The sequence below is a fragment of the Pseudomonas moorei genome (assembly GCF_008801475.1).
Lineage (GTDB): Bacteria > Pseudomonadota > Gammaproteobacteria > Pseudomonadales > Pseudomonadaceae > Aquipseudomonas > Aquipseudomonas moorei.
Genome location: NZ_VZPP01000004.1, coordinates 1 through 57080, shown reverse-complemented (window position 1 = coordinate 57080; position 57080 = coordinate 1). Strand labels below are relative to the sequence as shown.

General features: G+C 59.5%; 54 protein-coding genes (1 of these 54 running past the window's edge). 20 read left to right on the top strand and 34 right to left on the bottom strand.

The features are described 5' to 3' along the window. From F7R06_RS08010 to F7R06_RS07970, 9 genes are all read right to left on the bottom strand, one after another. Positions 1–510, bottom strand: partial view of a glycosyltransferase gene (locus F7R06_RS08010; protein ID WP_090324321.1) — the beginning only. Its footprint begins 3084 nt before the window's first position; 510 of the gene's 3594 nt are visible here — the first part of the coding sequence; its start codon is at positions 508–510; its stop codon lies off the left edge, out of view. 115 nt (positions 511–625) lie between these two features. Further along, positions 626–2197 carry a flagellar hook-associated protein 3 gene (locus F7R06_RS08005; protein WP_090324323.1) on the bottom strand — a complete coding sequence of 524 codons (1572 nt, stop codon included), beginning with the start codon at positions 2195–2197 and terminating at the stop codon, positions 626–628. Positions 2198–2210: 13 nt separating this feature from the next. Beyond that, positions 2211–4256, bottom strand: a complete 2046-nt coding sequence (gene flgK / locus F7R06_RS08000) for a flagellar hook-associated protein FlgK (RefSeq protein ID WP_090324324.1) — start codon at positions 4254–4256, stop codon at positions 2211–2213. A 10-nt stretch (positions 4257–4266) separates the two neighbouring features. Next, entirely contained in the window at positions 4267–5556 is a 1290-nt protein-coding gene (gene flgJ, locus F7R06_RS07995; protein ID WP_090324326.1) for a flagellar assembly peptidoglycan hydrolase FlgJ, read from the bottom strand. An 11-nt stretch (positions 5557–5567) separates the two neighbouring features. Continuing rightward, positions 5568–6677 (bottom strand): flagellar basal body P-ring protein FlgI, encoded by a 1110-nt coding sequence (locus F7R06_RS07990; protein WP_090324327.1) that lies wholly within the window; start codon positions 6675–6677, stop codon positions 5568–5570. 18 nt (positions 6678–6695) lie between these two features. Next, positions 6696–7391: a flagellar basal body L-ring protein FlgH gene (gene flgH, locus F7R06_RS07985; protein WP_090324329.1), complete on the bottom strand. Its 696-nt coding sequence runs from the start codon at positions 7389–7391 to the stop codon at positions 6696–6698. 52 nt (positions 7392–7443) lie between these two features. Then, positions 7444–8229, bottom strand: coding sequence for a flagellar basal-body rod protein FlgG (gene flgG, locus F7R06_RS07980; RefSeq protein ID WP_090324331.1), 786 nt, complete (start codon positions 8227–8229; stop codon positions 7444–7446). A gap of 45 nt (positions 8230–8274) precedes the next feature. Beyond that, a complete protein-coding gene (locus F7R06_RS07975) occupies positions 8275–9015 on the bottom strand; it encodes a flagellar basal body rod protein FlgF (RefSeq protein WP_090324332.1) in 741 nt (246 codons plus the stop codon). A gap of 248 nt (positions 9016–9263) precedes the next feature. After that, on the bottom strand, positions 9264–10823 hold the full coding sequence (locus tag F7R06_RS07970; protein ID WP_090324334.1) for a sigma-54-dependent transcriptional regulator: 1560 nt from the start codon (positions 10821–10823) through the stop codon (positions 9264–9266). 313 nt (positions 10824–11136) lie between these two features. Here F7R06_RS07970 and phhA point away from each other — a divergent pair, with 313 nt between their 5' ends. From phhA to F7R06_RS07945, 6 genes are all read left to right on the top strand, one after another. Continuing rightward, positions 11137–11922, top strand: coding sequence for a phenylalanine 4-monooxygenase (gene phhA, locus F7R06_RS07965; protein WP_090324335.1), 786 nt, complete (start codon positions 11137–11139; stop codon positions 11920–11922). 104 nt (positions 11923–12026) lie between these two features. Continuing rightward, the gene (locus F7R06_RS07960; protein ID WP_017337151.1) at positions 12027–12383 is read left to right on the top strand and encodes a 4a-hydroxytetrahydrobiopterin dehydratase; all 357 of its coding nucleotides are present in this window, start codon (positions 12027–12029) and stop codon (positions 12381–12383) included. Then, the gene (locus tag F7R06_RS07955; protein ID WP_090324337.1) at positions 12383–13576 is read left to right on the top strand and encodes an amino acid aminotransferase; all 1194 of its coding nucleotides are present in this window, start codon (positions 12383–12385) and stop codon (positions 13574–13576) included. The genes F7R06_RS07960 and F7R06_RS07955 overlap by 1 nt, the downstream gene beginning before the upstream one ends. A 265-nt stretch (positions 13577–13841) precedes the next feature. Next, positions 13842–13973 (top strand): hypothetical protein, encoded by a 132-nt coding sequence (locus tag F7R06_RS31230; protein ID WP_281198496.1) that lies wholly within the window; start codon positions 13842–13844, stop codon positions 13971–13973. Positions 13974–14009: 36 nt separating this feature from the next. Next, positions 14010–14246 (top strand): hypothetical protein, encoded by a 237-nt coding sequence (locus tag F7R06_RS07950; protein ID WP_090324338.1) that lies wholly within the window; start codon positions 14010–14012, stop codon positions 14244–14246. A 103-nt stretch (positions 14247–14349) separates the two neighbouring features. Next, positions 14350–15549 carry an MFS transporter gene (locus F7R06_RS07945; RefSeq protein WP_090324340.1) on the top strand — a complete coding sequence of 400 codons (1200 nt, stop codon included), beginning with the start codon at positions 14350–14352 and terminating at the stop codon, positions 15547–15549. Here the strand turns inward: F7R06_RS07945 and arfB are convergent. The 17 genes from arfB to F7R06_RS07860 all read right to left on the bottom strand — a co-directional run bounded on the left by arfB (position 15546) and on the right by F7R06_RS07860 (position 32821). After that, positions 15546–15959 (bottom strand): alternative ribosome rescue aminoacyl-tRNA hydrolase ArfB, encoded by a 414-nt coding sequence (gene arfB, locus F7R06_RS07940; RefSeq protein WP_090324341.1) that lies wholly within the window; start codon positions 15957–15959, stop codon positions 15546–15548. The two genes, F7R06_RS07945 and arfB, sit on opposite strands and share 4 nt — an antisense overlap. Positions 15960–16184: 225 nt before the next feature. Continuing rightward, positions 16185–17600 (bottom strand): amino acid permease, encoded by a 1416-nt coding sequence (locus F7R06_RS07935; protein WP_090324343.1) that lies wholly within the window; start codon positions 17598–17600, stop codon positions 16185–16187. A gap of 1154 nt (positions 17601–18754) precedes the next feature. Further along, entirely contained in the window at positions 18755–19534 is a 780-nt protein-coding gene (locus tag F7R06_RS07930) for a cephalosporin hydroxylase family protein (protein ID WP_090324345.1), read from the bottom strand. After that, positions 19521–20243 carry a WbqC family protein gene (locus F7R06_RS07925; RefSeq protein WP_090324346.1) on the bottom strand — a complete coding sequence of 241 codons (723 nt, stop codon included), beginning with the start codon at positions 20241–20243 and terminating at the stop codon, positions 19521–19523. Before F7R06_RS07925 ends, F7R06_RS07930 begins: the two co-directional genes overlap by 14 nt. Positions 20244–20250: 7 nt before the next feature. After that, positions 20251–20763, bottom strand: coding sequence for a GNAT family N-acetyltransferase (locus tag F7R06_RS07920; protein ID WP_090324349.1), 513 nt, complete (start codon positions 20761–20763; stop codon positions 20251–20253). Beyond that, the gene (locus tag F7R06_RS07915) at positions 20760–21914 is read right to left on the bottom strand and encodes a class I SAM-dependent methyltransferase (protein WP_090324350.1); all 1155 of its coding nucleotides are present in this window, start codon (positions 21912–21914) and stop codon (positions 20760–20762) included. Before F7R06_RS07915 ends, F7R06_RS07920 begins: the two co-directional genes overlap by 4 nt. Positions 21915–21917: 3 nt before the next feature. Further along, a complete protein-coding gene (locus tag F7R06_RS07910) occupies positions 21918–22760 on the bottom strand; it encodes a phytanoyl-CoA dioxygenase family protein (RefSeq protein ID WP_090324352.1) in 843 nt (280 codons plus the stop codon). Positions 22761–22807: 47 nt separating this feature from the next. Next, positions 22808–23908, bottom strand: coding sequence for a DegT/DnrJ/EryC1/StrS family aminotransferase (locus tag F7R06_RS07905; RefSeq protein ID WP_090324353.1), 1101 nt, complete (start codon positions 23906–23908; stop codon positions 22808–22810). Then, entirely contained in the window at positions 23905–25128 is a 1224-nt protein-coding gene (locus tag F7R06_RS07900; protein ID WP_090324355.1) for a class I SAM-dependent methyltransferase, read from the bottom strand. The genes F7R06_RS07905 and F7R06_RS07900 overlap by 4 nt, the downstream gene beginning before the upstream one ends. Continuing rightward, positions 25125–25676 (bottom strand): dTDP-4-dehydrorhamnose 3,5-epimerase, encoded by a 552-nt coding sequence (rfbC, locus tag F7R06_RS07895; RefSeq protein WP_090324357.1) that lies wholly within the window; start codon positions 25674–25676, stop codon positions 25125–25127. Before rfbC ends, F7R06_RS07900 begins: the two co-directional genes overlap by 4 nt. Continuing rightward, positions 25673–26752 (bottom strand): CDP-glucose 4,6-dehydratase, encoded by a 1080-nt coding sequence (gene rfbG / locus F7R06_RS07890; RefSeq protein WP_174552485.1) that lies wholly within the window; start codon positions 26750–26752, stop codon positions 25673–25675. Before rfbG ends, rfbC begins: the two co-directional genes overlap by 4 nt. Next, complete coding sequence (gene rfbF / locus F7R06_RS07885) at positions 26749–27519, bottom strand: glucose-1-phosphate cytidylyltransferase (protein ID WP_090324360.1); 771 nt, start codon at positions 27517–27519, stop codon at positions 26749–26751. The genes rfbG and rfbF overlap by 4 nt, the downstream gene beginning before the upstream one ends. Before the next feature lie 532 nt (positions 27520–28051). After that, positions 28052–29263 carry a 23S rRNA pseudouridine(2605) synthase RluB gene (rluB, locus tag F7R06_RS07880; RefSeq protein WP_090324361.1) on the bottom strand — a complete coding sequence of 404 codons (1212 nt, stop codon included), beginning with the start codon at positions 29261–29263 and terminating at the stop codon, positions 28052–28054. Between the two features lie 231 nt (positions 29264–29494). Next, positions 29495–30484, bottom strand: coding sequence for an SMC-Scp complex subunit ScpB (scpB, locus tag F7R06_RS07875; protein ID WP_090324363.1), 990 nt, complete (start codon positions 30482–30484; stop codon positions 29495–29497). An 11-nt stretch (positions 30485–30495) separates the two neighbouring features. Further along, positions 30496–31254 (bottom strand): segregation and condensation protein A, encoded by a 759-nt coding sequence (locus F7R06_RS07870; RefSeq protein WP_174552501.1) that lies wholly within the window; start codon positions 31252–31254, stop codon positions 30496–30498. Between the two features lie 60 nt (positions 31255–31314). After that, a complete protein-coding gene (locus F7R06_RS07865) occupies positions 31315–31944 on the bottom strand; it encodes an L-threonylcarbamoyladenylate synthase (RefSeq protein WP_090327507.1) in 630 nt (209 codons plus the stop codon). A gap of 13 nt (positions 31945–31957) precedes the next feature. Further along, positions 31958–32821 (bottom strand): PHP domain-containing protein, encoded by an 864-nt coding sequence (locus F7R06_RS07860; protein ID WP_090324364.1) that lies wholly within the window; start codon positions 32819–32821, stop codon positions 31958–31960. Positions 32822–32908: 87 nt separating this feature from the next. On the opposite strand from F7R06_RS07860, the gene F7R06_RS07855 reads away from it, so the two are divergent. From F7R06_RS07855 to F7R06_RS07830, 6 genes are all read left to right on the top strand, one after another. Beyond that, positions 32909–33505: a septation protein A gene (locus tag F7R06_RS07855; RefSeq protein ID WP_090324365.1), complete on the top strand. Its 597-nt coding sequence runs from the start codon at positions 32909–32911 to the stop codon at positions 33503–33505. Position 33506: 1 nt separating this feature from the next. Next, entirely contained in the window at positions 33507–33806 is a 300-nt protein-coding gene (locus tag F7R06_RS07850) for a YciI family protein (protein WP_008156126.1), read from the top strand. A 110-nt stretch (positions 33807–33916) separates the two neighbouring features. Beyond that, a complete protein-coding gene (locus F7R06_RS07845) occupies positions 33917–34330 on the top strand; it encodes an SH3 domain-containing protein (protein WP_090324367.1) in 414 nt (137 codons plus the stop codon). A 7-nt stretch (positions 34331–34337) separates the two neighbouring features. Then, positions 34338–35015, top strand: a complete 678-nt coding sequence (locus F7R06_RS07840) for a response regulator transcription factor (RefSeq protein WP_027922300.1) — start codon at positions 34338–34340, stop codon at positions 35013–35015. 202 nt (positions 35016–35217) lie between these two features. Beyond that, entirely contained in the window at positions 35218–35667 is a 450-nt protein-coding gene (locus F7R06_RS07835) for a Spy/CpxP family protein refolding chaperone (protein WP_090324368.1), read from the top strand. Between the two features lie 172 nt (positions 35668–35839). Continuing rightward, positions 35840–37183: a sensor histidine kinase gene (locus F7R06_RS07830; protein WP_090324370.1), complete on the top strand. Its 1344-nt coding sequence runs from the start codon at positions 35840–35842 to the stop codon at positions 37181–37183. 109 nt (positions 37184–37292) lie between these two features. On the opposite strand, the gene F7R06_RS07825 is transcribed toward F7R06_RS07830, so the two are convergent. Next, positions 37293–37859 (bottom strand): NAD(P)H nitroreductase, encoded by a 567-nt coding sequence (locus tag F7R06_RS07825; RefSeq protein WP_090324372.1) that lies wholly within the window; start codon positions 37857–37859, stop codon positions 37293–37295. Positions 37860–37980: 121 nt separating this feature from the next. On the opposite strand from F7R06_RS07825, the gene F7R06_RS07820 reads away from it, so the two are divergent. Further along, complete coding sequence (locus F7R06_RS07820; RefSeq protein WP_090324373.1) at positions 37981–39435, top strand: TrkH family potassium uptake protein; 1455 nt, start codon at positions 37981–37983, stop codon at positions 39433–39435. Here F7R06_RS07820 and F7R06_RS07815 read toward each other — a convergent pair. Next, positions 39392–40450: an AraC family transcriptional regulator gene (locus F7R06_RS07815; protein ID WP_090324375.1), complete on the bottom strand. Its 1059-nt coding sequence runs from the start codon at positions 40448–40450 to the stop codon at positions 39392–39394. The genes F7R06_RS07820 and F7R06_RS07815 overlap by 44 nt on opposite strands. Positions 40451–40610: 160 nt before the next feature. On the opposite strand from F7R06_RS07815, the gene F7R06_RS07810 reads away from it, so the two are divergent. Next, entirely contained in the window at positions 40611–40922 is a 312-nt protein-coding gene (locus tag F7R06_RS07810; protein ID WP_090324376.1) for an Mpo1-like protein, read from the top strand. Between the two features lie 18 nt (positions 40923–40940). Further along, positions 40941–41531, top strand: coding sequence for an HD domain-containing protein (locus tag F7R06_RS07805; protein WP_090324378.1), 591 nt, complete (start codon positions 40941–40943; stop codon positions 41529–41531). 135 nt (positions 41532–41666) lie between these two features. Here F7R06_RS07805 and F7R06_RS07800 read toward each other — a convergent pair whose 3' ends face one another. Continuing rightward, complete coding sequence (locus F7R06_RS07800; protein ID WP_090324380.1) at positions 41667–42482, bottom strand: UDP-2,3-diacylglucosamine diphosphatase; 816 nt, start codon at positions 42480–42482, stop codon at positions 41667–41669. 180 nt (positions 42483–42662) lie between these two features. On the opposite strand from F7R06_RS07800, the gene F7R06_RS07795 reads away from it, so the two are divergent. After that, on the top strand, positions 42663–43556 hold the full coding sequence (locus tag F7R06_RS07795) for a DMT family transporter (RefSeq protein ID WP_090324381.1): 894 nt from the start codon (positions 42663–42665) through the stop codon (positions 43554–43556). Here the strand turns inward: F7R06_RS07795 and F7R06_RS07790 are convergent. The 4 genes from F7R06_RS07790 to recQ all read right to left on the bottom strand — a co-directional run bounded on the left by F7R06_RS07790 (position 43550) and on the right by recQ (position 47997). After that, positions 43550–43837: an Rdx family protein gene (locus F7R06_RS07790; protein WP_090324383.1), complete on the bottom strand. Its 288-nt coding sequence runs from the start codon at positions 43835–43837 to the stop codon at positions 43550–43552. The two genes, F7R06_RS07795 and F7R06_RS07790, sit on opposite strands and share 7 nt — an antisense overlap. 92 nt (positions 43838–43929) lie before the next feature. Then, complete coding sequence (locus F7R06_RS07785; protein ID WP_174552486.1) at positions 43930–45189, bottom strand: type IV pilus assembly protein FimV; 1260 nt, start codon at positions 45187–45189, stop codon at positions 43930–43932. A gap of 127 nt (positions 45190–45316) precedes the next feature. Continuing rightward, positions 45317–45751 (bottom strand): MarR family transcriptional regulator, encoded by a 435-nt coding sequence (locus F7R06_RS07780; protein WP_090324385.1) that lies wholly within the window; start codon positions 45749–45751, stop codon positions 45317–45319. 119 nt (positions 45752–45870) lie between these two features. Further along, the gene (gene recQ / locus F7R06_RS07775; RefSeq protein WP_090324386.1) at positions 45871–47997 is read right to left on the bottom strand and encodes a DNA helicase RecQ; all 2127 of its coding nucleotides are present in this window, start codon (positions 47995–47997) and stop codon (positions 45871–45873) included. Between the two features lie 389 nt (positions 47998–48386). On the opposite strand from recQ, the gene F7R06_RS07770 reads away from it, so the two are divergent. The 4 genes from F7R06_RS07770 (at position 48387) to lapD (ending at position 52169) form a co-directional block, all read left to right on the top strand. After that, positions 48387–48974 carry a UPF0149 family protein gene (locus F7R06_RS07770; RefSeq protein WP_034146211.1) on the top strand — a complete coding sequence of 196 codons (588 nt, stop codon included), beginning with the start codon at positions 48387–48389 and terminating at the stop codon, positions 48972–48974. Positions 48975–48984: 10 nt separating this feature from the next. Then, a complete protein-coding gene (locus F7R06_RS07765; protein WP_090324388.1) occupies positions 48985–49380 on the top strand; it encodes a YbaN family protein in 396 nt (131 codons plus the stop codon). Positions 49381–49498: 118 nt separating this feature from the next. Beyond that, on the top strand, positions 49499–50206 hold the full coding sequence (lapG, locus tag F7R06_RS07760) for a cysteine protease LapG (RefSeq protein WP_090324390.1): 708 nt from the start codon (positions 49499–49501) through the stop codon (positions 50204–50206). 22 nt (positions 50207–50228) lie between these two features. Continuing rightward, positions 50229–52169, top strand: coding sequence for a cyclic di-GMP receptor LapD (gene lapD, locus F7R06_RS07755; protein ID WP_090324391.1), 1941 nt, complete (start codon positions 50229–50231; stop codon positions 52167–52169). Between the two features lie 96 nt (positions 52170–52265). On the opposite strand, the gene F7R06_RS07750 is transcribed toward lapD, so the two are convergent. After that, on the bottom strand, positions 52266–57080 hold a 4815-nt coding region (locus F7R06_RS07750; protein ID WP_151149660.1), incomplete at its 5' end, for a beta strand repeat-containing protein.

Here is a 57080-nt window from a genome sequence, read left to right as displayed (position 1 = left end):
GTTGCTGAAGCCCCCGAGGATATTGACCGGGAAGTTTTCGAATATCGCCAGCAGGTCATCGCCTTTGAACACCCCGCCCACCGGAGACAGCGGGGTGTTTTCCAGGCGTGAAGGCAGCGGCATGTCGTCGGCATCCCAGAACAGTCGTTGGGCGACCACCAGATTGACGTCGGCACAATCGATAAGCACTTGGGCCTGACGCTCGATACAGGCGGAAAACAGCTGATCGTCGTCACACAGAAACTTGATGAACTCGCCTTGTGCCTGCTCCAGGCAAGCTTGCAGATTGCCGACCAACCCCAGGGTTTGTGCATTGCGCACATAACGTATGCGTGCGCCCTGCTCGATCACCGAGTTGACGATGTCTTCGATCTCATGACCGCGACTGTCATCGCAAACAATGATTTCCAGATGGCCATAGCTCTGACTCACGGCCGTGTGCAAGGCGCGACCGAAAAAGCGTGGATTGAAGGCGGGAATGACCAGGCTGACAAGGGGGAGTGAATTCACGGCGGGCTCACAGGCGGCGCGAGCCCGCCCTGAAAAGCGAGCCCTCGAATACCGCAAAAAAGACGATCAATACTGAAGGGACAAGGCAGACGGGCGCCTGAGCGCCCGACCACCATCAGATCTTGTTGAACAGACCCAGTTGAGAAATCTTGCTGAACGCCAACTGCGCAGCCTGCAACATGGTCTGTTGCAAGGTCAGGCGAGTCATGACTTCCGCCGGGTCCGAGTCACGGATCGACGACTGGCTCGTGGCGTTCGCCTGGGTCAGGCTCTCGTTGGTCGCGGACTGATTATCCAGCGACTGGCCGCGGGCACCGATCGAGGTAACGGCCGAGCCGATCTGGTTGACCGCGCTGTCGATGTTGCCGAGGCCGGATTCCATGGCGCCGAGAAAATTCTGCTTGGCCACCGGGTTGCCGTCGATCGGCGTATTCAGCGCGGTCACCATGTGGCCCAGGGTGTCGAGCACGTTCTGGGTTTGATGATCGTTGTTCTGGATCAGGAACTGGTCACCGGAGGCCGGAGCGCCGCCGCCCAAGGCAAAGGTCACGCCCGCTGCAGTGGCATTGCCACCCGAGACGGTGCCCGAGGAGACCGGCCGGCTGTCGGCGGTGATCGGTGCGGCGTACAGGTCAAAGGCCGTGGCACTGGTGAACTTGAGCACTGCACCGCCCGACGGGAAGGCGTTGGTGTAAGCCGCCTGGTTGGTCACGCTGGAACCGGTGATGACCGCGGTCGAGGTGTTTCCAGGACTGCGCGAAGCATTGAAGCTGTCAGGCGTGGCCGCCAACTGGAAGCTGTGGCCGGCGATTACCGCATCCGGGTTGGTGTCAGTGGACTTGAGGTTGATGTTCAGCTTCAGGTCAACGCCACGGAAACTCACCGTCTGGTTGGCACCGTTGGCATTGCTGATGACACCGTTCTGGCTGGCTTCGGCCGTCACGTCATTACCCAGCGCATCAGTGATCTGCAACTGGGTGCTGCTGAGAAAGTTGACGGTGTAGGGCTGGCCGCCGGCGAACTTGGCGTTGTAGGTGGAACTGGTGCCGATCGTACCGTTGGACAGCACCACCCGACCGTCATCCACCGCTGGAGCGGTCATGGTGGTCTGGGTGCGGCTGGTGTTGATGGCCTGCTGGAAAGCATCCCAACCGGTGGTGTTGGTCGCCACCGTCATGCCGTCGCCAATGCCCAGGTTGATGCTGGTCTGGTCACCGTTGTAGGTAAAGGTGCCGTCCGAGTTCTGCAAATAAGGCGCGGTGTCGGTTTTCGAACCGGAGAACAGATAGTTGCCCGCCGAGTCCTTGGAGTTCATCAGGCCCATTACTTGCTGCTGGATCTGGCCCATTTCCGACGCATAGGCCTTGCGGTCGGCGTCAGTAGCCGTGCCGTTGCTGGCAGCCAGGGCGAGCTCCTTGGCGCGTTGCAACGCGTTGCCAATGGAGGTCAGCGTGGTTTCCTGCAGGCTCAAGGCACTCTTGGTGCTGTCGATGTTAGTGCCGTACTGATTCAGCGCCGCACTCTGCTGGCCAAGGCTCAGCAAGCGCCCGGCACCGATCGGATCATCGGCGGCGGTGTTGATGCGAGTCAGGCTGCTGGCTTCATTGCTGGTCGCGATGGCCTTGCTGTAGTTGCTCTGATAGTTGGCAGCGGTGGTTTCGTAATACTGGGCGGTAGAAATGCGCATGAATTACGACTCCTTAAAGGCTGTTGATCAGCGTGCTGAAAATTTCCTGCGCAGCTTTGATGATCTGCGAAGAGGCGGTGTAGTACTGCTGGTATTTGACCAGGTTGCCGCTTTCTTCATCCAGGTTCACCCCGGACACCGAATCACGGGCACCTTTGGCGTTGGTCAGGATCGCCGCAGTGGCGTCGCCGTCAGACTTGCCCTGGGCGGCCTTGGTGCCGACGTTGGTCACCAGCTTGCCGTACGCGTCGGTCAGGCTGATGCCCTTGCTCGCCGAGCCGGTATCGACGGTCTGTTTGGTTTGCAGCCCCACCAGGGATTGCGCGTTGCGGTTATCCGAAGACGCGGCGCCGGTCAGGTTGATCGTGAAGCTTTCGCCGCTGGCCGGTGTGCCGCCGACCGTGGTCTGCACGGTGAAGGTCTTCTGCACCGCAGGAACGACACTGTTGTCCATGATCGGAGCACCCGTGCCATCGACCATCCCCACGTTCAGGTTCAGGGTGTTGCTCTGACCCGGAACAATGGTGCCGGTACTGATCGAATTGCCCTTGGCATCGACCAGGTTGTAGCTCTGGCTGCCACCGCTCGCGGCACCGAAAACCAGCTTGACCGGCGTCGAGTACTTGAGCGCGGTCTGCATTTCCGCCTGGGCCGCCGGGTTGTAGATATCGAGGGTACTGGTCAGTGCCGGCTGAGTGTAGGTACCGCTGTTATTGGCGCTGGCATTGCCGGTCAAGGGTGCAGCCGCGGCGATTTTTTTCGGGTCGGTGAGCACGGTCTGGATGCTGGCTGCCGCGCCACGGGTCGGTGTCACCTTGAACGAATCGCCGGCGCTGAGCGCGCCACCGTTGAGGTTCAGGGTGAAGCCGTCGATCACCGGAGGCGGTGTGGTCGTGGTGCTGAAGGCGCCCATGTCGGTGCCGTCCGAGCGCTTGACCGTGTAGTCGGTCGGGCTGGTGAACGTTACCTGATAGTCGCTGGTGGTCAGCTTTCCAGTGTCCTTGATGGTCACATCGAGGTTGCCGGAACCGGCGCTGTTGCCGGCCTGGGCAATGCTGCGCTGGCTGACCAGGGCGGCACTGTTGATGTTGTTGAAAATCGCCGCGCCGAAATCACCGTTCTTGTCGATGCCCTGCGCTTGCTGACTGTTCATCTGGTCAGCCACCACCAGCGCCACACGCCCCAGCTCATTGAGCGACGGGTCAAGCACGTCCTTGCGGTAGCTGAGCAGACCACCGATCGAACCGCCGCTGACCACCGAGGTGATGTCGATGGTGCTGGAGCCACGGTTCATCTGCAGCGCCATGCGCGACGGATCATCGCTGCTCGGGACGGTTTGCAGGGTGTTGGTGGTATTGCCGACGACCAATGGCTGACCGCTGCCGACATACACGTCGAAGTTGGTGCCGCGCTCGACAACCTGCGCACCGACCAGCTCGGACAGCTGACGCACGGCTTCGTTGCGCGAGTCGAGCAGGTCGTTGGGCTGGCTGCTGCCGGTGGAAAGCTCGGAGATTTTCTGGTTGAGATTGGCAATCGAAGTGGCCAGCTTGTTCACCTGGCCCGCCATGTCAGACAGGCTGCCATTGAGGTTGGTGTTCTGGTCGTTCAACTGCTTGGCAATCGAATTGAAGCGGCTGGACAGCGCCTGTGCACCGGTCAGCACCGACTGGCGGGACGTGTCGTCGGTTGGCGAAGTCGCAACACCCTGCATCGAGGTGAAGAAGTTCTGCAACACACCGGTCAAACCGGTGTTGTTGTCGGAAAGCGTGGCGTCCAGCGGTGTGACCTGAGCGCTGTAGGCCGATGCTTCGCTGTTGAGCGAAGTGGCGGTACGCAGCTGCGAATCGAGATAGGAGTTATACACCCGGCGCACATCGGCCAGCGTCGTGCCGGTACCGATGAACACATTGCCGTACTGAATAGAGCCTTTGGTGCCCTGCACAGTCTGCTGGCGCGAGTACCCGGCGGTGTCGACGTTGGAAATGTTGTTGCCCGTGGTCACCAACGCGCTCTGGCTTGCACTCAGACCCGACATCCCGATATTGAGCAAACTCATGGTTCAGACCTTATAAATTCGTTGAAACGCCCGCCGCAGCGTAGTTCTGGTAACTCGTCATCTGCCTGGCTATCTGCGAAATCTTGCTTGCGTAGTCCGGGTCGGTTGCGTAACCGGCCTTTTGCAACTCGCGTACAAACTGTTCTGGGTTATCGGCCGACTTCACGACATCTTGATAGCGATTGTTGGTTTGCAACAAAGTCACAAGATCATGGAAGCTGTCCTTGTAAGAGTCGTAGGAACGGAACTGCGCCGTTTCCTTGACCATCTCGCCATTCCTGAATTCGCTGGTGATGGCCCGCGCCGAATTACCTTTCCAGCTATCGCCCGCCTTGATGCCGAACAGGTTGTGGCTACTGCTGCCATCCTGGGCGCGCATGACCGATTTGCCCCAACCGGTTTCCAGCGCCGCCTGGGCCACCAGGTAACGCGGGTCGACACCGATGCGCGCGGCCGCTTCCTTGGCCATCGGCAGCATGGTATTGACGAACTCGTCGGCGGAGCTGAAGGCTTTTTTCGCCGGTGCGAGAGGAATCTGCGCCATTGCACGACCGTAAATCTGCAGGCCGCCGCTCGATGTCGAATCCGCTTGCGCAGCGAGCCAGTCGCCGTTGTACAACGGGCCGGAGCCGCTGCGCGTGTTCTGTGGCAACTGGATCTTGTTCTGCGCCGTGGTCGCGCTCGCCGCCGTGGTCGTTGCCGAGGGCACCAGCCCCGCCAGCAAGCGATCAGCCAGTTTCGGTGGTAATGCAAGGCGCCGCCGATTGATCATTGCCATGTCATTGAGATGGGTACCCTCGCCCGTCGGCGCGTGCACCGACCGCGAGGCCCACAATGGACGCTGGCCATTGACCCGCGAAAGTGGCCCGCCGAGTGCGACGGTACCGGCAGCCACCGGGGTCTGCACCGCAGCTTTTGCCGCTTCCTGCCTGGCGGCCGATGCGGCTGCCGCCTCACCGGGTGCCATCGGCTTGTTCTTCGACATCTGCCGCATCAGGACGTCCGCCAGACCGATACCACCGCCCTCGCGGGACATGGAAACGGCCAACTGCTGGTCGTACATTTCCTGGTATTGCTTGGCCGCCGGGGTGTTGAGCGGATTGTCCTGACCGAGCGCTTCGGTGGCCGAGCGCATGGACTTGAGCATTTCACCGAGGAACAGCGACTCGAACTCCTGCGCAACCTTGCGCATGTTGCCGTCGCTGTTCTTGTCGCCGACCTTGAGCTGGTTCAGGCGATTGAGGTCCGAATAGGAGCCTGAGTCACTGCTGCTGGCCAAACCACTCTTGCGCATATCCATGAGCGCCGTCCTCAGATCACGATCAGATCGGCTTGCAATGCGCCGGCCTGCTTGAGTGCTTCGAGGATCGCCATCAAGTCACCCGGTGCCGCGCCGACCTGGTTCACCGCCCGCACGATTTCGTCGAGGGTGGTGCCCGGGCCGAACTTGAACATCGGCTTGGCTTCCTGCTGGGCGTTGATCTTCGAGCGAGGCACGACGGCCGTCGTGCCATTGGACAGTGGCCCCGGCTGGCTGACGATCGGGTCTTCGGTGATGGTCACGGTCAGGCTGCCGTGGGTGACGGCGGCCGGGGAAACCTTGACGTTCTGACCGATCACGATGGTGCCGGTACGGGAGTTGATGATGACTTTCGCCACCGCCTGACCCGGATCGATTTCAAGGTTCTCCAGGATCGACAGGTAATCGACGCGCTGGCTGGAGTCCAGTGGCGCGCTGACGCGAATCGAACCGCCGTCGATGGCCTGAGCCACACCTGGGCCAAGCATGTCGTTGATCTTGTCGACGACGCGCTTGGCCGTGGTGAAGTCGGAACGGTTGAGGTTCAGGGTCAGGCTATTGCCCTGGTTGAATCCGCTTGGCACCGCCCGCTCTACCGAAGCACCGCCCGGGATGCGACCGGCCGACGGAACGTTGACGGTAATCTTCGAACCGTCACGCCCCTCGGCATCGAAGCCACCCACCACCAGGTTGCCCTGAGCGACGGCATAGACGTTGCCGTCGATACCCTTGAGCGGCGTCAGCAGCAAGGTACCGCCACGCAGGCTCTTGGAGTTGCCGATGGACGAAACGGTGATGTCGATCTGCTGGCCCGGCTTGGCGAACGCCGGCAGCTCAGCACTGATTGACACCGCGGCGACGTTCTTCAACTGCACGTTGCCCGAGCCCGGCGGCACCTTGATACCGAACTGCGACAGCATGTTGTTGAAGGTCTGCAGGGTGAACGGCGTCTGGGTCGTCTGGTCGCCGGTGCCATTGAGCCCGACCACCAGGCCGTAACCGATCAACTGGTTGGAACGCACGCCGGAAATACTGGCGATGTCCTTCAATCGCTCGGCTTGAGCGTTGAAGGCCGCGGACAACAAAACGGCGGCCACCATGAGGTGTTTGAAGTTCAACATGCTCAACTGGAAAGCCACCTAGAAAGGGAACAGCGGGCTGAGGAAGAAACGGTCGAACCAGCCTGGCTGACTCGCATCGGCAAACGAACCGGTGCCCGAGTAGGTGATGCGCGCATCGGCGACACGGGTCGACGAAACGGTGTTGTCGGTGGCGATGTCGTCAGCGCGCACCAGGCCCGCAATCCGCACCAGCTCGTCGCCGGTGTTGAGGGTCATCCACTTCTCGCCTCGAACGGCAATGATGCCGTTGGGCAACACGTCGGCGACGGTCACGGTGATCGAACCGGTCAGGGTGTTGCCCTGTGCCGCCTTGCTGTCACCCTTGGTCGCACGGTCGCCTTCATAGCTGGCGTTCAGACTCAGGTCGCCACTGCCGAACGGGTTGTTGGTATTGGGCGTAGAGCCGAACAGCGACGTCAGGCCGATGCCGGTCTTGCTGTTCTTGTCGATCTGCGAGTTGGCGTTCTTGCTGGCCTGGGTCTTCTCGTTCAGGGTGATGGTGATGATGTCACCGATCCGGAACGCCTTGCGGTCGCTGTACAGGTTCTGTTCGAAACCGGCCTGGTAGATCGATCCGTTGTTCGCGGCAGCCGGCAGCGGCGTACGCGGCAACACCGGGGCGTAGTAGGGATCATTGGGCTTGGGTGTCGACGGAACGCAGCCCGCGAGCACGGTAACCCCGGTCAATGCCAGAACAGAAACGAAACGATTCATGACCCTTCCTCACGGTGTTGCAGGCGGCCTCATGGCCGCCTCATAGACTTGATTACAGATTCTGCGTTACGAACGAGAGCATCTGGTCGGCGGTGGAGATCACCTTGGAGTTCATCTCGTAGGCACGCTGTGTGGTGATCATGTTGACCATCTCCTCAACGGTGCTGACGTTGGAACCTTCCAGGGTGTTCTGCAGCGTGGTACCGAAACCGTTCAGGCCCGGGGTGCCGATTTGCGGCGCGCCGGAAGCGGCGGTTTCCAGGAACAGGTTGTTACCAACGGCCTGCAGACCGGTCGGGTTGATGAAGTCGGCGGTTTGCAGGTTGCCGATCACCTGAGCGGCCGGGTTGCCTGGCACGGTGATGGATACCGTGCCATCGGTGCCGACGGTGAAGCTCTGGGCGTTGTTCGGGATGACGATGGCCGGCTCCAGGGCGAAACCGCTGGCGTTGACGATCTGGCCATTGGAGTCGAGGTGGAAGGTACCGTCACGGGTGTAGGCCGTGGTGCCGTCCGGCTGCAGGATCTGGAAGAAGCCACGACCGTCGATGGCCATGTCCAGCGGCTGCTCGGTGGTTTGCAGGCTGCCAGCGGTGAAGTTCTTCTGGGTACCGACGATACGCACACCGGTACCCAGTTGCAGGCCCGACGGCAGTTCGCTGTCCTGGGTCGACTGGGCGCCCGGCTGACGCTTGATCTGATAGAGCAGATCCTGGAATTCGGCACGGTCACGCTTGAAACCCGTGGTCGACACGTTGGCCAGGTTGTTGGAAATGGTGGTCAGGTTGGTGTCCTGGGCGGACAGACCGGTTTTGGCAACCCATAGAGCCGGAAGCATTCGATTCTCCTCGTGCGCCTGTTTTACGGCGCGACGTTCTGATAATTAGCTGATCTGCAAGACCCGAGCCATAGCCTGGTCGTCGTCTTTGGCGGTGTTCATCATCTTGATGTGCAGTTCGAATTGCTTGGACAAGGCCAGTACCGAGGTCATTTCTTCCACGGCGTTGACGTTGCTCGACTCGAGGAACCCGGACACCAGTTTGACGTTGGCATCGGCTTGCGCCGGCTGACCGTCCTTGGTGTGAATCGAACCGTCCAAGCCTTTGGTCATGTTCTTGATGTCGGGGTTGACCAGCTTGATACGGTCGACTTCGGCCATCACGCGCGGGCCTTCGCCCATTGCACGGATACTGATGGTGCCGTCTTCGCCCACTTCGACCTGCTGCTGCGGCGGCACGGCAATCGGCCCGCCATTGCCCATCACCGGCATGCCGTTGCCGGCCCGCAACACGCCCAGGGCGTCAACCACCAGGCTGCCGGTGCGCACGTAGCTTTCACCGCCATCGGGGTTCTGCACTGCCAGCCAGCCGCTGCCTTGCACGGCAACATCGAGGTCGCGACCGGTTTCCACCAGGGCGCCCGGGGAGAAGTCAGTGGCCGGGCGTTCGGACATCGCAAACGCACGCGCCGGAAAGCTGTCACCGAACACCGGCATCGAACGCGCCTGCTCCAGATCTTTCTGGAAGCCGTTGGTGGAGATGTTCGCCAGGTTGTTGGCATGGGCCTTTTGCGCCAGTGCATTCTGGCTGGCGCCGGTCATTGCCACATAAAGGTACTTGTCCACGCTCTTTCCTCTGCCTGCCGGACGTTTGCCGCCCACTGCTGTACTGCTGAGCGATAAGCAATTTGCAGACCAACTTGTTTTTGACGGCACGAGGCCCGGCAAACAAAGGACTTGAGGGATTGAGTTGGCGGAAAGGATTTGTATCAAAGACGAAAAACCGGCGGTGTTATGCCGGTGGGTGGCAATGCTTGACCTGTCGGAGCAGCACAGCATCCTGTGGCGAGGGAGCTTGCTCCCCCGCCACAGGGTCAGGCGTTGTCCTTGCCAACCTCATAATCACGCAGCTTGTTGGCAATGGTGGTGTGGGATACCCCCAATCGCTTGCCCAACTGCCGACTGCTCGGATGCTCGGCGTACAGCCGCTCCAGCACGGCCTTTTCGAAGCGCCCGACAATTTCATCCAGGCCACCATCGAGGGAAAAATCGCCAAGAGGCTGACGCACGCCGTAATCAGGCAAACGGATGTGTTCAGGCTTGACGGTACCGCCGTCGCACAGGGACACCGCCTGGAACAGCACATTTTCAAGCTGGCGAACGTTGCCCGGCCAATGGTAATGACTGAGTCGCTCCATGACCGTCGGTGCCAGTTTCGGCAGCGGGCAACCGATCTGCCGACTGGCCTGATCGAGGAAGTGCTCCACCAGCGGCGTCAAACCGTCGAGGCATTCGCGCAGCGGCGGGATGTGCAGCGACAACACGTTCAAGCGGTGATAGAGGTCCTGGCGAAATTCCCCACGGGCGCACAACTCGGACAGGTCGACCTGGGTCGCACAGATCACTCGCACATCGAGGTAGACCTCTTCATCACTGCCTACACGACGGAAGCAACCGTCCTGCAGGAAGCGCAGCAATTTCACCTGCAAGCGCGGGCTCATTTCCCCAACGCCATCGAGAAACAGCGTACCGCCCGCCGTCAGCTCCAACAGGCCGAGCTTGCCTTCGGCCCGCGCACCTTCGAAAGCACCAGGGCCGTAGCCGAACAATTCCGTCTCGGCCATGGACTCCGGCAGACCGGCGCAGTTGAGCGCCATCAATGGCGACTGACCGCGAGGACTGGCCAGATGACAGGCACGCGCCAGCAATTCCTTACCGGTGCCGGTTTCGCCCTCTATCAATAGCGGTGCGTCGAGCGGCGCCATGCGCCGTGCCTCACGCACCACCGCTGCCATGACTTTCGAGCTTTGAAAGATACTGTCGAAGCCACGCAACTCCTGTTTGCGCACGTTATAGATGCGCTCACCCACCCGGTCCGCGCGGTGCAGCGTCAAGACCGCACCGGCCATCGCTTCGCTGTCGTCATGCTCCGATTGCAGAGGCGCGATGTCAGCCAGAAACACGTCGCCCTTGACCTTGACCCGCAGCCCATTGATCCGCGATTTGTTGGCGCGTACCAGTTCCGGCAAATCGAAATCTTCGGCGTAACGCGACAGCGGTATCCCCGGCACTTCATCGACGCGCACACCCAGCAACTGTGCGGCTGCACGGTTGGCCGCGACTATGGAGCCGCCCATGTCGATCGACAGCACCGGAAATTCCAGCGCGCCGAGCAAGGCATTGAGTTCCATGTGCCGGCGCTCGCTGGGCATCAGCCCTACGCGCTTGACGCCGAAAACCCCTGCAATCGCCTCGAACTTCGGACGCAAGGCCTGGAACTGAATGTTGATCAGGTTCGGGCAATGCAGGTAGATCGCGTTGCCATGCTCGCCGCCCACTTCCCCGCGAGCGACGTTGATCCCGTACTCCACCAGTAAGTTGAGAATGTCACGCAGGATGCCAATGCGGTTCTGGCAGTGGACTTTGATACGCATATAAAAGGCCTGGAAAAACGGTGGATGAAGTCATTGCCGGCGCATCCACAGGGAAATTGCAGCGCCACGGACGGATATTTCTGCCAAGGTCAACAGATAGTCGTCAAGATTATGTGACACCCGGAGCGCTTTTCAAACCGGCAAATCTCAATAGCTGCGCGATGCCGCTCAACACGTAACGAAAACTTTACGTTTTCTGCGGATTTTTCCTACGCTCAACGCTGAACACCTGCTGCAAAGCTGCAATCCATGGGTTATTTCTAGGTCCATAGCTGGACATAACAAGAACGAATCCCCCTCGCAGGAGAGCAGCATGAAGCAGACGCAATACGTGGCTCGCGAGCCCGATGCGCAAGGTTTTATCGACTACACCGCCGAAGAACATGCGGTGTGGAACACGCTGATCACTCGCCAGTTGAAAGTGATCGAAGGGCGTGCGTGCCAGGAATACCTGGACGGTATCGAAAAACTCGGTCTGCCCCACGACCGCATTCCGCAACTGGGCGAAATCAACAAGGTCCTCGGTGAAACCACCGGTTGGCAGGTCGCCCGTGTGCCGGCGCTGATCCCGTTCCAAACCTTTTTCGAATTGCTCGCCAACAAGCAGTTTCCGGTGGCCACCTTCATTCGCACCCGCGAAGAGCTGGACTACCTGCAAGAGCCGGACATTTTCCATGAGATCTTCGGCCACTGCCCGCTGCTGACCAACCCCTGGTTCGCGGAATTTACCCACACCTACGGCAAACTTGGCCTGCAGGCTTCCAAGGAAGAACGCGTATACCTGGCGCGCCTGTACTGGATGACCATCGAGTTCGGCCTGGTGGAAACCCCGCAAGGCCGGCGCATCTACGGTGGCGGCATTCTGTCTTCGCCGAAAGAAACCGTTTACAGCCTGTCGGACGAGCCTGAGCATCAGGCCTTCGACCCGCTCGAATGCATGCGCACGCCCTATCGCATCGACATCCTGCAGCCGTTGTACTTTGTCCTGCCGAACCTCAAGCGCCTGTTCGATCTCGCCCACGAAGACATCATGGGTCTGGTCAAACAAGGCATGCAGCTGGGTCTGCACGCCCCGAAATTTCCGCCAAAAGCCGCGTGATCCGCGACTTTTACGATCAAGTGAGTCTGTCAGGAAACCACGCTTTGCTTTAGCGTGGTGACATTGACGGCCGATTTCCATTTATTCGATTTCAGGAATCCATCATGTCCACATTGAACCAAGCCCACTGCGAAGCCTGCCGCGCCGATGCACCGCAAGTCAGCGACGAAGAACTGCCGGTACTGATCAAGCAGATCCCGGACTGGAACATCGAAGTGCGCGACAGCATCATGCAGCTGGAAAAAGTCTTCCTGTTCAAAAACTTCAAGCACGCCCTGGCATTCACCAACGCCGTCGGTGAAATCTCCGAGGCTGAAGGTCATCACCCGGGCCTGCTGACCGAGTGGGGCAAAGTCACCGTGACCTGGTGGAGCCACTCGATCAAAGGCCTGCACCGTAACGACTTCATCATGGCCGCGCGCACCGACGAAGTGGCCAAGGACGCCGAGGGCCGCAAGTAATGCATTTCGACGCCATCGGCCGGGTGCCCGGCGACCCGATCCTCGGCCTGATGGAGGCCTATGCGCAGGACCCGAACCCGCGCAAATTCGACCTCGGCGTGGGTGTCTATAAAGACGCCCAGGGCCTGACGTCGATTCCCCAGGCCGTGAAACTCGCCGAGGCGCGACTGGTCGAGCGCCAAACCACCAAGACCTACATCGGTGGTCATGGCGAACCGGCCTTCGGCAGGCTCATCAGTGAGCTGGTGCTCGGCACCGACTCGAAGCTGATCAGTGAACGGCGCGCCGGCGCCACCCAGACACCGGGCGGTACCGGCGCGTTGCGCTTGAGTGCCGACTTCATCGCCCAGTGCCTGCCAGGCCGGGGCATCTGGTTGAGCAATCCGACCTGGCCAATCCACGAAACCATTTTCGCGGCGGCCAAGGTCAAGGTCAGTCATTACCCCTACGTGGGCAGCGACAACCGTCTCGACGTCGATGCCATGCTCGCCGTGCTCAATGAAGCGCCAAAGGGTGACGTGGTACTGCTGCATGCCTGCTGCCATAACCCGACCGGTTTCGATCTGACCCATGAAGATTGGCGCCGCGTGCTGGAAGTGGTGCGCCGGCGTGAATTGCTGCCGCTGATCGACTTCGCCTACCAGGGCTTCGGCGATGGCCTGGAACAGGACGCCTGGTCGACCCGGCTGTTCGCCGCCGAGTTGCCGGAAGTACTGATCACCAGCTCTTGCTCGAAGAACTTCGGCCTGTATCGCGACCGCACCGGCGCCCTGATTGTCTGCGCAAAAACCGCCGACAAACTGGTGGATATCCGCAGTCAGCTGGCCAACATCGCCCGCAACCTGTGGTCGACGCCACCGGATCACGGTGCTGCCGTGGTGGCAACCATCCTCGGCGATCCGGAGTTGAAACGCCTCTGGGCCGACGAAGTGGAAACCATGCGCTTGCGCATCGCCCAACTGCGCAGCGGCCTGGTGCAAGCCCTTGAACCCTATGGTTTGCGCGAGCGCTTTGCGCATATTGGTGTGCAGCGCGGGATGTTTTCCTACACCGGTTTGACACCGGAACAAGTGAAAAACCTGCGCGACCACCACAGCGTGTACATGGTCAGTTCAGGTCGGGCCAACGTGGCGGGGATTGATGCGACACGTCTGGATCTGCTGGCCGAGGCGATTGCTGACGTCTGCAAGTAACCCTCAAACACTGCCCCCTGTAGGCGCGAGCTTGCTCGCGATGGAGTATCAGTTGACACCTCAGTGACTGACACACCATCGCGAGCAAGCTCGCTCCTGCAAGTGGACCTGCGACAAAACAATAGACCTGTCTAGACAATCCCATCCGTCGAAACAAATGGATATAAAAGTCTGTTTGTCATTTCTCCTGCTGTATCCTGCCCAGGCTTTTTTTAAAAGCGCGGATCTACCAGATCTATCAACAGACTTAGCGAGGAGCGCGACTATGCACGAGATTCCCAATCTCCCCTTCCCAAGCCTGCACGAACCTGAGCAGACGACCACGCAACAAGCCGGTGCCCAACAGCCCCAGCCGAAAGAAGCCACTGACAGCCGCAAGGCCGACAGCGAAGACTGAAACACCCGCCGTACAGACCGTGTGGAAAGCGCTAACATGCGCTTTCCACACAGCCTGAACCCTGAGCCCCGCACCATGACCGATGATTTCACGCCTCCTTTTGATGAAGCGCTGCAGGCCAGCGTCCTGATCGGCACCGCCGAGAAAATGATCGAAATCTGGAATCGTCTCTCCCCGGAAAAACAAGCCGCGTTGCTGGCTCGATTCGGCAGCGAAGAAAATGCGTTGGCCGCCCTGGTCACTACACAACTGGTTGCACCGGCCAAGCCCTGAACGATCCCGTTCGGCAAATAGTTTTACTTTTTTCATAACCCACGACCGTCTACGCCGTTATCATAAGCAGCCTATCTATCTGCTTCCCCGTGGACCTTTACCCATGTCTGAAAACCAGCGCCCCCTGGCGGTCACGCTGCAAGTTGTCTCCATCGTCCTGTTTACTTTTATCGGCTACCTGAACATCGGCATTCCCTTGGCCGTATTGCCGGGTTACGTCCACAGCGACCTCGGCTTTGGCGCCGTGATCGCTGGATTGGTCATTAGCGTGCAATACCTCGCTACCCTGCTCAGCCGTCCGTACGCCGGGAAAATCATCGATAACAAGGGCAGCAAACTGGCGGTGATGTATGGCCTCGCCGGCTGCGGCTTGAGTGGTGTGTTCATGTTGATTTCAGCCTGGACCCAAAGCCTGCCGATGTTGAGTCTGATCAGCCTGCTGGTCGGCCGCCTGGTGCTCGGCAGCGCGGAAAGCCTGGTGGGCTCCGGTTCGATTGGCTGGGGCATCGGCCGGGTTGGCGCGGCGAACACCGCCAAAGTCATCTCCTGGAATGGCATCGCCAGTTATGGTGCACTGGCGGTCGGTGCACCGTTGGGGGTGCTACTGGTCAATCGAATGGGCTTGTGGAGCATGGGCGTGAGCATCGTGCTGCTGGCCGCGTTGGGACTGTTGCTGGCGTGGCCGAAAACCGCTGCGCCGATTGTGGTCGGTGAGCGTTTGCCGTTCATGCATGTACTCGGGCGAGTGTTGCCCCACGGCTGCGGACTGGCCTTGGGCTCCATCGGTTTTGGCACTATCGCCACGTTTATCACCCTGTATTACGCCACCCGGCATTGGGACAACGCCGTACTGTGCCTGAGCCTGTTTGGCGCCAGCTTCATCGGTGCACGGCTGTTGTTCGGCAACCTGATCAACCGTCTCGGCGGCTTTCGTGTGGCGATTGCCTGCCTGTCGGTGGAAACCCTGGGGCTGTTGCTGCTGTGGCTGGCACCTGACGCGCATTGGGCGCTCGCGGGCGCGGCGCTCAGTGGCTTTGGTTTTTCCCTGGTGTTTCCGGCGTTGGGGGTCGAAGCAGTCAACCTCGTGCCCGCCTCCAGCCGTGGCGCGGCGGTCGGGGCCTATTCACTGTTCATCGACCTGTCGCTGGGGATCACCGGGCCATTGGCCGGCGCGATTGCGGCAGGCTTCGGTTTTGCTTCGATCTTCCTGTTCGCCGCCCTCGCCGCCTTGAGCGGTTTGATGCTCAGCATCTACTTGTACCGGCAGGCGCCGAAACAGCGCGAAGCGCGAGAATCCCGCTAGAAATCGACCTTGCCGCGCCCGGCCTTGATGTTGCCGCGCTTGCTCTTGGATTCGAGCCGACGGGTCTTCGAACCGAGGGTCGGCTTGGTCGGGCGACGTTTTTTTTCGACCTTGGTGGCGCTGAGGATCAACTCGGTCAAACGCGCCAACGCATCAGCCCGGTTCTGTTCCTGGGTCCGGTATTGCTGGGCCTTGATGATCAATACGCCTTCACTGGTGATACGACTGTCGCGCAACGCCAGCAGCCGCTCCTTGTAGAACTCGGGCAAGGATGAGGCCGGAATGTCGAAGCGCAGGTGCACCGCGCTGGAGACCTTGTTCACGTTCTGCCCGCCAGCGCCCTGGGCGCGAATGGCGGTCAACTCGATCTCGGCATCTGGTATATGCACGTTGTTGGAAATCACCAGCATGGGAAAGGGGTCCGGGGTGGGGAGCATTCAGGATACCGCGAATAGTTTGGAGGAATGCGCTCCTTGTGGGAGCGTGGCTTGCCCGCGATGCAGGCGCCGTGGTTTATCAGACATACCGCGTTATCGTCCATCGCGGGCAAGCCACACTTCCACAGGGTTTTGTATGGACCCCCATAAACAACAAACCCGGCACATGGCCGGGCTTGTTGTTTCTATGCTCTACGCTTATTTCGCGCTTGCAGCCTGCAACGCGTGTTGCGCACTGCGCTTGTTCTTGATGCCGTAACAGACCCACATGAACACGATCCAGACCGGAATCGCGTACACCGAGATCTGGATCCCCGGGATCAACAGCATCACGCCGAGGATGAACACCACGAACGCCAGGCAGATGTAGTTACCGTACGGGTACCACAGGGCCTTGAACAGCGGCGTCTGGCGGGTCTTGTTCATGTGTTGGCGGAACTTGAAGTGCGAGAAGCTGATCATCGCCCAGTTGATCACCAGGGTGGCCACCACCAGCGACATCAGCAATTCCAGCGCGCTTTGCGGCATCAGGTAGTTCAGCAGCACCGCAATCAGGGTCACAGCGGCCGAGGCCAGGATCGAACGCACCGGCACGCCGCGCTTGTCGATCTTCGACAGCGCTTTCGGCGCATCGCCCTGTTCGGCCATGCCCAGCAGCATGCGGCTGTTGCAGTAGGTGCCACTGTTGTACACCGACAACGCCGCCGTCAGGACCACGAAGTTGAGGATGTGCGCGGCGGTGCTGCTACCGAGCATCGAGAACACCTGGACGAACGGGCTGCCGCTGTAGGAATCGCCCGAGGCGTTCAATGTGCCCAGCAGGCTGTCCCATGGGGTCAGCGACAACAGGATAACCAGCGCACCAATGTAGAAAATCAGGATGCGGTAGATCACCTGGTTGATGGCTTTGGGGATCACGGTTTTCGGCTTGTCGGCTTCGGCTGCGGTGAAACCGAGCATTTCCAGGCCACCGAAGGAGAACATGATGATCGCCATGGCCATCACCAGGCCGCTGACACCGTTCGGGAAGAAGCCACCGTGGGACCACAGGTTGCTCACCGACGCTTGTGGGCCGCCGTGACCACTGACCAGCAGGTAGCTGCCCAGGGCAATCATGCCGACAATCGCCACGACCTTGATGATCGCGAACCAGAACTCGGCCTCGCCAAAGACTTTGACGTTGGCCAGGTTGATCAAGTTGATCAGCATGAAGAATGCAGCAGCCGTGACCCAGCTCGGGATGTGCGGCGCCCAGTAGTGAATGTATTTGCCAACGGCGGTCAGCTCCGACATGCCCACCAGGATGTACAGGATCCAGCAGTTCCAGCCCGACAGGAAGCCGGCGAAACCGCCCCAGTACTTGTGTGCGAAGTGGCTGAAAGAACCGGCCACAGGCTCTTCAACGATCATTTCGCCGAGTTGGCGCATGATCATGAAGGCAATGAAGCCGCAAATGGCGTAGCCAAGGATCATCGACGGACCGGCGGATTTCAGTACCCCGGCCGAGCCGAGGAACAAACCGGTACCAATCGCGCCACCAAGGGCAATCAGTTGGATGTGGCGATTTTTCAGGCCGCGTTTCAGCTCGCCTGAATGCGAGTTTTGTCCACTCATGAAAAGGGTCTCACGCAAGGTTTGATGATGTTCAGTCGACGTTGCTGCTCAGGAAAGACGTTAAGCGGCACCGATCAAACCCCAGCGCAGGCACCAGGAGTTCAGCGTATTTACAACGGTCATGCGTCACCTGTTTGTTTTTATCTGTGACGAAATCGAACCCGACGCGCTCGTGACGCGGCGGAGTGAACAAGGCGGATAGCCTTGAATTTATTGGCCTTGGGCAATCGAACTGAATACTGGGAGCAAACGAGTCATGACAGCCGACAGGCGCAAAATGCGCGGATACGCAGTTGAGTCACAGTTAAAACGCCGCGCATTGTACACCCGTAACCACCTACTGCCAGACACCGTTTGATCAGCACGGATAGCGCCGCGTTAGGCCGGCGCTCGCAAAAGGGTCTTCAATAGCGGCAGAGGAATGGACAGACCCGCAGGGGTTGTCACTGAAGGCGAAGTCGATTTCGCCTCGGAGAAAGTCAGTCACGGCGTTCATTGCGCCTCCTTGTTGTTATGGCCTGCACGACAGGCATGGGGCGCATAACACCCTCACCAGCCTCGCGAAACAACCGGGGCAGAGCCTTGCAGCCAGCAATGACAGCGCGAATTCGGCAGGATTTCCTTACGGCATTGAAGGTCCATCGACTCCAGGGGTCAAAAGCGGGATATTCGTAAATATTTCTTTACGAAGCGGAACATAAAATTTCCACTGCAGATGAACCCAAGGATGGGGCGTTGCGACTGACGCCCTCACGCGAGAAAGCTCGCTCCCACTGGTTTTTGCCGGAACAGAGAAGGAGAAGCCGACGTCATTGAGGCGGACGAAGCCGTGAAAAACACAGAGAGCGGACAGGCCGTCGATGGATTCTCGGAGTCGACGGCTTGGGGTAGAAGTACACTTTTTAAACTTTGGCGTCGGGACGGATCATGGCCGCCGGCTTCTGAAAGATCTCGGGAGTACGGCATCCAGCATCAAACTAAATACAGAGCTCATCGAGCGGAATGAATAATTGTAAATACACCAATCAAATATAGGGCTCAATGCCAATATATTTAATGTACAAAGGGACAAAGGCCAGCCCCATAACCGCGGTCTAGCCTTGTCCAATTAAATTGGCAATCAAGTTCCTTCGAAGCATCCTGCCATTTCAGCCTTAACTAACGCGCTTCAAGAAACCATCAGGCGCCACGCTGATCTGGAGTTTATGATCAATTTTTTTGTCGATCTCGAATTCAGCATGTTGCTTCAAGTATTCTTTAGCCGCGCTTTTCGGGCTATTTCCTGGACCCCATGGGCGATTCTGGATCAAATCAATAGGCATATCTTCGATCAAGGTATCAAACACCACGCAGTAACTGCCAACGCTGACCAAATCGGCATAAGCCTCAAGCTCTGCCAGCACATGATTATGCGTATGGTTCGAATCCAGGCAGACCAAGACACGCTTGTAATCTTTTGCATATTCCCTGACTTTGGAAATCGTATCTTTATCGATACTCGATCCCTGAATCATTTCAATCATATGCGACATGGGGTGAGCTTTAATCGCATCATGGTTATGCTGACGGATATCGATATCAATACCGAGCACACGGCGCTTACTGGCCTGCGGGTCAAGGCTCTTGCCTTGTTCAACAGCCTCGCAATAATCGAGCATCGCCAGCATCGAAGCGCTAAAAATCAATGAGCCGCCGTGGGCGATGCCGGTCTCGATGATCAGATCCGGCTTGATATCCCAGATCAGCTCCTGCATGGCCCAGGTATCGTTAGGGAATTGAATCGCCGGACGACCGAACCAGGAAAAGTTATACGCCCACTTGTGCCGGCTGATTTCGCGGACCCAAATACGGGACAGCGCTTGCAGATCGGTGTCAGCGCCGAGCGCTTCAATATTTTCTGCGACTTCCTGACGAAACTGCTCATGCGGATTCATTTTTAAAACTTCTCCAATCTGTAGTTCCAGAATTTATAGACTCAAGCCCGAGCTTGCCGCAATTCGCCACCAGATCCAGGGCGGACACATAGGGCGTAAAATCGCCATGGGCTTGGGGGTAAGGTGCGCAGTTATAGGCCATATATTCGACGGCAACGTCCGAACGCTCGAACAACTCATGATTGAGGTAACGTCCGGCGCCATGACCGGTGATGTATTTGTTCCCTTCCAGGCGCTTGACCACTGAAAGGACACGATCACTGCTACTTCCCGAAATATCCAGGGACTGCACATCGATAAAACGACAGTTAACATCCAAGCCAAAATACTCGATCAGCGCCATCAACGACGCACGAGCGAGCTCTCCGACATTTGCATAATCGCGAGCATAAACATTCGCAACGAGTTCAAGGGCATCCTGACGAAATGGAGCACTCGCAAAGCTGTTTTCCAGCAACGCCATGTGTGTTTTCCCCCATGTCGAAGTGGGAGGCACCTTAACTTCATTTATCTTTTGACCTAGATGCAGGTCAACTAAAGGAACCGTCATCCAACGCATACCCTGAGGTGTCTTGATTTGTACGCGATTGACAAAGCTGCCTTTGGAAAACTGTACGTCATCGTAATGAACAAAAACATTGGCCAAGCGTACTTGTTCCAGAAGGCCTACCCATGGAAAAAGCATCGATTGTGAAATGACGATATTCATAATTCACTTAACTCAGAAAGAGCTCCATAAGCGCCACATCATGCCAAGCCCCTGAAATGAATACGTGATTCGAAAGCTTTCCACAGTGTTTGAAGCCAGCTTTTTCATAACACTTTATTGCTGCAGTATTGTCATCTCTGACTTTCAGCCAAATTTTGCCAAGCCCCCACGTGTCACGCATATAGGCGCTGGCCAATGCAAGCACCTCGCTGCCGATACCACGCCCTTGGGCACTGGACGCCAGGCAGACACCCAGTTCTGTATTTCGGCTGACAAAGTCGGTGTTTTTAAACTGTAAAAAACCCAGGGCCGTGTCGTCGGCAGGGTCCGCCAGAATGAAGATGAAGCTATCGTTGGCTCCCGAAAAGCCTTTTAGCCATTCACGCACCTGGTTTTCATCGCTACCCCGCGGGCGGGCCAGCAACTGAGCTTGCAGCGAAACGTCATTACGCATGTCCCGCAGTAGCGCGAGATCGCCCTCTTTCCAGCTACGTAGCAGAACGTTTTTCCCTGTGATCATGCAAGTTGCTCATCAAGGAACACCAGGGAAATGTTTCGCTCTTGCAGCCAGCGCATGTCATTCATGACGGCGCGAGCAATGCTGGGGTTCAAGCCCACGTAGAGTACCTTCACGTGTTTCGGAAGCGACTGAGGAGAAAGTATCGGTTTGCCAAACAGCTCTTTTCCCTGCTGGAAAGGACTTGCGTCCAAAAAGCAGGCAACGCCATCAAAGTCATTCATGGCGCTGGCGATGTAGGCGCCATAGAAGCCCGAGCCGTAAATGGCCTTGGTGACACCGGCATAGGCTTGCGAAGTTTGGGATATACCCTGGTTAACAGCCTCCCAATAACGAGCCAACTCTTCCGATCGTGCAATGGTTTCGGCCACGTTGAGCCCGGCTGAGCTTTGGGCGCCTTTACGAGCGGTAAAGACCAGCGCGCCGCGGTGTACAGCATCGTCGATCTGAATATCGGTGAACCCGGCAGAATCGAGCAGATAGGCTAGCGAAGGCGCCGTGAAGTGGTTGACATGATCAATCACTACAAAGTCCGCAACGTTGCCGAAGGTATTGGGGACAATGCCGTAAAACACGCCATCGTCCTTGAGCAAGGCATGAACCTTTTTTACCGTGTCGATCGGCTCAGGGATATGCTCGAGGGCGAAGAAGGAGGTCAGGACGTCGAAACTGGACGCCCAGGATTCAGGGGTCGTGTGAATCGCGCACTTATCGGCACTGACGAATTTATTCCAATACTCTTTGTACATCGAACTGACATCGAATAAGTGAATATTCAAATCAGTCCGCACCCCGCTCAACTTCTTGAGCGTTGAAGCCTTGGCGCAGCCATAATCCAAAACCGCAGCGCCGGCGGGCAAATTCAATTTGCTCAGCAAGGTGCTTATCTGATGGTCCGTCCGATAGACGATCTCACCTTCTTTTACTTCGTAAATCTGATCTTCTTCTTCGTCACTCAGGAGAATCTTGTAATCGGACTCATAATAAGCAACGGTGTCGGCGAAGGCTTCGCTACGAAGGTGCGAGCACACCGGGCACGACCACACATTGACTTGTCCATCGCGAAGCTCACACAGCGAAGTCAGGGACTGATTCGAGTGAGCCGCATAGACAGGCTTCTCGAGCTCAGTGAGACAAACATTGCAGTGCATCATTTTTTACTCCGCGTGAAATAACTCTGGATGTACGGCGCGAAAATCTACGCCCGCTGCATACGACCCTTTCCAACCGTGCGAACGGCCGACGGGATCTGCAAAATTGAAATATCTGAACTGCATGGACCAGCGCGCCCGATCGCTCTTGTTATAACCAGAGCAATGCAAGAGCATGAAATCGATGATGACCAGATCACCCGGCGAAGTCAGAGGCGCGATTTTGCTGTACGGCTCAAGGTGTCGCTGCTCGTCTTTAATCATCAACGCGTACGCACCGGAACGCCCTGTGCCCTCGGGGTCGGCATGGCAAACGGGCAACGGTCCCAGTTTGTGCGACTCTGGGCAGAACACTACAGGCCCCAGCGCCTCGGTGACATCGACAAGCGGGCTCCAGAAAACCAGGCCATCTACACTTCGCAGCTGGGCCGGGTATTCCTGGTGCCACATCGCGCGGTATTTGTCCTCGAAAGGACAATCGATACGAATACCGTACCCCCCCGCCGCAATACCTGGAATGGAACCCTGCCTCAATTCCGCAAATAACGATTCGTGCCGGGGATGCGCGACCAGCCGCATGAAGGCAGGGATTTGTTTCACCGCGTCATAGATCTCACCGCCCCAGGAGCGATTTATTTTGATCAGGTCCAGATAACCCTTATCGAACTCCGAGGGGTCATAAGCGCCTCTAAGGTCGGTAATGCCGTACTTGAGCATGACCTGACCAATGACATCATGGATACCGCGCTGAACCGCCCCGATGTCGCACTCGTCATAAAAATCCCGAATAATTAAAACGCCATTGCGTTCAAACTCGGTAATCTGCTCTGACCTCAAGTATTTATTCATGGCGCGCTCTGGATCAGGGTCTACAACACTCGACCAATGTGAAGACATTACAATGTCGAAAAAACCGAACACACCCGCTCTAGTTCAACCGCGGTCAGGTCGTGATAACTCGGCAGATTCATCGCACGCAGCGGGATGGAATAAGCATTCACATTCGCAGGCCGCGGCTCGAACATCGGCAAGCTGGACAGCGGATGAAAAAATACCCGAGCGTCGATATTGGCGGTCTGAAAAGCCGCCTGCAAACGCTCACGGGTCATCCCGGTATGCTCTGCAAATACGACTGTCGGCATCCACGCGCCAATGATCGTTCCTTCAGGCTGAGCATTGAGGGCAATGCCCGAGTAGGCCTTCAACCCTTCTCGATAGAGACTCATGATCTCCTGCTTGCGCCGGATCAAGTCGTCAATGCGCTCCGTTTGCGCGCATCCGATCGCCGCCTGAATATTCGACATCTTGTATTTGAACCCGACTACGTCCGGCCAGAACTGCTTGATCTGCCCCCTCGCCCTGCCATGGTTTGAAAGTGTCAGCACTTTCTCGTAGAGGGCGGCGTCGTTAGTGACGAACATGCCACCTTCGCCCGTGGTCAGGGTCTTGGTTCCGTGGAAAGAAAAACTGCCAAAAGCACCCATGCTGCCAGCGCGCTTGCCGTGATACTGAGAACCGATCGCCTCGGCTGCATCTTCGATAACGGGAATGCCATGCCGTTTGCCGATTTCCAGCAGGCGGTCCATATCGCAAAGATTACCGTACAGGTGCACCGCAACAATGGCCTTGGTTTTAGGGGTGATGGCTGATTCGACCTGCTCGGAATCAAGGCACCAGGTGTCGGGAAGAATATCGACGAATACGGGCGTAGCGCCCAGATGCTCGACAGGAGAAACGGTGGCGATCCAGTTGGTGTCCGCCATGATCACTTCGTCACCTGGCCCTATGCCCAAGGCAGCCATGCCCATGTGCAGGGCACCCGTACAGCTCGATGTGGCAATAGCATACTCAACGCCGAGGTGAGCCTTGAATGCATTCTCGAAACGCACGATATATTCGTAGCACTTGTCGCCCCAACCGTTTCTGGCCGCGTCAGTGGCGTACTCGACTTCCAGTTCGGTAATCGAAGGCTTGGTGTAGAAAATCCGCTCGCTCATTTGACCTCCAGCGCGGGAACAGCTTTGACAAACTGTCCTCCCCACTCTCTGACGTAACCGTGATGGCCGATCACTTCGTCGGCGATGTTCCAGGGCAGAATCACCACGGTGTCGGGTTGGGTTTCTTTCAGTTTCTGTGGCGAGTAAACGGGGATATGGCTCCCGGGAAGGTATTTACCTTGCTTTGACGGCGCAGCGTCACACACATAGGCCAAGAGATCCGGTTTGACGCCTGCATAGTTCAACAGTGTGTTGCCCTTGGCGGCAGCACCATACGCCACTACTTGCTTGCCCGCGCGCTTCTGCTCGATCAGGAAACTGAGCAGGCCATTCTTGACTTCATCGGCTCGCACTTGAAAACCTCGATAAACCTCTAGATCCCTCAGCCCGAACTGAATCTCAGCATCAAGAAGACGAGCGACAGCAAGGCTGTCACTACGACTGTCCTCAGCATGGCAACCGTGGACACGCAGGCTACCTCCATGGGTCGGCAACTCTTCAACATCACTAACCCGCAAACCAGCCTGGGCAAAGATTCGGTTTACCGTGTAGAGCGACAAATAGGAAAAGTGCTCGTGGTACACCGTGTCGAACTGGGTGTGCTGGATCAGACGCATGAGGTGCGGGAACTCAAGGGTAATGGTTCCCCCCGGTTTCAACGCCGCTTTCAACCCTCGAGTGAAGTCGTTGATGTCGGGTACGTGGGCAAAAACGTTGTTGCCGGCAATCAGGTCGGCCTGTCGGCCCTCTTTCGCCAGTCGCTTGCCCAGCTCCTCGCCGAAAAACTCACGCAGTACCGGAATACCGATTTTTTCCGCAGCAGCGGCCGTGCTGGCGGTTGGCTCGACCCCTAGGCACGGGATATCGGCGGCCAGAAAATTCTTCAACAGGTAACCGTCGTTCGAAGCCACTTCGATGACAAAGCTGTCAGCTCCCAGCCCCAAGCGCTCGATCATGGCCTTCGAATAAGCAACCGCATGTTCGAGCCAACTGGTCGAAGTGGACGAGAAGTAGGCGTAATCCTTGGAAAAGAACAGGTCTGCCTGAGCGTAATCCTCGGTCTGCACCAACCAGCAGTTCTCGCACACTTTCAATTTGAGCGGGAAGTAGAGTTCCGGCGCACTCAACTCCGCTTCGCTTAGGTACGAATTGGAGGGTGGAGCAAAACCCAGATCGAGAAAAGTGTGCTGCAGCGGCTCAGAGCAGTGACGACAGTTCATACATGAAGTCCGGCGAATTCGTTAGATAGCAAAGCGTGATGCTTGTCGCGCTCGGAAAGATCTGTAACAGGTAATGGCCAAGTGATTCCCAGTCGCGGGTCATCGTAACGAACAGCCCCCTCGGCCGCCGGTTCGTAGAAAGCGGTGTGCAGATAGAGCAGTTCGCTCTCGGCTTCCAGAACTTGAAAACCGTGAGCGCAGCCTTGCGGAATCACTAACATGTGATCGGCTTGCGGGCTCAATTCTTCAGCGTGCCACTGCAAAAAAGTCGGGGAGCCGGCGCGCAGGTCAACGACCACATCCCACACGCGCCCTTTCAGGCAGCGGATCATCTTCATCTCCGCATGAGGGGCATGCTGAAAATGCAGGCCGCGCACGGCACCGACGGTGGAGGTGCGAGAATGGTTAATCTGTACGATATGTTGCGAACCCAAAGCCTGGGCCAGGCTTTTTTCGCAGAACAAGCGACTAAAGGCGCCACGGTGGTCCTGGTAAGGTTGGGTTTCAACCACCAGTGCGCCGTTTATAGCTGTTGGCCTGATAATCATTTTTCAATCCAGACACAGCCGGCTCGTGCTGCCGCGGCGATATACCCCGCCAACTGTTCATGGGTGATCGTCTGACCGGTAGAGGATTGGTGGCGGTACCAGCCAGCCGTCATTTCCAGGCTTTGCTCCAGGCTCCAGACCGGCTGCCACCCCAGGCGAGCCTTCGCCTGTGCGCAGTCGAGGTACAGCAGGTTGGCTTCGTGTGGCTGCGGGACCGATGTGGTATGCCACGCGAGCTCCGGCCAATACTGCTGCAGCCCTGTCAACACCTCTGCAACCGTACGGTTGTCTTGCGGCGCGGGACCAAAGTTCCATGCGCCCGGAACAGCTTTATCGAGTGTCAGAAGCCGTTGGCCAAGCAACAGATAACCGGACAGGCATTCGAGTACATGCTGCCAAGGCCGGGTGGATTGAGGAGAACGGATTTCCAGGGACTCGCCGGCCTGAACGGCCCTGACCAGGTCAGGGATCAGACGATCTTCGGACCAGTCACCACCACCGATGACATTACCGGCACGTGCCGAAGCGACCAACGGCGCACCGTCACCGCCCCAGAATGCCTTGCGATAGCTGTCGACCACCAGTTCGCTGGCCGCTTTGGAAGCACTATAGGGGTCATGGCCACCGAGGCGATCATTTTCGCGATACCCCCAAGGCCACTCACTGTTGGCGTAGACCTTGTCCGTCGTGACGACGACGACCGCCCGCACACTAGGCGTAAGCCTGCAGGCCTCTAGCACATTGGCAGTGCCCATCACATTGGTCGACCAGCTTTCCAGTGGATCGCGGTAGGAGCGACGCACCAGCGCCTGGGCCGCAAGGTGAAAAACGATTTCCGGCTGCGCTTGCTCGAATGCCTCCCGAACCACCGCCGAAGCGCGAATGTCGCCGCGTAAATCAATCGATGGGCTGTTCAGCAGATCCCAGTGAGCCGGCGCACTTTCAGGCGCCAGACCGAGACCGGTCACTTGCGCTCCGAGTTCGCAGAGCCAAGTCGCCAACCAACTGCCCTTAAAGCCCGTATGCCCGGTGAGCAGGACCTTGCGGCCCCGATAGAGATCGCCGAACTGCTTCATGCCCAGCGCTTCCAGGGCGCGTTACCCTTGTTCCACAAATCTTCAAGGTGATTTTTATCGCGCAAGGTATCCATCGCCTGCCAAAAGCCACTGTGCTGGTAAGCCATGAGGTTACCCTCTTCTGCCAATAGCATCAGCGGCTCGGCTTCCCAGCTGGATTGATCGTCAACAATGAAATCAATGACCGACGGATCGAGTACAAAGTAACCGCCATTGATCCAGGCACCATCGCCGGCCGGTTTTTCCTGGAAGCTCTTAACCTGACTGCCTTGCATATTCAACGCGCCGTATCTTCCCGGTGGTTGAATAGCCGTGACGGTAGCAAGCTTGCCATGGGCGTGGTGAAAATCGATCAATTCGCGGATATTCACATCCGACACACCATCACCATAGGTAAAACAGAACGGCTCACTGCCCAAGTGCTCGCGGACGCGCTTCAGCCGCCCCCCGGTCAAGGTGTCTTCACCCGTATTGACCAGCGTTACACGCCACGGCTCGACGTAGCGTTGATGGACTTCCATGGTGTTATTGGACATGTCGAACGTGACATCGGACATATGCAGGAAGTAGTTGGCGAAGTATTCCTTGATGACATAGCCCTTGTAGCCACAGCAAATCACGAAATCATTGATTCCGTGAGAAGAGTAGAGCTTCATGATATGCCAGAGAATCGGCTTGCCACCGATTTCGATCATTGGCTTGGGACGCAGGTGAGACTCTTCGGAAATACGCGTGCCCAGCCCGCCCGCCAGAATTACCGCCTTCATGGAAAACCTTACCTGCAAATGACTATGAAAAAGCTCAATCCACCTGAGGGGCGCGGTACTGTCCCCCTTGTTGCGCAAGCGCTACAGACGAATTGGCAAACAGGAAGGTTTTAGCATGACCTCGATACGTTGAACAGTCCTTGATCCGGCGCAGGTTCTTGAATCCACATATAAAAAAGGCGTCCTATCGGATAATTCCAGTCAGATAAGCTGGCGTTTTATTTCTGATCGGATGGCTCGGGGATTTAAGCCTGATAGCGCGCAGATAAATACGCTCTTCTCGTCGACGAGGCAGGACATAGCGCAGGCCTGAGGCATGAGGCTTGGCCAGCCCGGATGCATTCTCTACCGTTCATCGTCCGTGGTTGCAGTAGATGGGCTGACCACACCGTTGCTTCGACTTCCTTCAGATTCGCGGTCGCCCGCGTGGCCACCACAGCCAGGCTGGTTGCGTTGGAGCGACCAAAAAAAACGCCAACCGAAGGGTTGGCGTTTTTTGCTTGTCGCTCACGGCTTGCAGCCAATTACTGCTTCACTCCGGCTTGCGACGACCAAACCCCGGACGCTGGCCCGAACCGGCCGGTGCGCCGCGACGCTTGCCAGAAGGCTTGTCGCCCTCGACCAGCTTGATCCCCGGACGCTTCGGCGCCGGCTTGGCCGGGCGCTTGGTGTCGGCCGGACGATCGGCGACTGGCGTACCGCGACCTTCGCCGCGCTCGGTGCGGCCATTGGCCGGACGTGGCGAACGTGGACCGCGCTCACCATCCTGACGCGCAGCAGGCTTGCGACCCGGACGCTCGCCTTCGATCTGCGGCTCGCGGCTTTCGCGTGGCGCGGCCGGCGCACCAGCCGCCGGACGCAAGGTACGTACACGCTCGGTCTTGGCCATCGGACGAGACGATTTGCGCTGCATACGCTCAAGCTTGTCTTTGCTCTTGGCATTCAGTTGCGGCATGGCCACCGGGGTCAAGCCAACTTCGGCACTGAGAATGTCGACTTCGTACTGGCTCATTTCGCGCCAGCGTCCCATCGGCAGGTCGGAGTTGAGGAACACCGGACCAAAACGCACGCGCTTCAGACGGCTGACCACCAGCCCCTGGGACTCCCACAGACGACGGACTTCGCGGTTGCGACCTTCCATCACCACGCAGTGGTACCAGTGGTTGAAACCTTCGCCACCCGGAGCCTGCTGGATATCGGTGAAACGCGCCGGGCCGTCTTCGAGCACAACGCCCGCTTTCAGGCGCTCGATCATCTCGTCATCGACTTCGCCACGTACACGCACGGCGTATTCGCGGTCCATCTCGTAGGACGGGTGCATCAGGCGGTTGGCCAGTTCACCGTCGGTGGTGAACATCAGCAAGCCCGTGGTGTTGATGTCCAGGCGACCGATGTTGATCCAGCGCCCTTCTTTCGGACGCGGCAGCTTGTCGAACACGGTCGGACGACCTTCCGGATCGACACGGGTGCAGATCTCGCCGTCGGGTTTGTTGTACATGATCACGCGGCGTACCGACTCGGCGGCTTCTTCGCGCTTGATCACTTTGCCATCGATGGTAATGGCGTCGTGCATGTCGACACGCTGGCCAAGGGTGGCGTCTTTGCCATTGACCTTGATGCGGCCGTGGCTGATCCAGGCTTCCACGTCACGGCGCGAGCCTACGCCGATACGGGCGAGGACCTTTTGCAGTTTTTCGCCTGCTGGGCCGATTTCCTGGTCGTCTTTCTGGTCGTTGATACTCATCTGGGCACCTCCCGGTGTGGTCTGTCCAGGCGTGGCCTGGAACGTTGCAAATCTGTGTACCTGGGCGAAGGGATCGCCGAAGGGTCGCGAATCATACGCTCATCAGGGCGTTTGCGCATCAGAGACTAGTTGATCCGCCAAAGCTTAATGGCTTTTCCGCCGACCGGTGATTGGGTGATGATTTACCAAAGCCCGCTCCCACAGGGGGATTGGGTGGTTACAGGATTGCGGTCAGTCTTCGAATTCGCGGCGTTCGGCTTCGATGGCTTCGGCTAAAGCCAGTGCTTCGGCCTCTTCATCGCTAAGCTCGGGTTTCGGCTGTTCCAGGGCAGCAACCGCCGCCAGCAGTTTTTCCCGGGCTTCGGCGACACCAAGAATGTCGTCTTCCTGCTCCGGCTCGATGTCGGGTTCGGGCTCGACTTCAAGGTCAGGCTCCGGCTCGATCTGCGCGACTTCGGTGTCCGACTGAACATCAGCGAACTCCGGATCAGTCACGGATGCCTCGCCATCGCGCAACAAATCATCGAAATCGGTCTTGATCCCCTCCTCCATGCTGTCCAGTTCCAGCAACAGCGTATGGAAACTGGTTTCTTCCTTGGGCTCTTCCGGCTCGGCGCTGGCGTCCGCCAATTCTTGCAGACCGGCAGGCACTGGCGCGTCGTCGAAATCGAGCACCGGATCGGGCTCCAGTTCGCGCAGCTCGGCCAGCGGCGGCAGGTCGTCGAGGTTCTTCAGGTTGAAGTGATCGAGAAACGCCTTGGTGGTGGCGAACATCGCCGGTTTGCCCGGCACGTCGCGGTATCCGACGATGCGGATCCACTCACGCTCCATCAGTGTTTTTACGATCTGACTGTTGACCGCCACACCCCGTACGTCTTCGATCTCGCCACGGGTGATCGGCTGGCGATAGGCGATCAAGGCGATGGTTTCGAGCATGGCGCGGGAATAGCGCTGCGGGCGTTCTTCCCACAAACGACCGACCCACGGCGAGAACTTTTCGCGGATTTGCAGGCGATAACCGGTCGCAACTTCCTTCAGTTCGAAGGCGCGGCCATCGCAAGACTTGGCGAGTATCGTCAGCGCTTTCTTGAAAACCGGTGGCTCCGGCCGTTCGCCCTCTTCGAAGAGTTCGTACAGACGCTCCAGGGATTGCGGTTTTCCCGAGGCCAACAGAAAGGCTTCGAGCAAAGGTGCCAGCTCGCGGGGTTCACTCAGGTTCATGATTCAACTCGTTATTCGGCTCGGGCTCGCACATGGATCGCTGCGAACGGCTCATTCTGCACCAGCTCGACCAAGGATTCCTTGACCAGCTCAAGGATCGCCATAAAAGTCACTACCACTCCCAGACGCCCTTCTTCGGCGGTGAACAGCTCGACGAACGGCACAAACCCGCCGCCCTTGAGCCGTTCCAGCACATCGCTCATGCGTTCGCGGGTGGACAGCGCCTCACGGCTGACCTGGTGACTTTCGAACATGTCACCGCGACGCAGCACTTCGGCCATGGACAGCAGCAGTTCCGACAACCGCACGTCCGGCAGCAACTTGCGCGCCCGGGCTTCTGGGGCGTCGAGCTTGGGCACCAGCACATCGCGACCAACGCGACTTAGCCCGTCGATGCCTTCGGCAGCGGCCTTGAAGCGCTCGTACTCTTGTAAGCGGCGGATCAGTTCGGCGCGCGGGTCCTCTTCCTCGTCTTCGACGGTTTCGGCCCTGGGCAACAGCATCCGCGACTTGATCTCGGCCAGCATCGCGGCCATCACCAGGTATTCGGCGGCCAGCTCCAGGCGCACCGACTGCATCAACTCGACGTAGCCCATGTACTGGCGGGTGATTTCCGCCACCGGAATGTCGAGGATGTTGATGTTCTGTTTGCGGATCAGGTACAGCAGCAGATCCAGCGGGCCTTCGAAGGCTTCGAGAAAGACTTCGAGCGCATCCGGCGGGATGTACAGGTCCAGCGGCATCTCCATGACCGCCTGGCCGTAAACCATCGCGAAGGGCAGCTCTTGCTGGGCTCCGGCCTGACTGTCGACGGGTTCTACTGCAGACATCTAGGCTTCGGCCATGAACGGCGCGGGATCGCCGCAACCGACTCGGATCACTTCCGGCTCGCCGTCTGCGAGGTTGATCACGGTGGACGCCTTGACCCCGCCGAAACCGCCGTCGATGATCAGGTCAACCTGATGTTCAAGCACCTGGCGCATTTCATAGGGATCGGTCATCGGGTCGGTTTCGCCGGGCAGTATCAGGGTCACGCTCATCAGCGGCTCGCCGAGCTCTTCGAGCAGCGCCAAGGCAATCGGATGGCTGGGCACCCGCAGGCCGATGGTGCGTTTTTTCGGGTGCAACAGCAGGCGCGGCACTTCACGGGTGGCGTTGAGAATGAAGGTATACGGGCCCGGCAGATGGGCCTTGAGCAGGCGGAAAAGGCCGGTGTCGATTTTGGCAAACAACCCCAATTGCGACAGATCGCTGCAAATCAGCGCGAAGTTGTGCTTATCATCCAGCCCGCGCAAACGCCGCACGCGTTCCACGGCGGTCTTGTCGCCGATCTGGCAACCAATGGCATAAGCCGAGTCTGTGGGATAAATCACCACCCCGCCTTTGCGGATGATTTCGACCGCCTGTTTGATCAGGCGCGCTTGCGGGTTTTCCGGATGAATCTGGAAAAATTGACTCACATTCTCTACCTGTTCAGACGGCGGCAATAATTGGGTCATGTTTGAATCGACACCAAAGTGGTGGCAGATCCTCCGGGACCGGGCGGTACTCACCGATCTCGGACCAGCCTCCAGGGCCATGAAAATCACTGCCGGCGCTGACCAGCAGACCAAACTCCCGGGCGAGAATGGCCAGGCTGCCCACTTGCTCGGCGGGCTGATGACCATTGACCACTTCAATCGCGTGGCCCCCTGCTTGAATATAGTCGGCAATCAGGCGGCGACGCTTGCTGCGAGTGAAATCATAGTGCCATGGGTGCGCCAGACTGACCCAGGCCTTGGCCGCGCGCAGGGTTTCGACGGTCTCTTCCAGGCTCGGCCAATGTTGCTTGACGTCGCCCAGCTTGCCGGCGCCCAGCCATTTGCGGAACGCTTCGGCACGATCCTTGACGAAACCTTCGCGCACCATCCAGTCGGCAAAGTGCGGGCGGGCCGGCGCGTTGCCGCTGTCACCCAACTCCTGCTGGATCTCCCGTGCGCCTTCCAGAGCGCCCGACATGCCTTTGAGCGCCAGTTTTCGGCTGATCTCCTCCGAACGCAGCCAGCGGCCATCACGCAATCGGGCAATGGCCTCGACCAGCGGCGCGGCATTCACGTCAAAACCGTAACCCAGCACATGAATGGTCGCGCCACCCCAGGCGCAGGACAACTCAACGCCGTTGACCAGTTGCATCCCCAGCGCGCTCGCCGCGTCGCGCGCCTCATCGAGGCCCTCCAGGGTGTCGTGATCGGTCAAGGCCAGGACTCGCACGCCTTTCTCGAACGCACGCGCAACCAGAACCGCAGGCGCCAGGGCGCCATCGGAGGCCGTGCTATGGCAATGCAAATCAACATTCACGGGGCTTTGTAACCTCAAATCAGCTGGCGCTATCGCGCGCCCATATGTTTGTTATTATGCCGGCACATCCTGCTTCTGGCTGCCACTGTGAAACAATTCATCGATTTCATCCCGCTCCTGCTGTTTTTCATCGTCTTCAAGATCGATCCACGGGTCGTCGACATTGCCGGCCACGAGGTCACTGTAGGCGGTATCTACAGCGCCACCGCGATGCTCATCATCAGCTCTTTGGTGGTCTACGGCACGCTGTTCATCAAACAGCGCAAGCTGGAAAAGAGCCAGTGGCTGACCCTCATTGCCTGCCTGGTCTTCGGCAGCCTGACCCTGGCCTTCCACAGCGAGACGTTCCTGAAATGGAAAGCCCCGGTGGTCAACTGGCTGTTCGCCCTCGCGTTCATCGGCAGCCATTTCGTCGGTGATCAATTGCTGATCAAACGCATCATGGGCCACGCGCTGACCCTGCCGGAACCGGTCTGGACGCGCCTGAACATCGCCTGGATCGTGTTTTTCCTGTTTTGCGGTGCCGCCAACCTGTTTGTCGCGTTCACCTTCCAGAGCTACTGGGTCGACTTCAAGGTCTTCGGCAGCCTGGGCATGACGCTGCTGTTCCTGGTCGGCCAGGGCATCTACCTGTCCCGCCACCTGCACGACGCCGATACCACTACGCCAAAAACCGAGGACTGACATGCTTTACGCAATCATTGCCACAGACGTCGCCAACTCCCTGGAAGCCCGCCTGGCCGCCCGGCCTGCGCACCTTGAGCGCCTGCAAGTGCTCAAGGGCGAAGGTCGCATCGTATTGGCCGGCCCGCATCCGGCTGTCGACAGCAATGATCCGGGCGCGGCGGGTTTCACCGGCAGTCTGATCGTTGCCGAATTCGACTCCCTGAGCGCCGCCCAGGCCTGGGCCGACGCCGATCCGTATATCGCTGCGGGCGTCTACGCCAACGTTTCGGTCAAGCCGTTCAAGCAAGTCCTGCCGTAATTCCCCCTCTCGCGATGAACCTTATCGGTTCATCGCGCTCTCAATCGCTCATTATTCCCGTTAGCCGGCCGACAAACTGCCCAATACTCGTATTGGAACCAGGAGTCGCGATGCGCAAGGGTCCGTTGTGTCTGATGTTGGTCACGTTATCGATCGTGGTCCCCGCCCACGGTGAAGAAAGCGCCAGCGGCGGTAGTTCGACGCCGCTGTCCCTGAGCGCCGGCAGCCAGATCACCGAGTTGCAGCAGCGCTTGAAAGAGAGCGAACGGCAACGGGAAGAATTGAGCAAACAATTGCAAAATGCCGATGGCGAACGCGAAAGCCCTGTGCTGGCCCGTTTGCGCCAGGAGAATCAGCGTTTGAAGCTGCAACTGAAGGAAGCACAGGCCGGAAGCTCGATCCCCCGCTTGCTGACTGATCAGCAACAATGGTTCGTCATCGGCGCTGGAGTTGCGCTATTGGCCCTGCTCTGCGGTATCTTCGCCAGTGGTGCAAGTCGAAAACGTCGACAATGGCTAAATTGAGTGAGTCATGAGCGAGCTGTTACTTATTGATGATGACCAGGAGCTGTGCGAGCTCCTGAGCAGTTGGCTGAGTCAGGAAGGCTTTCAGGTCCGTGCCTGTCACGATGGTCAAAGCGCCCGTCGTGCACTGGCCGAAACGTCCCCGGCAGCCGTCGTGCTGGATGTGATGTTGCCGGACGGCAGCGGCCTGGAACTGCTCAAGCAACTGCGCAGCGATCACCCGGACTTGCCGGTGCTGATGCTGTCGGCCCGTGGTGAACCTTTGGACCGCATCCTTGGCCTGGAGCTCGGCGCCGATGATTACCTGGCCAAACCCTGCGACCCACGGGAACTGACCGCCCGCTTGCGAGCGGTGCTACGCCGCAGCCACCCGGCGGCCGTTTCCAGCCAACTGGAACTGGGCGATTTGTGTTTCAGCCCGGTGCGCGGCGTGGTCAGCATCGACGAACAGGAATTCACCCTCACCGTCTCCGAGAGCCGCTTGCTGGAAGCCCTGCTCAAACAACCCGGCGAGCCACTGGACAAACAGGAACTGGCGCAAATCGCCCTTGGCCGCAAACTGACCCTGTATGACCGCAGCCTGGACATGCACGTCAGCAACCTGCGCAAGAAGATCGGCCCGCACCCCGATGGCCGTCCGCGCATCGTCGCCCTGCGTAGCCGCGGTTACTACTACAGCCTGTAAACCGAGAAAGAGCTGGCCGACTGCAACCTGTGGCGAGGGAGCTTGCTCCCTCGCCACAGACCGACACCCCACATGGCGTTATGTCAGGTCGGCGCAAAACCATCTTTACCCAAGCTTTACGCTCCACTGACCGCCGCTGACCTTGATCTCCGTAATCTGTACTCATCCGGAACGTACCGGGAACGAGACAAGGAGATTCACCATGCGCAAGACTCTTATCGCTCTGATGTTCGCCGCCGCCCTGCCGACCGTTGCCATGGCCATGCCTGAAGGCACCGGCCCGATGGGTGGGCCAATGGACGGTTCGCGCCACGGCGGTCAGATGCACGGCATGCACGGCAAAGGCCCGTACAGCCAACTGGACCTGAGCCGCGAACAGCGCGACCAGATCCGCAAGATCATGGGCGAGCAGATGCACGAGCGTAAGCAACTGGTCGAGAAGTACCTGGAAAAACTATCGCCAGCCGACCAGAAGGCGATGAAAGACGAAATGGCCGCCAACCACAAGAAAGCCGAAGCCGACGTCCGCGCCCTGCTGAAGCCGGATCAACAGAAGAAATTCGACGAGATCCAGAAGCAACAGGCTGAGCGCCGCGCCGAATGGGCCGAATTCCAGGCCTGGAAAGCGCAACAACAGCAAAAAGCGCAATAATGCGTTAACCCCCGGACCCAATGGCTCACCCCGTTGGGTCTGCTGCTTTTGAAAATGTGGGAGCGAGCCTGCTCACGATTAGCGTTCTTTCAGTCACGTTGATGTTGAATGTGCCGACGCTTTCGCGAGCAGGTCGCTCCCACACTGGTTTGTGTCAGTTCGAGGATTTTCTGTGCGCTCATTGTTCTGGCGTATTCTGGCCAGCTTCTGGCTAGCGATCGCTTTGGTTGCAGGACTCTCCATTCTGCTGGGGCACATGCTCAATCAGGACGCGTGGATTCTCAGTCGCCATCCTGGCCTCAACACCCTGGCCCAAGAGTGGACGCAAACCTACGAGAGCCAGGGTGAGGATGCTGCCCAGGACATTCTCGAACAGCGCAAACGCCAGTATCACATCGATGTTCAAGTGCTCAACGAAAGCGGCGATCCAGTGGTGCGTGGCACTTTCCCCCGCCGTGCGGCGGCCTTCGAAGCACGCCAGAACAATGATGACCGACGCCTGCCATGGCGCCGTCTGACCGCGGAATACACCAGCGAAAAAACCGGCGACACCTACCTGCTGATCTATCGCATTCCGCACCCGGAACTGGACGCCTGGCACCGCGAAAGCCTGCTCTGGCCGCTGAGCGCACTGGGGATCGCCCTGGTGGTGCTGACCCTGTTCAGCTTGTTCGTCACCCTTTCCATCACCCGCCCCCTCAGCCGTTTGCGCGGTGCCGTGCATGATCTGGGGCAAACCACTTACCAACAAAACAGCCTGGTCAAACTGGCCAACCGCCGCGATGAGTTTGGCGTACTCGCCACTGACTTCAACCGCATGGGGGCACGCCTGCAAAGCCTGATCGGCAGCCAGCGACAGTTGCTGCGCGATGTATCCCACGAACTGCGTTCTCCCCTCGCACGGCTGCGCATTGCGCTGGCCTTGGCCGAACGGGCGACACCGGAAGAACGGCAGAAACTCTGGCCGCGACTGACTCGCGAATGCGACCGACTCGAAGCGCTGATCAGCGAAATTCTGGTACTGGCACGGGTCGATGCCGATAACGCCAGCGCTGAAGAGGTCGATCTCAATGCCTTACTCACAACGTTGCAACGGGATGCGCAAATGGCATCACCGGAGCAAAGCGTACGACTGGAGGCCGAGTCGCAACTGACCCTCAAAGGCTGGCCGACCATGATTGAGCGCGCCGTGGACAACCTGCTGCGCAACGCCCAACGCTTCAACCCGGTGGGCGGGCAACCGATCGAAATGCTGGCATTGCGTCAGGGTGAACGGATCATGGTGACCGTGCGCGATCATGGGCCTGGCGTCGACGCCGAACACCTGCATCAACTCGGCGAGCCGTTCTACCGCGCACCGGGCCAGACGGCGGCAGGCCATGGTTTGGGTTTAGCCATTGCACGACGGGCAGCGGAGAGACATGGCGGCAGTCTGGTGCTGGCCAATCACCCGGAAGGCGGGTTTATCGCGAGTCTGGAATTGCCACTCGTCCCCGGCGCAGTGGTCCAACCCTGACCCCCCTGTGGGAGCGAGCCTGCTCGCAAAAGCGGCAGTACATTCACAATCAATGTGACTGAAACACCGCTGTCGCGAGCGGGCTCGCTCCCACCTTTGATCGAGGTCGTCAGGCTTTACCGGGCCAGGCACTGACAAATTCAGTCAGGTCGACTTTTTCCGCAACGCGCGGTTCTTTCTGCGGCGTGCCCAGGTACAGAAACGCAATCACCTCTTCCCCTTCAGCCAGCCCCAGGCCCTTGGCCACATGCTCCGAATAGGCCAGGTCGCCGGTGCGCCACACCGCGCCAATGCCCTGCGCGTAGGCCGCCAGCAAAATCCCGTGAGCCGCGCAGCCAGCCGCCAGCAACTGCTCGGACTTCGGATACTTGATGTGATCCTGCAAGCGTGCAATCACCACGACCACCAGCGGTGCCCGCAGCGGACCGTTGCGCGCCTTGTCGATGGCCGCCTCGCTGACGTCGCCATCCTGCAGCTTCGCCGCTTCTGCCAGCAGCTCACCCATTTGCTCGCGCGCAGCACCTTCGACGGTCAGGAACCGCCAAGGCTGCAAATGACCGTGATCGGGTGCACGCATGGCCGCGGCAAACAGCGCTTCGCGCTGCTCGGCGGTGGGGGCCGGCTCGACCAGGCGTGGGACGGAAACACGGTTGAGCAATACGTCGAGAGCCTGCATCGGCCACCTCCTGAAAAATGTGTGCGGCTATTCTAGCGGTATCTACCGCCAGAGTGCCGGTTTACATGCCCCGCACCGCAGGTAGAATGGCGCCCTTTCCCCTATCAGCCGAGCGGACCTCATGGCGTTGCCGACCTTACGGATCATTGGTTTCATCATCGGCATCTTCCTGATAACCCTGGCCATTTCCATGGTCATCCCCATGGCCACGCTGGTGATCTTCGACCGCACCAGTGATCTGCCGTCGTTCCTCTGGGCCAGCATGATCACCTTTGTCGCCGGCCTGGCCCTGGTGATTCCCGGACGTCCCGAACACATACACCTGCGTCCCAGGGACATGTATCTGCTGACAGTCAGCAGCTGGCTGGTGGTGTGCATCTTCGCCGCACTGCCGTTTCTGCTGACCCAGCACATCAGCTACACCGACTCGTTCTTCGAAAGCATGTCGGGCATCACCGCCACCGGCTCGACGGTGCTCAGTGGCCTGGACACCATGTCCCCCGGCATTCTGATGTGGCGCTCGTTGTTGCACTGGCTCGGCGGCATCGGTTTCATCGGCATGGCGGTGGCGATTCTGCCGCTGCTGCGCATCGGTGGCATGCGCCTGTTTCAGACCGAGTCATCGGACCGATCCGAAAAAGTCATGCCCCGTTCGCACATGGTGGCGCGCTTGATCGTCGCCGCCTACGTCGGCATCACCATTGTCGGCAGCCTAGCGTTCTGGTGGGCCGGGATGAGCCTGTTCGATGCAATCAACCACGCGATGTCGGCAATTTCCACCGGGGGTTTCTCCACCTCCGACCAGTCCCTGGCCAAATGGACGCAACCGGCGGTGCACTGGGTGGCGATCGTCATCATGATTCTCGGCAGCCTGCCGTTCACCCTGTATGTAGCGACCCTGCGCGGCAACCGGCGGGCGCTGATCAAGGATCAACAGGTTCAAGGCTTGCTCGGCATGTTGCTGGTGACATGGCTGGTGCTCGGCACCTGGTATTGGTGGACCACCAAACTGCATTGGCTGGAAGCGCTGCGACATGTGGCGCTGAACGTGACGTCGGTGGTGACGACCACTGGTTTCGCACTGGGAGACTACAGCCTGTGGGGTAATTTCTCGCTGATGCTGTTCTTCTATCTGGGCTTTGTCGGCGGTTGTTCCGGCTCGACGGCCGGCGGGATCAAGATTTTCCGTTTCCAGGTGGCCTACATCCTGCTCAAGTCCAACCTTAATCAGTTAATTCACCCGCGCGCGGTGATCAAGCAGAAGTACAACGGTCACCGACTCGATGAAGAAATCGTACGCTCGATTCTGACCTTTTCGTTCTTCTTCGCCATCACCATCTGCGTGATTGCACTGTTGCTGTCGCTGCTCGGAGTCGACTGGATGACCGCCCTCACCGGTGCCGCCAGCACCGTGTCCGGCGTCGGCCCCGGCCTGGGTGAAACCATCGGCCCGGCCGGCAACTTCGCCTCTTTGCCAGACGCCGCCAAGTGGATTCTCTCGTTCGGCATGCTCTTGGGCCGACTTGAGATCATTACGGTGTTTGTTCTGTGTATTCCGGCGTTCTGGCGTCACTGACCGACGGCACTTCCATCAGCCGCGCCCGGTACTCGCCGGGGGTGGCATCGAACCAGCGCCGGAAGGCGCGGAAGAAGTTGCTCGGATCGGCGAACCCGAGCAGGTAGGCAATTTCCAGCAAGGTCATGGTCGGCTGTGCCAGATACTGCTCGGCCAGTTCACGCCGGGTATCGTCGAGCAATGTTTGAAAACTCGTGCCCTCTTCCTGCAAGCGTCTCTGCAAAGTACGTTGCGACAGGTGCAGCGTTTGCGCCACGGCGTCGCGCTTGGGTTCGCCCTGTGGCAGCAAGCGGCACAACACCTGCCGCGCCTTGTGGGTCACGCGACTCTCGGAAAATCGGGCCAGGTATTCGCCGGCAAAGCGGTCATGCAGCAGCGCCATGGCCTCGTTAGCCGTCGGCAGCGGTGCTTCCATGTCCGATCGCTCGAAAATCAGCGCATCGTAAGGCGCGTTGAACACCAGCGGCGCATGAAAGGCTTGTTTGTAGGGTTCGAGATTCGCCGGTTGATCGCCCTGGACCAGCACCTTGCGCGGGTGCAGCGTGCGGCCGGTCAGCCAGCCGCACAGCGCCAGGGCGCAGGCCAGTGAAGCTTCGGCGCTTTGGCGGGTGGGTGGTAAATGGTCGCCGTGGACCGTCAGGATCAGCGCATACCCCTCATCCAGCAGTCGGAAACTCAGGTCGGCGCTTTCAGCGATGATTCGCTGGTAACGCACCAGGCGCTTGAAGCCTTCGGCCAGGGTCTGACTGGACATCAAGGCGTAACCGGTTACATGAAACTGCGCAGGCCGCACCACCTTGCCCATGTTCAGGCCAATCGCCGGGTTGCCGGACAGCTCAACCGCGCGCTGCCAAAGTCGCGTCATGGAGTCCTGCGGGAACCGCGCATCCGGATCATCCAGTGCCTCGAAGTCGAGCCCCAGCTGTTTGAACAGAACCCGGCAATCCAGGCCGTCCATTTCCAGTGCTTTGACAATCCCCATCGCCCAGCTTGCAGAAGTCGTTCGTTCGCTCATGTCGGGTTCTTACATGATGAGCCGCCGGTCACGGCCAATTTCCCAAGGATACTAAAGTGGCGCCTATTGTCACTGGCTGATGCCTTTGATCACTCTAGACTTAATTAAGCTACCCGCAGAACAACTTGCAGTCAGAACAATAACCACAGAGATCGCAGTCGTGGAAAACGTCAAACGATTCAACAGCTTCGCTGAGTTTTACCCGTATTACCTCAGCGAACACAGCAACAGTACTTGCCGACGAATGCACTTCATCGGCACGACTTTGGTTATTTTCATTCTGGCGTTGACCATCGGTCAGGGCGCCTGGATGCTGTTGTGGGCTTTGCCGCTGGCCGGTTACAGCTTCGCCTGGGTCGGACATTTCTTCTTCGAAAGGAATCGCCCGGCAACCTTCCAGCATCCCTTCTACAGCCTGCTCGGCGATTTCGTGATGTATCGCGACATGATTCTGGGACGCGTGCCGTTCTAGAGGACAAGAGGATTGCCGATGAATGCCAATGCCCGTTTCACCCACATGAAGGACGGCACCCAGGAAGACTGGGCGATCATTGCTGCCGACTTCAGTGCCTATGCCCGCCAATTACCAACACGAATCGCGGCGCACCTGAAGTTGTTGGAGGGTGATTTTGGCGGCTTTCCGGTGGACCGCCTGACCCACTCGCTACAAACCGCTACCCGCGCCTGGCGCGACGGCCGGGATGAAGAGTACGTGGTCTGCGCCCTGCTCCACGACATCGGCGACACCCTGGGCTCCTACAATCACCCGGACATCGCTGCCGCCATCCTCAAGCCGTTCGTCAGCGCCGAGAATTTGTGGATGGTGGAGAAGCACGGGATTTTCCAGGGTTACTACTTCTTCCATCACCTGGGCATGGACCGGCACCTGCGTGAGCAATTCAGCGACCACCCGCAATACCAGGCGACGATCGAGTTCTGCGCCAAGTACGATGCCGCGGCGTTTGATCCAGCGTATGACACGCTGCCGCTGAGCTTCTTTGAACCGATGATGGCGAGGTTGTTTGCGCAGCCCAAGCACTCGATCTACAAGGCGGCGATGGAAGAATATTCATCCGTCTGACAGACCTCGGCGAACCGCCGCACGGTCCATCGAGAGCAGGCTCGCTCCCACAGGTGACCGAATTCTTTCAGGAAAATCGATCAAATTGTGGGAGCGAGCCTGCTCGCGATGTTGCCAGTAAAATCAGCGCGATGTTCACGCCGGCTCGGCTATTTTCACAGCCTTCAACTGCGCCTCCCGCGCCTGCGCATCGGCCAGGCGATACAACTCGATCGTGCCATCCCAATGCTCGATCAACGCTGTGCACGACTCCACCCAGTCCCCGCAATTGAGGTAGTCCACCTCACCGACCTTGCGAATCTCGGCGTGGTGAATGTGCCCGCATACCACGCCATGCAGCTCGCGTTTGACACACTCATGGGCAATGGCTTCTTCAAAATCGCTGATGAAGCTGACGGCGGTTTTCACCTTGTGCTTGAGGTACGCCGACAGCGACCAGTAACCATAGCCATAACGGGCACGCCAATGGTTGAGCCAACGGTTGAGGGTCAGGGTGAATTCGTAGGCCGAGTCGCCGAGAAACGCCAGCCAGCGGTGATAGCGGGTGATCACGTCAAACTGGTCACCGTGGATCACCAGCAGGTGCCGGCCGTCAGCGGTCACGTGCACCGCTTCGTCCACCAACTGGATGTTGCCCAGAATCAGCTTTGAATAGCGGCGCAGGAATTCATCATGGTTGCCGGTGACGTAGATCACCTCGGTACCGCGCTTGGCCATCGTCAGCAAGCGCCGGATCACATTGGTGTGCGCCTGCGGCCAGTACATGCCGCCGCGCAGTTTCCAGCCGTCGATGATATCGCCCACCAGATAGATTTTGTCTGCGTGGTAACCCTTGAGAAACTGCGACAGGTGCTCGGCCTGGCAATCGCGCGTGCCCAAATGCACGTCGGAAATCCATAGGGTGCGCACACGTTGCTTACGGCTGGGTTTGGCGAGCTCGGCGCTGGTCATGGGCAACCCTCAGGACTGGTTTTTGCCAGCTTGCGCCGAGTGGGTTAATAGCCCATGACAGCGGCAAGTCAGTCTTGTGACAACGCGAGGCAGCCGACAAACTGTGAGCGTCTGGCGACAGACACGACGGTAGCGGGCGCGGTTAAATGGCCTGGCTCACAATGCTTATCAAGGACTGTAATGACTCCCCGAACCGCCCTTGGCGCCCTGCATATCGGCGCACTGATGTTTGGCCTGACCGGCGTGTTCGGCAAACTCGCCGCGGCTTCGCCGGCCATCATCGTTTTCGGCCGTGCGGCCTTCGCAGTGCTGGCGCTGGCATTTTTTGCGCGATTCGCCAGCCAGCACCGCTGGCAAAAACTTCAAGCCGTGGATTGGCGTCGACTGTTGCTCAGCGGTCTGTTGCTGACGGGGCACTGGGTGAGCTTCTTCATTGCGGTGAAAGTGGCTGGCGTGGCGATCGCAACGCTGGGCTTCGCCAGCTTCCCGGCCTTTACGGTCATCCTCGAAGGCCTGATTTTCCGCGAGCGCATCCGCGCCAATGAAATCCTGCTGGTCGTGCTGGTCAGTATCGGGCTGGTACTCGTGACACCAGCGTTCGATCTGGCCAGCAGCGCTACCACCGGCCTGCTTTGGGCAGTGGCCTCAGGTCTGTTGTTTGCCCTGCTGTCGCTGACCAATCGCGTCAGTTCCGGCCGCATTCCGCCAGTGCAGGCAGCGTTGTGTCAGAACGTGGTGGTCGCCCTTTGCCTGTTGCCGGTGGCGGCGCCGCAATTGAGCGAGGTGCGTGCCATCGACTGGCTGTGGATCGGCCTGCTCGGGGTGTTCTGCACCGGGGTCGCCCACAGTCTGTTCGTCGCCAGTCTCGCCGTGATCAAGGCGCGTACCGCCGCCGTGGTCTTTGCCCTGGAGCCGGTTTACGGCATCACCGTGGCCTGGCTGTTATTCGATGAAAACCCGACCCTGCGCATGTTGCTGGGCGGTGCGCTGATCATCATCGCGATTGTGGTGTCCAGCAGGCTTGCGGGTGGTTCGAGCAAGAAAGCCGTCGCCGCAGAGGCCGCCTCTCACTGAGTGCGGTCGTTGTGTCCGAGGTCGCGGTCCGGATCGATTTGATCGCGGACCCGCTGTTTCAGAACCTTGGCCTCGGGAAAGCCACCGTCAACCTTGCGCTCCCAGATCTGCACATCGTCACAGAAAATATGAAAGACCCCACCCGTGCCTGGTACCAGGGACACCTTTCCCAGATCGTCACCGAAAGTGCTGAGCAGTTCCTGGGCGAGCCAGGCAGCGCGCAACAACCACTGACATTGGGTGCAATAGGTGATGACGATTTCCGGTTTGTGCGTGGTCATGAAAGACAGGTTCCCTGAGGCAGAAAGACTGACGTTTGAATGCGGTCCAGCTTACAACACATGACACCTGAACAGGATTCGCGCGGCCGGTTTCAGCGGTTTGGCGGCGGTGCCAGGTGCAGCGGTTCAAGGCCGGACAACTGACCGGGCTCTGCGAATTCGTCGAGAACGATGTCGTCCTCGGTTTGGAGGACAGGCTCGATGTCCCATTCAACCCCCGGCTTTGCCAGTAACCACTCACTCGATGGCAGCGCGGCGGGTGGCGGGTTTTCGCTCGGGGCAGTCAAGTCCCAGTTAGCATCCATCGACAGGTCATCCGGGTTCAACTGGAACTCGTCGCGAGGCATGGCGCCCCCTTCAAGTACATCCCTTGCAGGTGTTTCTTCAGCGGGAGCGGCAACCGGCTTCAGTAACGACATGGGCAGCAATGGTTCCTCAGATCGGTTCAGCATCGGTTCTTGCTTGCCAGTGGGTTCGGAGACAGCCTGGAATGGCTGGCGGCGACGCCGAATAAACCAGGCCAGCAGAAGCAACGTCACCAGCGTCAGCAACCCGCACATCAATAGCCAGTCCATTCCGGGCTTTTCAATAATGACAGGAGCCGGTGCCGTCACCTCCGGTACAATCGGCTTCGCTGTCGCCTGCCGGATTTCTGCCAACCGGGCCTGTAGCTCGGCCACCTGCTTTTTCTCAGCGGCAAACTGTTCATCCGTTGCCTGAAGCTTCGCCTTGAGCTCATCGATGGTTGCCTGCAACTGCTGGTTTTGCACAACGCTGGCGGCCAATTGCTCGGCGAGGGGATCCATCGCCTGCGCGGCGGGGACACTGGTGGGTTCCTTGCGCTCCGGCACTGTCGCAACGGTCGGTTGCACGTCGGGAAACTCTGAAGAGGCTTGGCTGACCAACGGCTCATCCGTCGCCGGCACAATCGCAGGTGATCCCGGAGGGTCGATCAGCAGGGTGTACTCGCGCAGCACACGGCCGTTGGCCTGATTGAACTGAACCAGGAAATTGAGGAAAGGTTCGTTGACCGGTTTGCGCGACGTCACCCGAATCAGGCTGCGGTTGCCCCGCAGGACCGGCGTGAACGTCAGATCGTTGAGAAAGATTCCACGCTCAACACCAGCCCGGCTGAATTCATCCGCCGTCGCCAGGCTGACCGACAGCTCACCCACTTGCAGGGCTGCGGCATCCACCAGCGCAATGTCGGCTCGCAACGGCTGATTCAATGCCGAGTGAACGGCAATCTCACCGAGGCCCAGCGCTGACGCCAAGCCCGAGTAAGTGACAACGGCACCGACCAGCAACAACCGGGTGCAACACCGAACAACGAAAAGTCGACTCTCAAGCATGAGCATCCCTTGGGTAACCAGAACCAACCTGCACGTGTTCGCACCTCCGGTACGAACACGATATTGCGCAGTAGTTCTTATAGTCTGCTCAACGCGGCCTCTCAGAAGTCTTGCGCGGGGTTATGCCTCAAGATTTTTCAAGGTTGGCCAGGATGTGCCCGTGCACCCGCATGCACACCGCCAAATCCGCCTCATCGACGCCTTCGAACAGCTCGTGGCGCAGTTGCGTGGCAATGGTTTCAATTTGTTCGATCAGGGGGAGCGCCGGGGCGCAGAGGACGATTTTCTTGGCTCGACGATCTTCCAGCACCGCTTGACGCTGCACCAAGCCCTGACTTTCCAGGCTATCGAGCAGTCGGGCCAGGGTGGGGCCTTCTACGCCAACACTTTGCGCCAGTTCACGTTGGGTCGGGGCTTCATCGAAACGCGCCAGGTGCAGCAGCACCAGCCAACGCGCCTGGGACAGTCCGAGGCCGGCCAGTCGGCGGTCGAGTTCGGCACGCCAGCCCCGCGACATCTGGGCCAGTTGCATGCCAAAGCGGTGTTGATCGGTTAACGGCATAAAACACTCATGATTAGACAGAAATAGAGAAATACTAATTATTAGTCAGCTAAGCATGAGCCTTGCCTTGAGGCAAGACTTGATCTTTAGTGAATCGTTAAATCAGCCCGACAGGCCACTCAAATCTCGAATTCGGACTGCAATGCGGCCCGTACACAGTACAAAACACCTTCCGGCACCCTGCCCGCAAACAATGCGGAAATCTCCGAAACCGGCGGTAACTCGCCTTCGCCGTCGAGGAAGGCATCCTGAACCTCGCCCATCAAGTCCTCGGGCAAATCCAGTGCCTGTTCCAGCGACAACTGCTGATTGCCAATGGCCTCGGCCAGCAGGGTGTAGACGTTCTTTTCCGAGCATTGCAACTGACCGGCGATCTGCAGCGGCGTCATGCCGGCGCGTGCCAGGGTGATCAATTCGTGGCGCACATCGGCCACCGCCTTCGGTGCCTCGACCTGGCCGCCGAGCACTTCGAGGAAGGCCTCGCCATAACGCTCCAGTTTGCGCGCGCCGACGCCGCTGACCCGGGCCATTTCCGCCAGGGACGTGGGTTGGCTGCGAAGCATTTCCAGCAAGGTGGAATCGGGGAAGATGACGTAAGGCGGCACACCGTGTTCTTCGGCGAGTTTGCGGCGCAGGGCACGCAGGGCTTCCCACTGTTCGCGTTCTTCGCCGCGCACCAGTTGGCTCGCCTGGCTCTTGCTGCTTTTGGTCGTGGTTTGCGACTTAAGGTCGCGGCGCAGCTCCAGGGTCACTTCACCCTTGAGCAGCGGCCGGCAACTGTCGCTCAGGCGCAAGCCGCCGTAGCCTTCAAGGTCGATGTCGGCCAGGCCACGGGCCACCAGTTGTCGAAACAGCGAGCGCCATTCGCCTTCGGCCATCGCTTTGCCGACACCGAAAACCGACAGGTGTTGATGACCGAAACTGCGGACCTTTTCATTGTCCTTGCCCAACAATACATCCACCAAATGCCCGACACCGTAGCGCTGGCCGGTGCGGTAGATCGCGGAAAGTGCCTGACGGGCGGGCTCGGTGGCGTCCCAGGTTTGCACGCCGTCGACACAGTTGTCGCAATGGCCGCAGGGCTCGGGCATGTCTTCATCGAAATAGGCCAGCAGGGTCTGGCGGCGGCAGCGGGTTTCTTCGCACAGCGAGAGCATGGCGTCGAGCTTGTGTTGCTCCAGTCGCTTGTGGCGTTCGTCGCCTTCGGAGTTCTGCAGCATCTGCTTGAGCATCACCACGTCTTGCAGGCCGTAGGCCATCCAGGCATCTGCCGGCAGCCCGTCACGGCCACCGCGACCGGTTTCCTGGTAGTAGGCCTCAAGGGACTTCGGCAAATCGAGGTGCGCGACAAAACGTACGTTGGGTTTGTCGATACCCATGCCAAACGCCACGGTGGCGACCATGATCAGGCCTTCCTCGTTGAGGAAGCGCTTCTGGTGATAGGCGCGCAAATCGTTGGGCAGTCCGGCGTGGTACGGCAGCGCCGGGAAGCCTTGCTCACTGAGGAACGCCGCCACTTCCTCGACCTTTTTGCGCGACAGGCAATAGACGATGCCGGCATCGCTGCGTCGTTCGGCGAGGAACGCCAGCAACTGCTTGCGCGGCTGTTCCTTGGGCACGATGCGATAAAAGATGTTCGGGCGGTCGAAGCTCGACAGGAAGCGCTCGGCGTTCTGCAGGTGCAGACGAGTGACGATCTCTTCCCGGGTGCGTTTGTCGGCGGTGGCGGTCAGGGCAATGCGCGGCACGTCGGGGAACATTTCCGCCAACTGGCCCAGTTGCAGGTACTCCGGACGGAAATCATGGCCCCATTGCGACACGCAGTGCGCTTCGTCAATGGCGAACAGGGCAATGTTCAAGCCTTGCAGGAACGCCAGCATGCGCGGCTGGACCAGCCGCTCGGGCGCGAGATAGAGCATTTTGACTTCGCCGCGCTTGATACGGGCCGCCAGGTCGCGCTGTTGCTCGGCGCTGAGGGTGGAGTTCAACGCGGCGGCGGCCACGCCCAGCTCTTCGAGGGTCGCGACCTGGTCATCCATCAAGGCGATCAGCGGCGACACCACGACCGCCAGGCCATCGCGCAATAGCGCCGGCACCTGGAAGCACAAGGATTTGCCACCACCGGTAGGCATCAGGACCAGGGCATCGCCGCCGCTGGCCACGCGCTCAATGATTGCACCCTGACGGCCACGGAAACTGTCGTAGCCGAAGATGTCCTTGAGGACGCGTTGAGCCTGTTCGAGCATAAAAACTCCAAAAATCACCGAAACATCCCTGCAAGGCTGGTCCAGAACCACCAGCACCGCACCGACAAATCGTAAGTGCGCGTTGCATGACGCTTCACATTTCAGCCGCGACGCCAGCAGGGCATCACAAAACGCGCGAGTATACCCGAGCACCGTCCGGCAAAGGGCGCCGCTGATAAGACACTCCACCAACAGCGCACAAATCCTGTGGGGGCGAGCTTGCTCGCGATAGCAGCGAATCAGGCAGCGATGGGGTTGGACGGTACGGCCTCATCGCGAGCAAGCTCCCTCCCACAGGGAATGCGGTGCAAATATGCCGCGCGGCTGGCCTGAGCGCTCAAGAAGGCCTAGAATTCCCGCATCTGTTAATTCCCCAAGGTAGTCCTTTAATGTCCTTCGCTGAGCAACTAACCCGCCTGCAAGTCTTCCTCGACGCCGATGAACTGCATGACGAGGCGCTGGACTACGTGGCCGCCCACGGCTACCTCACCGCCCTGTCGATCTGTTCCGAAGTGGTGCCGGATCGTGAGTGGATCGACGCCCTCTTCGCCGAAGAGCCGCATTACGCCGACGACACCGAGCGTGAAGCTATCGAATCCACATTGCTGGCCCTCAAGGCCCACATCGCCCGTCAACTGGCTTCCGATGAGGAGTTCGAGTTGCCGTGCGACCTGGACCTGGGCGAAGACCCGGACGACTCCGATCTGCGCGGCTGGTGCATCGGTTTCATGGAAGGCGTGTTCCTGCGCGAAGAAGCCTGGTTCGAAACCGCCGAAGATGAAGTCAGCGAAATGCTGCTGCCGATCATGGTCGGTTCGGGCCTGTTCGACGAGCAACCGGAGTTCTCCGACATCGCCGCCGACGCCAACTTGATGGACGACATGATCGTGCAGATCCCGGAAGCCCTGACCGCGCTGTACCTGCTGTGCAACGCGCCAGACGAAAAACCGGCGATCCTCAAGCCACGTCACCACTAAGGTTCTGCCTATGGACGCCCCCATAGGCAACCGCCCCCTGATGTTGCGCTACGTGCTGCTGGCCATCGGCTGGCTCAGCGTAGCGCTGGGGGTAATCGGGATTTTCCTGCCGGTATTGCCCACCACGCCCTTCCTGCTGCTGGCGGCCGCCTGCTTCGCCCGCAGCTCGCCGCGTTTTTATCGATGGCTGGTGGAGCACCGGCACCTTGGGCCCTGGATTCGCGACTACCTCGATGGCAATGGCATTCCGCTCAAGGGCAAGGTCTACGCCATCGGTCTGATGTGGATAAGCATTCTGTTCTCCTGCTATCTGGTGCCGCTGCCATGGGCACGCGGCTTCATGCTGACCAGCGCGGTGCTGGTGACGATCTATATCCTTCGCCAGAAAACCCTGCACAAACCCTGACCCTGCGTGGCTCCCTCGCCACTCAGGCAGTCCTGCGTGACACCTTCGTCCGACGATCTGCCCCTCTTCGTCGCAAACACCACCTAGACTTCAACACTCAGCACACGAGCAGCCGGACATGTCCCGCAGCCAGCGAAGTCCAGGGTGGCCAGCGTTCCGACTTCGGATCGGCGGACGACTGCTGTTGGCCGTTTTTCTGCTGGCCGGACTCAGCAGTGCCGGGGCCTATTGGGATTTTGCGCAGATTCTGCAAACCGTCGGCCAGCGCTACGGTCCACTCGGCCTTGAAGAGGGACGTATTGTGGCCTGGAGTCAAATGCTCCAGGGCGAACGCAACGCGCCTGAGCGCGAACAACTCAATGTGGTCAATCGCTTCTTCAATCAACAACTGAACTTTGAGGACGATACCCGCATCTGGCATCAGACCGATTACTGGGCCACGCCGGTTGAATCCCTGATCAAGGGCGCCGCCGATTGCGAGGACTACGCACTGGCGAAATATTTCAGCCTGCGCCAACTCGGCATTCCCAGCGAAAAACTGCGCATTACCTACGTCAAGGCGCTGACCCAGAATCAGGCGCATATGGTGCTGACCTTCTACAGCAGCCCTGCCGCCGACCCGCTGGTGCTGGATAACCTGATCGGTGACATCCGCCCCGCCTCCCAACGCAAAGACTTGTTGCCGGTGTATGCCTTCAATGCCGAAGGCCTGTACCTGCCCGGTGCCAATGGCGGCAATCGCAGCAGCGACTCGAAAAAACTGTCGCGCTGGCAAGACGTACTGAAAAAGATGCAGGCCGAAGGGTTCGCCGTGGGCAATGGTTAACGGCCAGAGCAAGGAGCGTTCGATGAAACTGCGCAACCAATTGTTTCTCGCCATCTGCCTGTTCCTGCTGGTGGCATTCAGTGGCAGTTTTTTTGTCAGCCTTGAAAGCTCCCGCGAGCAGATGCTCGGTCAACTGCGTTCCCACGCCCAGGACGCGGCCACTGCATTGGGTTTGTCGCTCACAGCACAAATCGATGATCCGGCCATGATGGAGCTGATGGTCAGTTCGATTTTCGACAGCGGCTACTTCAGCAGCATTCGCGTTGTCGATGTCCAGAATCAGCAGGTGCTGGTAGAGCGCAACTTTGCGGGGAGCATCGAGGGCGTGCCGGGGTGGTTCGTCAACCTGGTGAACCTGCGTGTCCAGGGGGGCGATGCGCTGATCATGCGCGGCTGGGAGCAAGCGGCGCGGGTGGAAGTATTAAGCAATCCGCAGTTCGCCCTGGCCAAACTCTGGGACAGTACCCTTGGCAGCCTGATCTGGCTGTTGGTGTGCGGCCTGCTCAGCGCGGTCTTCGGCGGCTGGCTGTTGCGTCGGCAATTTCGCCCGCTGGACACCCTGGTTAAACAGGCCGAAGCCATCAGCAAGCGTGAGTTCCTGAGCCTGCCGAAATTGCCACGCACCCCGGAATTGAAACGCGTGGTGTTGGCCATGAACCAGATGGTCGAGAAACTCAAGGCCTTGTTCGCCGAAGAAGCCGAACGCAGTGAAAAACTACGAAGCGAGTCCTATCAGGACAGCCTGACCGGGCTGGCCAATCGGCGTTTGCTGGATGAACAACTGGCCGATTATTTACTGGTCGATGAACAAAACAGTGACGGCCATTTGCTGACGCTACAGATCAACGATCTGGTGGGACTCAACCAACGTCGTGGCGGGCAACGCACCGATGCATTGATCAGCGCGGTGGGCGAACTGCTCAAGCGCTTGACCCGATTGCCCGAGCGGCGCGCCTGGCTGGCGGCTCGCAACCGTGGCGGCGAATTCAGCCTGCTGATGCCGGGCCTGAACACCGAAGACGCCGAGCGTTTGGCGGCCGAGATCAGCACCACCCTGGAAAACCTGCGCCTGACAGGCGCCAGCGATTGCACGCCCGTCGCCCACTTGGCAATTGTCGCCTATCACCCCGGTGAGCCGGCCAGCGACGTGCTACTGCGCCTGGACCATGCACTGACTCAAGCCCGGCAACGCCCCGACCGCCCCTGGGTGATGCTGGGCCACCACGAGACCGTACCGAATCAGCCTCAACATGACTGGCGTACCTGGCTCGACGACGCCCTGACCGAAGGCAAACTACAGCTGTATTTTCAGCCGGTGGTGCAATGCGCTGACACCAGTCAGGTGCTGCACCACAAAGTCCTCGCACGCCTGATCGACCCGCAGGGCGAAGCGATTGCCGCCGGGCATTTCCTGCCGTGGATCGAGCGACTGGGCTGGTCGTCACGCTTCGATCTGGCGATGCTCGACGCCACACTCGAATATCTCGCCGCCAACCGCTGGCCACTGGCGCTGAGCTTGTCCGGCAGCACTCTGCGCGACCCGGTGCAACTGCGACTGATCCTCGACATGCTCGAATCGCTGCCGGACCTGTCTCCACTGCTGACCCTGGAAATCGACGAATGCCAGCTGCCCCCTGCGGACGAACTGCAACGGCTGAGCCACAGTGTGCTCAACACCGGTTACCGCATCGGCCTGCAGCATTTTGGCGGCAGCTTCAGCCAGATCGGTAACCTGACGCAGCTAGGCCTGGCTTACTTGAAAATCGATGGGGCCTACATCAGGCACATCGATGAGCAACGAGACAAACGGCTGTTCATCGAGGCGATTTTCAGGGCCACCAACAGCATCGATTTGCCGTTGATTGCAGAGATGGTCGAGACCCGGGGTGAACTGGAAACGATCAAGGAACTGGGGGTGTTCGGGGTGATGGGAAGACTGATCGGGCCGCCAGAGCCGATGTGAGGCCAGCAAGATCAACAGATCGCCGCCTTCGGCAGTTCCTGCAGGGTCTGCGCGACCCAGGTAAGGAGCTGCCGGAGGCGGCGATCTTATTTCAGATCAAACGGTATCCACCTTCAAGGAATGATCATTGAGCATCCCGTTGATGATGGTCGCCGTATCCGCCCCGGTAATCACCCCGCCCGCTCCCGGCGTCACCCCGTAATGGCTGGCCAGGTTGACGCCTGCCAGATCGATGGTCTGGTTCGGCGCCGCGCCGGCCAATGCACTGACGTCGATGCTGGTCACCACTGACGCGCCACTGCCATTGACGGTGAAGTGCAGATAGTTATCCAGAGATGCCGCCGTGTTGGTTTCGCCTTGCAGCAGTTGCGACAGGTCCAGTTTGTCAGTGCCCGGTGCGAAGTCGGTGATCACGTCGTGGCCACTATTGCCCTTGAGCCACTCGAAGGTGTCGGCACCACTGCCGCCGGTGAGGGTGTTGTTGCCCAGGCCGCCGATCAGAATGTCATCGCCGCCCCCGCCGTTGAGCACGTCGTTGCCCAGGCCGCCGTTGATGATGTTGTTGTTATTGTCACCGGTGAGGGTGTCGTTGTAGTTCGAGCCCGTCAGGTTTTCGATACCGGTCAGGGTATCGATGCCTGCACCCAGGGTGTCTTGCGCACCGAGCAGGCTCAGGTTGACCGTGACCCCGGCCGTGGCGTGGGCGTAGCTGGCGGTATCGTTGCCGATGCCACCGTCGAGCAGATCATTGCCCGGACCGCTGTAGAGCAAGTCGTTGCCGGCGCCGCCGTGCAACTCATTATTTCCGGTGCCTGCGATGAGGATGTCATTGCCGTCACCGCCATTGAGGATGTTGTCGCCATTGCCCGCCACCAGCGTGTCATTGCCTGCGGTCCCGGTGAGGATGTGACTGTCCTGGTAGCTGATGGTCAGGTTGGCGCTGTCGCTGCCGCCATGGCTGTCGCTGGCGGTGTAGGCGCCATGGTAATCCGGCGCTATGTCATGGGCACCGGCGTAATTGACGGTCATGGTCAGTTGGTAGTCTTCCGCCCCGTTGGAGTTGCTGCCACTGGTGTTGGTGATGTTGGTGATGTGGATCTGGTAGGTCGCATCCGACGTTGCTGTCAGGGTTTGCCCGTCCGCAAGGGCAATCCAGGCTCCGCCGTCGACCGAATATTCCATGGCCACATGGCCGGCTGCCAGGTTGTGGTCCAGGTTGAGGGTTTCGCCCTGCTTCAGGTTGACGGTGATGCGATCCTCATCATTGGCGTGGGCATTGGTCACCGCACCGAGGAAACCGCTGACCACCAGCACCGCCGTCATGGTCGCGGCATTGGCCGAGAAGGCACTGCGCACGTCGCACAGGTTCTGGTTCTCGGTGCTGTTGGGGTTAGTACCCTTGAAGTTGATCGCGCCAGTGCCGGTGAAGTCCGCTGCCTTGGAGATCCAGCCGGTGTTGAAGGTCGTCGGCGACACCGTGAGCGGATCGCCATTGGCGGCAGTATCGTTGGCCAACAGCAACTCGCCCGGCAACGTCACACTGCCCGACAGCACGTTGGTGATGACGTGATCATCGACTGCCACGACATTCCCGTCGTTATTGCTGACCGCCTGGATACAGCTGTTGTGCACGTCGATGGTGATGGTGGTGGTGCTTTGATCGCCGTCACCGTCGCGCAGGGTGTAGGTGAAGGTGTCGGTCGCGCCGGGGCCGTTCACGCTGTTGGGGTAGCTGTGGTATTCGGCGTTGCCGTGGGCATCGAGGGTCAGGTAGCCGTAGGTGCCGTTGATCTGGGTGTTGAGGCCGCCGACCACCGGGGTCGAGGTGTCCGAACCGGCGCGCACGCCGACCACACCGCCACCGGCCGCCGGACCATCCGCACCACCAACGTCATTCGCCAGCACGTTGCCGGTGATGATGCCGCCTTCGCCGACCGAGGCCACATCGGCATTGGCCTTCGGTACGTCGTCGACGATGTTGACCACGATGGTGCTGGTGGCCACGTTCCCCAGCGAATCGGTGGCGTGGTAGGTGAAGGTCTCGGTCACCGTGTTCGGGCCGTCGTTGGCCTGCGGCGTGGTGTGCGCCGGGTTGGTCAGGGTGTAGGTGTAGGTGCCGTCGGGGTTGAGCTGGATCAGTCCGAAGTTACCCTGGGCGCTGCCGACCAGGCTGTAGGTGAGCGCACCGCTGCCGCCGGTGACCGCGCCGACCAGGGTGCCGCTGGCGGTTTCCCCGGTGTTGCCCGGCTCGCTGCCGGTGGCGTAACCGCCGCTCAGGTCCTGGCCGTCCTTGGTGAAGTCGAGGGCTTTTTCAAACACGGTCACGTCGTTGTCGCTGACCGCCTGGATACAGCTGTTGTGCACGTCGATGGTGATGGTGGTGGTGCTTTGATCGCCGTCGCCATCGCGCAGGGTGTAGGTGAAGGTGTCGGTCGCACCGGGGCCGTTCACGCTGTTGGGGTAGCTGTGGTATTCGGCGTTGCCGTGGGCGTCGAGGGTCAGGTAGCCGTAGGTGCCGTTGATCTGGCTATTGAGGCCGCCGACCACCGGGGTCGAAGTGTCCGAACCAGCGCGCACGCCGACCACACCGCCACCGACGGCCGGGCCATCCGCACCGCCGACGTCGTTTGCCAGCACGTTGCCGGTGATGATGCCGCCTTCGCCGACCGAGGCCACATCGGCGTTGGCCTTCGGCACGTCGTCGACGATGTTGACCACGATGGTGCTGGTGGCCACGTTCCCCAGCGAATCGGTGGCGTGGTAGGTGAAGGTTTCGGTCACCGTGTTCGGACCGTCGTTGGCCTGCGGCGTGGTGTGCGCCGGGTTGGTCAGGGTGTAGGTGTAGGTGCCGTCGGGGTTGAGCTGGATCAACCCGAAGTTGCCCTGGGCGCTGCCGACCAGGGTGTAGGTCAGCGCGCCGCTGCCGCCGGTGACCGAGCCGACCAGGGTGCCGCTGGCGGTCTCGCCGGTGTTGCCCGGCTCGCTGCCGGTGGCGTACCCGCCGCTCAGGTCCTGGCCGTCCTTGGTGAAGTCGAGGGCTTTTTCGAACACGGTCACGTCGTTGTCGCTGACCGCCTGGAGGCAGCTGTTGTGCACGTCGATGGTGATGGTGGTGGTGCTTTGATCGCCGTCGCCATCGCGCAGGGTGTAGGTGAAGGTGTCGGTCGCGCCGGGGCCGTTCACGCTGTTGGGGTAGCTGTGGTATTCGGCGTTGCCGTGGGCGTCGAGGGTCAGGTAGCCGTAGGTGCCGTTGATTTGGCTGTTGAGGCCGCCGACCACCGGCGTCGAGGTGTCCGAACCGGCGCGCACGCCGACCACGCCGCCACCGGCCGCCGGGCCATCCGCACCGCCGACGTCATTCGCCAGCACGTTGCCGGTGATGATGCCGCCTTCGCCGACCGAGGCCACATCGGCGTTGGCCTTCGGCACGTCGTCGACGATGTTGACCACGATGGTGCTGGTGGCCACGTTCCCCAGCGAATCGGTGGCGTGGTAGGTGAAGGTTTCGGTCACCGTGTTGGGGCCGTCGTTGGCCTGCGGCGTGGTGTGCGCCGGGTTGGTCAGGGTGTAGGTGTAGGTGCCGTCGGGGTTGAGCTGGATCAACCCGAAGTTACCCTGGGTGCTGCCGACCAGGCTGTAGGTCAGCGCACCGCTGCCGCCGGTGACCGAGCCGACCAGGGTGCCGCTGGCGGTTTCGCCGGTATTGCCCGGTTCGCTGCCGGTGGCGTAACCGCCGCTCAGGTCCTGGCCGTCCTTGGTGAAGTCGAGGGCTTTTTCGAACACGGTCACGTCGTTGTCGCTGACCGCCTGGATACAGCTGTTGTGCACGTCGATGGTGATGGTGGTGGTGCTTTGATCGCCATCACCGTCGCGCAGGGTGTAGGTGAAGGTGTCGGTCGCGCCAGGGCCGTTCACGCTGTTGGGGTAGCTGTGGTATTCGGCGTTGCCGTGGGCATCGAGGGTCAGGTAGCCGTAGGTGCCGTTGATCTGGCTGTTGAGGCCGCCGACCACCGGCGTCGAAGTGTCCGAGCCGGCGCGCACGCCGACCACGCCGCCACCGACGGCCGGGCCATCCGCACCGCCGACGTCATTCGCCAGCACGTTGCCGGTGATCACACCGCCCTCGCCGACCGAAGCCACATCGGCGTTGGCCTTCGGTACGTCGTCGACGATGTTGACCACGATGGTGCTGGTGGCCACGTTCCCCAGCGAATCGGTGGCGTGGTAGGTGAAGGTTTCGGTCACCGTGTTGGGGCCGTCGTTGGCCTGCGGCGTGGTGTGCGCCGGGTTGGTCAGGGTGTAGGTGTAGGTGCCGTCGGGGTTGAGCTGGATCAACCCGAAGTTACCCTGGGTGCTGCCGACCAGGCTGTAGGTCAGCGCACCGCTGCCGCCGGTGACCGAGCCGACCAGGGTGCCGCTGGCGGTTTCGCCGGTATTGCCCGGTTCGCTGCCGGTGGCGTAACCGCCGCTCAGGTCCTGGCCGTCCTTGGTGAAGTCGAGGGCTTTTTCGAACACGGTCACGTCGTTGTCGCTGACCGCCTGGATACAGCTGTTGTGCACGTCGATGGTGATGGTGGTGGTGCTTTGATCGCCATCACCGTCGCGCAGGGTGTAGGTGAAGGTGTCGGTCGCGCCAGGGCCGTTCACGCTGTTGGGGTAGCTGTGGTATTCGGCGTTGCCGTGGGCATCGAGGGTCAGGTAGCCGTAGGTGCCGTTGATCTGGCTGTTGAGGCCGCCGACCACCGGCGTCGAAGTGTCCGAGCCGGCGCGCACGCCGACCACGCCGCCACCGACGGCCGGGCCATCCGCACCGCCGACGTCATTCGCCAGCACGTTGCCGGTGATCACACCGCCCTCGCCGACCGAAGCCACATCGGCGTTGGCCTTCGGTACGTCGTCGACGATGTTGAC

Bases quoted from the DNA above. Each gene is read 5' to 3' on its own strand.
- F7R06_RS07840 (WP_027922300.1), top strand. From the start codon at position 34,338: ATGAGCGAGCTGTTACTTATTGATGATGACCAGGAGCTGTGCGAGCTC.
- F7R06_RS07805 (WP_090324378.1), top strand. From the start codon at position 40,941: ATGAATGCCAATGCCCGTTTCACCCACATGAAGGACGGCACCCAGGAA.
- lapG (WP_090324390.1), top strand. From the start codon at position 49,499: ATGTCCCGCAGCCAGCGAAGTCCAGGGTGGCCAGCGTTCCGACTTCGG.
- F7R06_RS07800 (WP_090324380.1), bottom strand. From the start codon at position 42,482: ATGACCAGCGCCGAGCTCGCCAAACCCAGCCGTAAGCAACGTGTGCGC.
- flgJ (WP_090324326.1), bottom strand. From the start codon at position 5,556: ATGGATATGCGCAAGAGTGGTTTGGCCAGCAGCAGTGACTCAGGCTCC.
- F7R06_RS07925 (WP_090324346.1), bottom strand. From the start codon at position 20,243: ATGAATATCGTCATTTCACAATCGATGCTTTTTCCATGGGTAGGCCTT.
- arfB (WP_090324341.1), bottom strand. From the start codon at position 15,959: ATGCTGGTGATTTCCAACAACGTGCATATACCAGATGCCGAGATCGAG.
- F7R06_RS07845 (WP_090324367.1), top strand. From the start codon at position 33,917: ATGCGCAAGGGTCCGTTGTGTCTGATGTTGGTCACGTTATCGATCGTG.
- flgK (WP_090324324.1), bottom strand. From the start codon at position 4,256: ATGAGTTTGCTCAATATCGGGATGTCGGGTCTGAGTGCAAGCCAGAGC.
- rfbC (WP_090324357.1), bottom strand. From the start codon at position 25,676: ATGATTATCAGGCCAACAGCTATAAACGGCGCACTGGTGGTTGAAACC.
- recQ (WP_090324386.1), bottom strand. From the start codon at position 47,997: ATGCTCGAACAGGCTCAACGCGTCCTCAAGGACATCTTCGGCTACGAC.
- F7R06_RS07935 (WP_090324343.1), bottom strand. From the start codon at position 17,600: ATGAGTGGACAAAACTCGCATTCAGGCGAGCTGAAACGCGGCCTGAAA.
- F7R06_RS07950 (WP_090324338.1), top strand. From the start codon at position 14,010: ATGCGCTTTCCACACAGCCTGAACCCTGAGCCCCGCACCATGACCGAT.
- F7R06_RS07930 (WP_090324345.1), bottom strand. From the start codon at position 19,534: ATGAATCCGCATGAGCAGTTTCGTCAGGAAGTCGCAGAAAATATTGAA.
- F7R06_RS08005 (WP_090324323.1), bottom strand. From the start codon at position 2,197: ATGCGCATTTCTACCGCCCAGTATTACGAAACCACCGCTGCCAACTAT.
- F7R06_RS07780 (WP_090324385.1), bottom strand. From the start codon at position 45,751: ATGCCGTTAACCGATCAACACCGCTTTGGCATGCAACTGGCCCAGATG.
- flgH (WP_090324329.1), bottom strand. From the start codon at position 7,391: ATGAATCGTTTCGTTTCTGTTCTGGCATTGACCGGGGTTACCGTGCTC.
- F7R06_RS07870 (WP_174552501.1), bottom strand. From the start codon at position 31,254: ATGGTTTACGGCCAGGCGGTCATGGAGATGCCGCTGGACCTGTACATC.
- F7R06_RS07960 (WP_017337151.1), top strand. From the start codon at position 12,027: ATGTCCACATTGAACCAAGCCCACTGCGAAGCCTGCCGCGCCGATGCA.
- F7R06_RS07905 (WP_090324353.1), bottom strand. From the start codon at position 23,908: ATGAGCGAGCGGATTTTCTACACCAAGCCTTCGATTACCGAACTGGAA.
- flgG (WP_090324331.1), bottom strand. From the start codon at position 8,229: ATGCTTCCGGCTCTATGGGTTGCCAAAACCGGTCTGTCCGCCCAGGAC.
- F7R06_RS31230 (WP_281198496.1), top strand. From the start codon at position 13,842: ATGCACGAGATTCCCAATCTCCCCTTCCCAAGCCTGCACGAACCTGAG.
- F7R06_RS07915 (WP_090324350.1), bottom strand. From the start codon at position 21,914: ATGATGCACTGCAATGTTTGTCTCACTGAGCTCGAGAAGCCTGTCTAT.
- F7R06_RS07790 (WP_090324383.1), bottom strand. From the start codon at position 43,837: ATGACCACGCACAAACCGGAAATCGTCATCACCTATTGCACCCAATGT.
- F7R06_RS07850 (WP_008156126.1), top strand. From the start codon at position 33,507: ATGCTTTACGCAATCATTGCCACAGACGTCGCCAACTCCCTGGAAGCC.
- F7R06_RS07910 (WP_090324352.1), bottom strand. From the start codon at position 22,760: ATGAATAAATACTTGAGGTCAGAGCAGATTACCGAGTTTGAACGCAAT.
- F7R06_RS07990 (WP_090324327.1), bottom strand. From the start codon at position 6,677: ATGTTGAACTTCAAACACCTCATGGTGGCCGCCGTTTTGTTGTCCGCG.
- F7R06_RS07770 (WP_034146211.1), top strand. From the start codon at position 48,387: ATGTCCTTCGCTGAGCAACTAACCCGCCTGCAAGTCTTCCTCGACGCC.
- F7R06_RS07815 (WP_090324375.1), bottom strand. From the start codon at position 40,450: ATGAGCGAACGAACGACTTCTGCAAGCTGGGCGATGGGGATTGTCAAA.
- rluB (WP_090324361.1), bottom strand. From the start codon at position 29,263: ATGAGTATCAACGACCAGAAAGACGACCAGGAAATCGGCCCAGCAGGC.
- phhA (WP_090324335.1), top strand. From the start codon at position 11,137: ATGAAGCAGACGCAATACGTGGCTCGCGAGCCCGATGCGCAAGGTTTT.
- F7R06_RS07945 (WP_090324340.1), top strand. From the start codon at position 14,350: ATGTCTGAAAACCAGCGCCCCCTGGCGGTCACGCTGCAAGTTGTCTCC.
- lapD (WP_090324391.1), top strand. From the start codon at position 50,229: ATGAAACTGCGCAACCAATTGTTTCTCGCCATCTGCCTGTTCCTGCTG.
- F7R06_RS07795 (WP_090324381.1), top strand. From the start codon at position 42,663: ATGACTCCCCGAACCGCCCTTGGCGCCCTGCATATCGGCGCACTGATG.
- F7R06_RS07765 (WP_090324388.1), top strand. From the start codon at position 48,985: ATGGACGCCCCCATAGGCAACCGCCCCCTGATGTTGCGCTACGTGCTG.
- F7R06_RS07835 (WP_090324368.1), top strand. From the start codon at position 35,218: ATGCGCAAGACTCTTATCGCTCTGATGTTCGCCGCCGCCCTGCCGACC.
- rfbG (WP_174552485.1), bottom strand. From the start codon at position 26,752: ATGAAGCAGTTCGGCGATCTCTATCGGGGCCGCAAGGTCCTGCTCACC.
- F7R06_RS07785 (WP_174552486.1), bottom strand. From the start codon at position 45,189: ATGCTTGAGAGTCGACTTTTCGTTGTTCGGTGTTGCACCCGGTTGTTG.
- F7R06_RS07825 (WP_090324372.1), bottom strand. From the start codon at position 37,859: ATGCAGGCTCTCGACGTATTGCTCAACCGTGTTTCCGTCCCACGCCTG.
- scpB (WP_090324363.1), bottom strand. From the start codon at position 30,484: ATGAACCTGAGTGAACCCCGCGAGCTGGCACCTTTGCTCGAAGCCTTT.
- F7R06_RS07820 (WP_090324373.1), top strand. From the start codon at position 37,981: ATGGCGTTGCCGACCTTACGGATCATTGGTTTCATCATCGGCATCTTC.
- rfbF (WP_090324360.1), bottom strand. From the start codon at position 27,519: ATGAAGGCGGTAATTCTGGCGGGCGGGCTGGGCACGCGTATTTCCGAA.
- F7R06_RS07955 (WP_090324337.1), top strand. From the start codon at position 12,383: ATGCATTTCGACGCCATCGGCCGGGTGCCCGGCGACCCGATCCTCGGC.
- F7R06_RS07920 (WP_090324349.1), bottom strand. From the start codon at position 20,763: ATGATCACAGGGAAAAACGTTCTGCTACGTAGCTGGAAAGAGGGCGAT.
- F7R06_RS07970 (WP_090324334.1), bottom strand. From the start codon at position 10,823: ATGCGTATCAAAGTCCACTGCCAGAACCGCATTGGCATCCTGCGTGAC.
- F7R06_RS07900 (WP_090324355.1), bottom strand. From the start codon at position 25,128: ATGAACTGTCGTCACTGCTCTGAGCCGCTGCAGCACACTTTTCTCGAT.